The 55,953-nt window shown below is 68.3% G+C and carries 58 protein-coding genes (1 of these 58 only partly in view); 15 read left to right on the forward strand and 43 right to left on the reverse strand.

All coding sequences use genetic code 11. The annotated features are described in order from the left end of the window. The first annotated feature begins 39 nt into the window (after window positions 1-39). The 3 genes from Q0326_RS03510 to Q0326_RS03520 all read left to right on the forward strand — a co-directional run bounded on the left by Q0326_RS03510 (window position 40) and on the right by Q0326_RS03520 (window position 2,923). Window positions 40-729 (forward strand): LptF/LptG family permease, encoded by a 690-nt coding sequence (locus Q0326_RS03510; RefSeq protein WP_298687161.1) that lies wholly within the window; start codon window positions 40-42, stop codon window positions 727-729. 242 nt (window positions 730-971) lie between these two features. Then, complete coding sequence (locus tag Q0326_RS03515) at window positions 972-1,685, forward strand: sterol desaturase family protein (protein ID WP_298687353.1); 714 nt, start codon at window positions 972-974, stop codon at window positions 1,683-1,685. Window positions 1,686-1,753: 68 nt separating this feature from the next. Then, window positions 1,754-2,923, forward strand: coding sequence for an N-acetyltransferase (locus Q0326_RS03520; protein WP_298687355.1), 1,170 nt, complete (start codon window positions 1,754-1,756; stop codon window positions 2,921-2,923). A 7-nt stretch (window positions 2,924-2,930) separates the two neighbouring features. Here Q0326_RS03520 and Q0326_RS03525 read toward each other — a convergent pair whose 3' ends face one another. From Q0326_RS03525 to Q0326_RS03555, 7 genes are all read right to left on the reverse strand, one after another. Next, complete coding sequence (locus tag Q0326_RS03525; RefSeq protein WP_298687163.1) at window positions 2,931-4,775, reverse strand: M20/M25/M40 family metallo-hydrolase; 1,845 nt, start codon at window positions 4,773-4,775, stop codon at window positions 2,931-2,933. A gap of 59 nt (window positions 4,776-4,834) precedes the next feature. Continuing rightward, a complete protein-coding gene (xth, locus tag Q0326_RS03530; RefSeq protein ID WP_298687165.1) occupies window positions 4,835-5,608 on the reverse strand; it encodes an exodeoxyribonuclease III in 774 nt (257 codons plus the stop codon). A gap of 38 nt (window positions 5,609-5,646) precedes the next feature. Further along, complete coding sequence (gene erpA / locus Q0326_RS03535) at window positions 5,647-5,982, reverse strand: iron-sulfur cluster insertion protein ErpA (RefSeq protein WP_298687167.1); 336 nt, start codon at window positions 5,980-5,982, stop codon at window positions 5,647-5,649. 31 nt (window positions 5,983-6,013) lie between these two features. Then, entirely contained in the window at window positions 6,014-6,709 is a 696-nt protein-coding gene (locus tag Q0326_RS03540) for a M23 family metallopeptidase (protein WP_298687169.1), read from the reverse strand. Window positions 6,710-6,894: 185 nt separating this feature from the next. Continuing rightward, the gene (locus tag Q0326_RS03545; RefSeq protein ID WP_298687171.1) at window positions 6,895-7,725 is read right to left on the reverse strand and encodes a ferritin-like domain-containing protein; all 831 of its coding nucleotides are present in this window, start codon (window positions 7,723-7,725) and stop codon (window positions 6,895-6,897) included. Then, window positions 7,722-8,201 (reverse strand): peroxiredoxin, encoded by a 480-nt coding sequence (locus tag Q0326_RS03550; RefSeq protein WP_298687173.1) that lies wholly within the window; start codon window positions 8,199-8,201, stop codon window positions 7,722-7,724. Before Q0326_RS03550 ends, Q0326_RS03545 begins: the two co-directional genes overlap by 4 nt. Continuing rightward, window positions 8,201-10,897: a bifunctional [glutamine synthetase] adenylyltransferase/[glutamine synthetase]-adenylyl-L-tyrosine phosphorylase gene (locus Q0326_RS03555; protein WP_298687175.1), complete on the reverse strand. Its 2,697-nt coding sequence runs from the start codon at window positions 10,895-10,897 to the stop codon at window positions 8,201-8,203. The genes Q0326_RS03550 and Q0326_RS03555 overlap by 1 nt, the downstream gene beginning before the upstream one ends. Before the next feature lie 65 nt (window positions 10,898-10,962). Here Q0326_RS03555 and Q0326_RS03560 point away from each other — a divergent pair, with 65 nt between their 5' ends. After that, complete coding sequence (locus Q0326_RS03560; protein WP_298687177.1) at window positions 10,963-11,139, forward strand: hypothetical protein; 177 nt, start codon at window positions 10,963-10,965, stop codon at window positions 11,137-11,139. 4 nt (window positions 11,140-11,143) lie between these two features. Here Q0326_RS03560 and Q0326_RS03565 read toward each other — a convergent pair whose 3' ends face one another. From Q0326_RS03565 to Q0326_RS03575, 3 genes are all read right to left on the reverse strand, one after another. Beyond that, the gene (locus Q0326_RS03565) at window positions 11,144-11,806 is read right to left on the reverse strand and encodes a sigma-70 family RNA polymerase sigma factor (protein ID WP_298687179.1); all 663 of its coding nucleotides are present in this window, start codon (window positions 11,804-11,806) and stop codon (window positions 11,144-11,146) included. Between the two features lie 109 nt (window positions 11,807-11,915). Continuing rightward, window positions 11,916-12,053: a hypothetical protein gene (locus tag Q0326_RS03570; RefSeq protein WP_298687181.1), complete on the reverse strand. Its 138-nt coding sequence runs from the start codon at window positions 12,051-12,053 to the stop codon at window positions 11,916-11,918. Between the two features lie 57 nt (window positions 12,054-12,110). After that, complete coding sequence (locus Q0326_RS03575; RefSeq protein WP_298687183.1) at window positions 12,111-12,908, reverse strand: response regulator; 798 nt, start codon at window positions 12,906-12,908, stop codon at window positions 12,111-12,113. A gap of 245 nt (window positions 12,909-13,153) precedes the next feature. Between Q0326_RS03575 and Q0326_RS03580 the strand changes: the two genes are divergently transcribed. From Q0326_RS03580 to Q0326_RS03590, 3 genes are all read left to right on the forward strand, one after another. Further along, complete coding sequence (locus Q0326_RS03580) at window positions 13,154-13,315, forward strand: NepR family anti-sigma factor (RefSeq protein ID WP_298687185.1); 162 nt, start codon at window positions 13,154-13,156, stop codon at window positions 13,313-13,315. A gap of 50 nt (window positions 13,316-13,365) precedes the next feature. Further along, a complete protein-coding gene (locus Q0326_RS03585; protein WP_298687187.1) occupies window positions 13,366-14,907 on the forward strand; it encodes a sensor histidine kinase in 1,542 nt (513 codons plus the stop codon). Between the two features lie 318 nt (window positions 14,908-15,225). Beyond that, window positions 15,226-15,363, forward strand: a complete 138-nt coding sequence (locus Q0326_RS03590) for an entericidin A/B family lipoprotein (RefSeq protein WP_298687189.1) — start codon at window positions 15,226-15,228, stop codon at window positions 15,361-15,363. A 72-nt stretch (window positions 15,364-15,435) separates the two neighbouring features. Here Q0326_RS03590 and tatC read toward each other — a convergent pair whose 3' ends face one another. From tatC to argS, 8 genes are all read right to left on the reverse strand, one after another. Next, window positions 15,436-16,203, reverse strand: a complete 768-nt coding sequence (gene tatC / locus Q0326_RS03595) for a twin-arginine translocase subunit TatC (RefSeq protein ID WP_298687191.1) — start codon at window positions 16,201-16,203, stop codon at window positions 15,436-15,438. 3 nt (window positions 16,204-16,206) lie between these two features. Then, complete coding sequence (gene tatB / locus Q0326_RS03600) at window positions 16,207-16,581, reverse strand: Sec-independent protein translocase protein TatB (protein WP_298687193.1); 375 nt, start codon at window positions 16,579-16,581, stop codon at window positions 16,207-16,209. A 35-nt stretch (window positions 16,582-16,616) separates the two neighbouring features. After that, window positions 16,617-16,871 carry a twin-arginine translocase TatA/TatE family subunit gene (locus Q0326_RS03605; protein ID WP_298687195.1) on the reverse strand — a complete coding sequence of 85 codons (255 nt, stop codon included), beginning with the start codon at window positions 16,869-16,871 and terminating at the stop codon, window positions 16,617-16,619. 32 nt (window positions 16,872-16,903) lie between these two features. Then, complete coding sequence (scpB, locus tag Q0326_RS03610; RefSeq protein WP_298687197.1) at window positions 16,904-17,476, reverse strand: SMC-Scp complex subunit ScpB; 573 nt, start codon at window positions 17,474-17,476, stop codon at window positions 16,904-16,906. Further along, the gene (locus tag Q0326_RS03615; RefSeq protein ID WP_298687200.1) at window positions 17,473-18,195 is read right to left on the reverse strand and encodes a ScpA family protein; all 723 of its coding nucleotides are present in this window, start codon (window positions 18,193-18,195) and stop codon (window positions 17,473-17,475) included. The genes scpB and Q0326_RS03615 overlap by 4 nt, the downstream gene beginning before the upstream one ends. A gap of 165 nt (window positions 18,196-18,360) precedes the next feature. Further along, window positions 18,361-19,368 (reverse strand): beta-N-acetylhexosaminidase, encoded by a 1,008-nt coding sequence (nagZ, locus tag Q0326_RS03620; RefSeq protein ID WP_298687202.1) that lies wholly within the window; start codon window positions 19,366-19,368, stop codon window positions 18,361-18,363. Between the two features lie 18 nt (window positions 19,369-19,386). Further along, the gene (locus Q0326_RS03625; protein WP_298687204.1) at window positions 19,387-20,184 is read right to left on the reverse strand and encodes an SPOR domain-containing protein; all 798 of its coding nucleotides are present in this window, start codon (window positions 20,182-20,184) and stop codon (window positions 19,387-19,389) included. After that, complete coding sequence (argS, locus tag Q0326_RS03630) at window positions 20,184-21,908, reverse strand: arginine--tRNA ligase (RefSeq protein WP_298687206.1); 1,725 nt, start codon at window positions 21,906-21,908, stop codon at window positions 20,184-20,186. The genes Q0326_RS03625 and argS overlap by 1 nt, the downstream gene beginning before the upstream one ends. A gap of 228 nt (window positions 21,909-22,136) precedes the next feature. On the opposite strand from argS, the gene Q0326_RS03635 reads away from it, so the two are divergent. Further along, window positions 22,137-23,195 carry an alpha/beta hydrolase gene (locus Q0326_RS03635; protein WP_298687208.1) on the forward strand — a complete coding sequence of 353 codons (1,059 nt, stop codon included), beginning with the start codon at window positions 22,137-22,139 and terminating at the stop codon, window positions 23,193-23,195. On the opposite strand, the gene Q0326_RS03640 is transcribed toward Q0326_RS03635, so the two are convergent. From Q0326_RS03640 to Q0326_RS03650, 3 genes are read right to left on the reverse strand one after another with little or no spacing between them, the layout of a single operon-like run. After that, window positions 23,192-23,476 carry a UvrB/UvrC motif-containing protein gene (locus Q0326_RS03640; RefSeq protein WP_298687210.1) on the reverse strand — a complete coding sequence of 95 codons (285 nt, stop codon included), beginning with the start codon at window positions 23,474-23,476 and terminating at the stop codon, window positions 23,192-23,194. The genes Q0326_RS03635 and Q0326_RS03640 overlap by 4 nt on opposite strands. A 51-nt stretch (window positions 23,477-23,527) precedes the next feature. Next, complete coding sequence (locus tag Q0326_RS03645) at window positions 23,528-24,691, reverse strand: deoxyguanosinetriphosphate triphosphohydrolase (RefSeq protein ID WP_298687212.1); 1,164 nt, start codon at window positions 24,689-24,691, stop codon at window positions 23,528-23,530. Next, entirely contained in the window at window positions 24,688-26,925 is a 2,238-nt protein-coding gene (locus tag Q0326_RS03650) for an SPOR domain-containing protein (RefSeq protein ID WP_298687214.1), read from the reverse strand. Before Q0326_RS03650 ends, Q0326_RS03645 begins: the two co-directional genes overlap by 4 nt. A 152-nt stretch (window positions 26,926-27,077) precedes the next feature. Between Q0326_RS03650 and Q0326_RS03655 the strand changes: the two genes are divergently transcribed. After that, window positions 27,078-27,839, forward strand: a complete 762-nt coding sequence (locus Q0326_RS03655) for an SPOR domain-containing protein (protein WP_298687215.1) — start codon at window positions 27,078-27,080, stop codon at window positions 27,837-27,839. 144 nt (window positions 27,840-27,983) lie between these two features. Here Q0326_RS03655 and ftsZ read toward each other — a convergent pair whose 3' ends face one another. The 19 genes from ftsZ to Q0326_RS03750 all read right to left on the reverse strand — a co-directional run bounded on the left by ftsZ (window position 27,984) and on the right by Q0326_RS03750 (window position 48,472). Beyond that, window positions 27,984-29,435 (reverse strand): cell division protein FtsZ, encoded by a 1,452-nt coding sequence (ftsZ, locus tag Q0326_RS03660; RefSeq protein ID WP_298687217.1) that lies wholly within the window; start codon window positions 29,433-29,435, stop codon window positions 27,984-27,986. Window positions 29,436-29,563: 128 nt separating this feature from the next. After that, entirely contained in the window at window positions 29,564-30,823 is a 1,260-nt protein-coding gene (ftsA, locus tag Q0326_RS03665; RefSeq protein WP_298687219.1) for a cell division protein FtsA, read from the reverse strand. Window positions 30,824-30,834: 11 nt separating this feature from the next. Beyond that, window positions 30,835-31,788, reverse strand: coding sequence for a cell division protein FtsQ/DivIB (locus Q0326_RS03670; RefSeq protein ID WP_298687221.1), 954 nt, complete (start codon window positions 31,786-31,788; stop codon window positions 30,835-30,837). Further along, window positions 31,785-32,729, reverse strand: coding sequence for a D-alanine--D-alanine ligase (locus Q0326_RS03675; protein ID WP_298687223.1), 945 nt, complete (start codon window positions 32,727-32,729; stop codon window positions 31,785-31,787). Before Q0326_RS03675 ends, Q0326_RS03670 begins: the two co-directional genes overlap by 4 nt. Further along, window positions 32,726-33,604 carry a UDP-N-acetylmuramate dehydrogenase gene (gene murB / locus Q0326_RS03680; RefSeq protein ID WP_298687225.1) on the reverse strand — a complete coding sequence of 293 codons (879 nt, stop codon included), beginning with the start codon at window positions 33,602-33,604 and terminating at the stop codon, window positions 32,726-32,728. The genes Q0326_RS03675 and murB overlap by 4 nt, the downstream gene beginning before the upstream one ends. Window positions 33,605-33,714: 110 nt before the next feature. Then, a complete protein-coding gene (locus Q0326_RS03685; RefSeq protein ID WP_298687227.1) occupies window positions 33,715-33,915 on the reverse strand; it encodes a hypothetical protein in 201 nt (66 codons plus the stop codon). Continuing rightward, window positions 33,912-35,339, reverse strand: coding sequence for a UDP-N-acetylmuramate--L-alanine ligase (gene murC / locus Q0326_RS03690; RefSeq protein ID WP_298687229.1), 1,428 nt, complete (start codon window positions 35,337-35,339; stop codon window positions 33,912-33,914). Before murC ends, Q0326_RS03685 begins: the two co-directional genes overlap by 4 nt. Beyond that, window positions 35,336-36,484 (reverse strand): UDP-N-acetylglucosamine--N-acetylmuramyl-(pentapeptide) pyrophosphoryl-undecaprenol N-acetylglucosamine transferase, encoded by a 1,149-nt coding sequence (locus Q0326_RS03695; RefSeq protein ID WP_298687231.1) that lies wholly within the window; start codon window positions 36,482-36,484, stop codon window positions 35,336-35,338. The genes murC and Q0326_RS03695 overlap by 4 nt, the downstream gene beginning before the upstream one ends. Next, complete coding sequence (locus Q0326_RS03700) at window positions 36,466-37,674, reverse strand: putative peptidoglycan glycosyltransferase FtsW (protein ID WP_298687233.1); 1,209 nt, start codon at window positions 37,672-37,674, stop codon at window positions 36,466-36,468. Before Q0326_RS03700 ends, Q0326_RS03695 begins: the two co-directional genes overlap by 19 nt. 2 nt (window positions 37,675-37,676) lie before the next feature. Then, window positions 37,677-39,041: a UDP-N-acetylmuramoyl-L-alanine--D-glutamate ligase gene (gene murD / locus Q0326_RS03705; protein ID WP_298687235.1), complete on the reverse strand. Its 1,365-nt coding sequence runs from the start codon at window positions 39,039-39,041 to the stop codon at window positions 37,677-37,679. Next, window positions 39,038-40,108 carry a phospho-N-acetylmuramoyl-pentapeptide-transferase gene (gene mraY, locus Q0326_RS03710; RefSeq protein ID WP_298687237.1) on the reverse strand — a complete coding sequence of 357 codons (1,071 nt, stop codon included), beginning with the start codon at window positions 40,106-40,108 and terminating at the stop codon, window positions 39,038-39,040. The genes murD and mraY overlap by 4 nt, the downstream gene beginning before the upstream one ends. Then, window positions 40,108-41,481 carry a UDP-N-acetylmuramoyl-tripeptide--D-alanyl-D-alanine ligase gene (gene murF, locus Q0326_RS03715; RefSeq protein WP_298687239.1) on the reverse strand — a complete coding sequence of 458 codons (1,374 nt, stop codon included), beginning with the start codon at window positions 41,479-41,481 and terminating at the stop codon, window positions 40,108-40,110. The genes mraY and murF overlap by 1 nt, the downstream gene beginning before the upstream one ends. A 100-nt stretch (window positions 41,482-41,581) precedes the next feature. Then, a complete protein-coding gene (locus Q0326_RS03720) occupies window positions 41,582-43,036 on the reverse strand; it encodes a UDP-N-acetylmuramoyl-L-alanyl-D-glutamate--2,6-diaminopimelate ligase (protein ID WP_298687241.1) in 1,455 nt (484 codons plus the stop codon). An 8-nt stretch (window positions 43,037-43,044) separates the two neighbouring features. Then, the gene (locus Q0326_RS03725) at window positions 43,045-44,796 is read right to left on the reverse strand and encodes a penicillin-binding protein 2 (RefSeq protein ID WP_298687244.1); all 1,752 of its coding nucleotides are present in this window, start codon (window positions 44,794-44,796) and stop codon (window positions 43,045-43,047) included. After that, complete coding sequence (locus tag Q0326_RS03730) at window positions 44,793-45,296, reverse strand: hypothetical protein (protein ID WP_298687246.1); 504 nt, start codon at window positions 45,294-45,296, stop codon at window positions 44,793-44,795. The genes Q0326_RS03725 and Q0326_RS03730 overlap by 4 nt, the downstream gene beginning before the upstream one ends. After that, window positions 45,296-46,327 (reverse strand): 16S rRNA (cytosine(1402)-N(4))-methyltransferase RsmH, encoded by a 1,032-nt coding sequence (gene rsmH / locus Q0326_RS03735; protein ID WP_298687248.1) that lies wholly within the window; start codon window positions 46,325-46,327, stop codon window positions 45,296-45,298. The genes Q0326_RS03730 and rsmH overlap by 1 nt, the downstream gene beginning before the upstream one ends. Next, window positions 46,324-46,764: a division/cell wall cluster transcriptional repressor MraZ gene (locus Q0326_RS03740; protein ID WP_298687250.1), complete on the reverse strand. Its 441-nt coding sequence runs from the start codon at window positions 46,762-46,764 to the stop codon at window positions 46,324-46,326. The genes rsmH and Q0326_RS03740 overlap by 4 nt, the downstream gene beginning before the upstream one ends. A 383-nt stretch (window positions 46,765-47,147) precedes the next feature. Further along, on the reverse strand, window positions 47,148-47,456 hold the full coding sequence (locus tag Q0326_RS03745) for a hypothetical protein (RefSeq protein ID WP_298687252.1): 309 nt from the start codon (window positions 47,454-47,456) through the stop codon (window positions 47,148-47,150). A 20-nt stretch (window positions 47,457-47,476) separates the two neighbouring features. Next, on the reverse strand, window positions 47,477-48,472 hold the full coding sequence (locus Q0326_RS03750) for a cysteine synthase A (protein WP_298687254.1): 996 nt from the start codon (window positions 48,470-48,472) through the stop codon (window positions 47,477-47,479). Window positions 48,473-48,633: 161 nt separating this feature from the next. Between Q0326_RS03750 and Q0326_RS03755 the strand changes: the two genes are divergently transcribed. The 6 genes from Q0326_RS03755 to bfr all read left to right on the forward strand — a co-directional run bounded on the left by Q0326_RS03755 (window position 48,634) and on the right by bfr (window position 53,882). Next, a complete protein-coding gene (locus Q0326_RS03755; RefSeq protein ID WP_298687256.1) occupies window positions 48,634-49,038 on the forward strand; it encodes a hypothetical protein in 405 nt (134 codons plus the stop codon). A 142-nt stretch (window positions 49,039-49,180) separates the two neighbouring features. After that, window positions 49,181-51,379: a phosphoribosylformylglycinamidine synthase subunit PurL gene (gene purL, locus Q0326_RS03760; protein ID WP_298687258.1), complete on the forward strand. Its 2,199-nt coding sequence runs from the start codon at window positions 49,181-49,183 to the stop codon at window positions 51,377-51,379. A gap of 108 nt (window positions 51,380-51,487) precedes the next feature. Then, window positions 51,488-51,691, forward strand: a complete 204-nt coding sequence (locus Q0326_RS03765; protein ID WP_298687260.1) for a hypothetical protein — start codon at window positions 51,488-51,490, stop codon at window positions 51,689-51,691. A 144-nt stretch (window positions 51,692-51,835) separates the two neighbouring features. Further along, a complete protein-coding gene (locus Q0326_RS03770) occupies window positions 51,836-53,083 on the forward strand; it encodes a DUF418 domain-containing protein (protein ID WP_298687262.1) in 1,248 nt (415 codons plus the stop codon). A 33-nt stretch (window positions 53,084-53,116) separates the two neighbouring features. After that, window positions 53,117-53,287, forward strand: a complete 171-nt coding sequence (locus Q0326_RS03775) for a (2Fe-2S)-binding protein (protein WP_298687264.1) — start codon at window positions 53,117-53,119, stop codon at window positions 53,285-53,287. A 94-nt stretch (window positions 53,288-53,381) separates the two neighbouring features. After that, on the forward strand, window positions 53,382-53,882 hold the full coding sequence (bfr, locus tag Q0326_RS03780; RefSeq protein ID WP_298687266.1) for a bacterioferritin: 501 nt from the start codon (window positions 53,382-53,384) through the stop codon (window positions 53,880-53,882). 104 nt (window positions 53,883-53,986) lie between these two features. Here bfr and Q0326_RS03785 read toward each other — a convergent pair whose 3' ends face one another. The 3 genes from Q0326_RS03785 to der all read right to left on the reverse strand — a co-directional run. Beyond that, window positions 53,987-54,421, reverse strand: a complete 435-nt coding sequence (locus Q0326_RS03785) for an Hpt domain-containing protein (protein WP_298687268.1) — start codon at window positions 54,419-54,421, stop codon at window positions 53,987-53,989. A 64-nt stretch (window positions 54,422-54,485) separates the two neighbouring features. Further along, window positions 54,486-54,713, reverse strand: coding sequence for a sulfurtransferase TusA family protein (locus tag Q0326_RS03790; protein WP_298687270.1), 228 nt, complete (start codon window positions 54,711-54,713; stop codon window positions 54,486-54,488). After that, on the reverse strand, window positions 54,710-55,953 hold the 3' portion of the coding sequence (gene der / locus Q0326_RS03795) for a ribosome biogenesis GTPase Der (protein ID WP_298687272.1). 151 nt of this gene lie beyond the right edge of the window; 1,244 of the gene's 1,395 nt are visible here — the last part of the coding sequence; its start codon lies beyond the right edge, outside the window — the gene reads right to left on this strand; its stop codon occupies window positions 54,710-54,712. The genes Q0326_RS03790 and der overlap by 4 nt, the downstream gene beginning before the upstream one ends.

Here is a 55,953-nt window from a genome sequence, read left to right on the forward strand (position 1 = left end):
CCGAGATCTACACTATCCTCTTCGTCGGCAGCGTCAGATGTGTATAAGAGACAGGATGTCGACTACGGCCCGGTTCCCAAGAGCATCGCCAATCCCGCCAACGTCTGGGTGCGCGACGGCGACGACATCGTCCATGCCGACCTCGTCAGCGGCACGGGGACGGCTGTGAAGCTCACCGGCGTCACCGTATACGACCGCGACGGCGGCGAACTGCGCCGCGTGTTCAAGGCGCCGTCGGCGGCAATCAAGCCCGGTGGTGGCTGGACCGCCGTCGGCACGACGATGTTCGACGTCGTCTCGGGCAACGAGCTCAAGGTCGCGCATTATGAGTTCGGCGCACACGTCACCGCCGAACAGTTCACGCTCGCCTCGGTCTCGGCCGACGAGCGTTCGCTGACCGATCTTGGCACCGCGGTCGACGAGCTCGAGTCCGCAGGCAGGCCGACGGGCCCGCTCGAGACCGGATGGTGGCACAAGCTCTCGGGCCCGCTGTCGTCCGTGCTGATGCCCCTGCTTGCCGGGGTTGCCGCCTTCGGCCTCGCACGGTCGGGCCAGCTGTTCGTGCGCGCAATCATCGGCATGGCGCTCGGCTTCGCCTATTTCGTCGCGGACAATTTTGCGGTCGCGATGGGCAATCTCGGCGCCTATCCGCCTTTCCTCGCCGCCTGGGCACCGTTCCTTCTGTTCCTGCTGATCGGCGAGACCGTGCTGATCCGCACCGAGGAGTAGCGGCCGGCCGCCTGCGTCCTGCGGCGCGATTGCCCACCGCTTCGACCCCCTCTGCTGCAATCCCTGCAATTGCACCTATCTTGACGGCGCCAGACGGTTGCCCAAAAGGCGCCGCATTGCCGGACCATAGCCACGGGTTCGGGAGTTGAGCCATTCCGCAACCGTCAGGGACGAACCGCCGCGTGAACACCACCGCCATCCGCCGCACCGGCTTCTGGTCGCAGTCGCACCATCTCGACCGGATGACGCTCCGGGAGCTGGTCGTCGCCTATCTGCAATATCCGGCGATCCTTATCTATCTTGGCCTCGCCGCGGTCTCGATCGGCGCGTTCGTCTATCATCCGGCCTCGATCGGACGCACCGCGCTGTCGGTCGCGGTCGCGGTGCTGCTGTTCCCGCTGGTCTGGTACGGGCTGCACCGCTTCGTGCTGCACTCGCGCTGGATGTGGAAGGTGAGCTTCCTGGCGGCGACCTGGAAGCGGATCCATTACGACCATCACCAAGATCCCAACCATCTCGAGGTGCTGTTCGGCTCGCCGCTCAACGTCGTGCCGACCGTCGCGCTGTCGACGATCCCGATCGGCTATTGGATCGGCGGTCCCGGCGGCGCCGCTGCAGCGTTCGCGACCGGTCTGATCCAGACCTGCATCAACGAATTTTTCCACTGCATCCAGCACCTCTCCTACAAGCCCAAGAACAAGTGGCTGGCGATGATCAAGCAGCGCCACATGGAGCATCATTTCCACGACGAGACCGGCAATTTCGGCATCACCAACTTCTGGTGGGACCATCTCGGCCGGACCCATTATGCCGGTGCCGCGGCCCGCCCGAAGAGCCGCACCGTGTTCAACCTCGGCTACACCGACGAGATCGCCGAGCGCTATCCCAAGGTCCGCGACCTGTCCGGCGGGGTCATCTCGACCGCCGAGTTCCGGCAACGCAACAAGGCCGCCTGACCAAGATTTAATGGAGCCGGGTGCGGCTTCCGGTTAGGTGTCCGGGCATCGGCAATCTGGGGCAGGGCATGGCAGGCGCGATCGACATCTTCGAGGTAAAGACCAAGGCCGACAAGAAACGGTTCGTCGAGGTCCAGTTCGCGCTCAACCGGCATGATCCGGCCTGGGTGCCCCCCCTCAAGATGGACGTGCTCGAGCTGCTCACCCCGGGCAAGAACCCGTGGTACGAGCATGGCCATGGCAGCCTGTTCATCGCGACGCGCGACGGCAAGGATGTCGGGCGGATTTCCGCGCACATCGATCATCTCTGGCTCGAAATGCCCCCCGAGCAGGGCGGCGGTCGCGACATCGGCAATTGGGGGCTGATGGAAGCGGTCGACGCCGAGATCGCAGCCGCGTTGATCGCGCGCGCCGAGATATGGTTGCGCGCCGAAGGCATGACGCGCGCGGTCGGCCCGATGTCGATCTCGATCTGGGACGAGCCCGGCCTGCTCGTCGCGGGCCACGATCATTCGCCGACGGTGATGATGGGGCACCACAATCCGCGCTACGAGGCGTGGATCGAGGCCGCCGGCTATCAGGGCGTCAAGGATCTCTACACTTACGATCTCGACATCACCAAGCCGTTCCCGCCGCTGATCCAACGCATCGTCGCCTCGGGCGAGCGCAACCCCCGCATCACCGTGCGCAAGGTCAACAAGAAGAACTTTGCCGCCGAGGCGGCGCTGATCCTGTCGATCCTCAACGATGCCTGGTCGGACAATTGGGGCTTCCTGCCGATCACCGACGCCGAGATCGCCTATGTCGGCAAGAAGCTCAAACCGATCGTCTTCAACGAACTCATCCGGATCGCCGAGGTCGACGGCGAGCCCGTCGCCTTCATGATGACCTGGCCCGATCTCAACGAGATGCAGAAGGACCTCGCCGGCGAGCTCTTCCCGTTCGGCGCGATTAAGCTGCTGTGGCGGCTCAATGGCGGATTCTCGGGCAAGCCGACGGTGCGCACCGTGCGCGTGCCGCTGATGGGCGTGGTCAAGCGGTTGCAGTCGACGCGGCTTGCCTCGCAGCTCGCCTTCATCATGATCGAATATATCCGCTCGGCCTCGGTGACCGACTTTGGTGCGACGCGCGCCGAGATCGGCTGGGTGCTGCAGGACAATCAGGGCATGGTCTCGATCGCCGACGCGATCGACAGCAAGATGAACCGCACCTACCGGATCTACGGCAAGACGCTGTAGCCGTGGCTCATTTGTCGAGGCTGTAGCCGGGGACCGTCGGCGCGAGCGGCGCTCCCCTGACCTTGAGCGCGATCCCCGTGGCCGCGACGGCCAGCAGCGCGATCGCGACCAGGGCCGCACGACGCTGACGTTCGATCTGCGCCAGAGGCCACAATCCGGCCGCGACGATCAGCAACAGGGGCGCCAAGGCGGGTGCGAGCGGCGCACCGATGCCGAGGAAGGTGAGGTGCGCCAGCGGCAGCAGCGGAATGCCGACCAGCATTGCCGCGGCAGCGATGATCGCCCAACTCGCCGGCCGCGCGAACGCGGCGTCGGTCCAAGCCACGACCGCGGCCGCCAGCGCGAACGTCAGGGCCGGCCAAGCGAAGATCCATGCCGCCAACGGTGCCTTTACCTGCAGGCCGATCGCAATCAGCAGCAGCACGGCGATCGCGCCCAGCCAGCCGCCCCAGCGTACCTGATTCTTCTCCCCAGCGAACCAACCGGTCGGCAGCCCGATCAGCGTGCAACCGACGACAAGGCCGTGCGGCGCCCCCTGCTTCCAGCACAGCAGCGCGAGGCATAGCGTCGGCACGAGCCACGCGATCCGCCAGACCGGGCGACGAAGTAAAAATGTGCCGAGAAGAAGCGCCGCAGCCGCGAGCACCGCTTGCGCCTCGAGCATCGGCAACGCTGCAAGCCGATCATAATAATTGGGATGACGAGCGCTGCCCGACAGCAGGTTGACCGCGGCCAGCGCGAGCACGCCGTGCGCGAGCAGCCAGAACATCGCCCCTGCCCCGGCGAGCATCTCCGCGGGCGCGATACCGAGCCGCCGGATGCGTAGCACGGCGACGCCCCACAGCAGCGCTGCGCCGAGGATGAGCAGCCAGCCCGTCCCGATCGCGTAAGCAACGAGGCCATATCCGGCATAATCGAAGAACACCGCATCGCGGCCCGTCGCGGGCAATTTCGGCGCGAAGGCCAGTGCGATTGCGGTGCCGAGGGCCTGATCCCCCATATCCTGCACACTGCGCGGATCGACATGGTCCGCCATGGCGAGCGGCGAGTGATAATAGCCCGCCCGGCCGAGGTTCGCGAAGTTGAAACCGGGCAGCCCCTGCTCGTGCGGCACCGTGAAATCGGTGTTGTTGGGCATCAGCCGATAGGCAAGCACCGCCATCGAATCGGCGATCGGATGCGCCACCCCGCGCCCGAACAGGCGGATCATCGCGGCATTGCCCGTGCCGGTCTCGAACATCGCCGCCCGGCCACCGGCGCCGCGCGACTCGAGGTTGATGACGACGCCGACGTGCTTGGCGAGCGGATCGCCCGGCCAGAAGGCGCGCGCGCCCGACAGGCCGATCTCTTCGCCGTCGGTGAGTATGACGACGATGTCCCGCGCCGGCATCCCCTTCGCCCGGATCGCGCGCAGGATCTCGAGGATCGAGGCGACACCGATGCTATCGTCCGCAGCACCGGGCGATCCCCACACCGTATCCAGATGCGCCATCAGCGCGACCGCGGGCTGCGCGCGGTCGCGCCCGGGCAGCACGCCGATCAGATCGACCAGTTCGGCCGACGCGCTGACCTGCGGATTCCAGCTGCGCAGCCTGGCATAGCCCACGGGATCGACGAGATAGTGCCGTTCTTCGGTTGCGACGCCGAGCCCGCGCAACCGCCCCGCCAGATAGGCCCGCACGCGCGCATTATCGACGGTCGCGACGGGATGCGGCCGCTGTCCGATCGTCCGCAGATCGACCATCGCGCGGTCGGCCGAAAAAACGGTTGTCGAGGCCGAGGCCGGCACGACCGCCGGCGGCGCGATGGCGCGCAGCCCGAACCACAGCACGACCAGGATCGTCGCGATCAACGCCACAATCCGCATGATCGGCGGCGCGCTGCTCAGCGTCCGGTCCTCGGCGGTGGCGATCAGCGCAACTCCACCCAGGTCGGCGCATGATCCGAGGCCTTCTCGCGCCCGCGCACCGCCTTGTCGACATTGGCGTCGACCAGCCTGTCGGCGGCCTGCGGGCTGAGCAGCAGATGGTCGATGCGGAAGCCCGCGTCGCGCGGCCATGCCCCCGCCTGATAATCCCAGAAGGTATAGAGCGGCGCCGGTTCGGGATGGCGCGCGCGGATCGCGTCGGTCCAGCCCTGGTGAAGCAAGCGGCGCAGCGCGGCACGGCTTTCGGGCTGGGTCAGCGCATCATCGGCCATCGCGAGCACCGAGAAGGTGTCGATGTCCCTGGGAGTGACATTATAGTCGCCGGCGAGCACGACCGGCTTTTCCTCGACCAGCAAGCTTGCCGCGTGATCGATCAGCCGTTCCATCCAGGCGAGCTTATAGTCGAACTTGGGACCGGGCTGCGGGTTGCCATTGGGCAGATAGATCGAGGCGACGACGACGCCGCCGACCTCGGCTTCGATATAGCGGCTGTGCGTCTCGTCGGGGTCATCGGGCAGGCCGCGGCGGCGTTCGACCGGCTGCTCGCCCCTGGCGAGGATCGCGACCCCGTTGAAGCCCTTCTGGCCGTGCCAGATGGCGCCATAGCCCGCATCCGTGATCGCCTGGATCGGGATCTTCTCGCCGTCCGCCTTGAGTTCCTGCAGGCAGGCGACGTCGGGCCTCGCCTCCTCGAGCCATTCGAGCAGCCGCGGCAGGCGGGCGTTGATACCGTTGACGTTGTAGGTGGCGATCCGCATCCGCGCGGTCTAGCCGGACCGCGGCCGGATCGGAAGCGTCAGATCGAGAAGCTCGATCCGCATCCGCAGCCCGACGCCGCCTGCGGGTTCTCGACCTTGAACGCCGCACCGCCCAGCGATTCGACATAATCGACCTGCGACCCGCGGACGAGATCGAGGCTGACCGGATCGACGACCAGCGTCACCCCGTCGCGCACCGCGAGAATGTCGTCGGCATCGGCCGCTTCGGCGAGCCCGAACACATATTGGAACCCGGCGCAGCCCCCCCCATCGACCGACAGGCGCAGCATCGCGGGCTTGCCCTGCTTGGCGGCGATCGCCGCGACGCGGGCCGCAGCGGCGGTGGTGATGTCGATGGCGGCGGGTTCGGTCATGTAACGGAGATAGGCCTCACCGCCCGGTCATTCAATCCGCGCCGGGATCTTCCGGACCGCCCATCGCGACCTGCGGGGTGTCGTGCGTCGGCGCGGTGCGGTTCTGCAGCGCCGTCAGATAGTCGGCGGTCTGCAGGAAGGGCATCGGATTGACCGCGCGGCCGTCGATGCGAACCTCGTAATGGAGATGGCTGCCGGTCGAGCGGCCGGTCGAGCCCATCAGCGCGATCAGATCGCCGCGATGGACGTGCTGGCCCTGATGGACCAGGATCTGCGAAAGATGGCCGTAGCGCGTCTCGATGCCCTTGCCATGCTCGAGCTGGACGAGATTGCCATAGCCGCCAAAAGTGCGCTCGGCGCGCCCGACATAGCCGTCGGCGGTGGCATAGACCGGCGTGCCGATCGGCGCCGCCATGTCGAGGCCAGGGTGCATTTCGCCGCCGCCGCCGAAGGGGTTGCCCCGTACGCCGAACACCGACGTGTAGCGGAAGTCGCGCACCGGCTTCTGCGAGGGCACCGAGACGAGGCCGCCATGCGGGACTGCGTCCATCTTCTGCCAGCCGTCGAACAGCGAGCGAAACATCGGATCGGCATGCGCGCCGATGCCCGCGGTCGACACGGCGTCGAAGGCACCGACTGACGTCGTGGCGGCGGCGACAGTGTCGGCCGCGGCGGCGGGCTGCGCGACGGTGGCGAACGCGATCGCCGCGAATGCGAATATCTTCAAACCGGCGATCCCGCGCGGCAACCGTTTGGCGATCGCCGCGTTATGCATCGAGCTGGTATAAAACGTCACGATTTTGGTCACCCCGCGCGTATCCGTGGTGCGGGAGCGATGCCGCAATCACAGATCTTTTGGCTCTGCCGTCGTGGAAAGCCCCTCCCGCTGACAGCGCTCGATGTCTGACCCGATCAGGTTAACGCCGCAAGTGTACCGTAATAATCCAGCGTCAGACCGGCCGCATCGCGCGCCGAAGCGTTGAATGGCGGCTTCACGAGCCCGGGGAATCGCCCTGCGATAATGTGCTGCCACGCCGTCGATGGCGTCTGCGCGGCCTCTTTGCAGCACTGTTCGAACCACCGCGTACCAACCGCGACATGCCGGATTTCGTCGACGAAGATGCGTGTCAGAATACGCGCCGAGCGCATGTCGCCTTGCGCTGCGAAGCGCTCGACGGTGGCCGGCGTGACGTCGAGACCGCGGGCCTCCAAGGCCATCGGCACGACCGCGAGCCGTGCCAGAAGATCGTCGCGCGTCTTGCCCGCCGCTTCCCACAGGCCGTCGTGCGCCGGTAGCGTCCCATAGCCCGAGCCCAGCGCGCGCAGCCGGCGGTCGAGCAGCGCGAAGTGCATCGCCTCGTCCGCGCCGACATGCAGCCAGTCGTCGACGAAGTTCCGCGGCATCGTCTCACCGAACCGGCCGGCGCAATCGAAGGCGAGATCGATCGCGACATATTCGATGTGCGCGAAGGCGTGCAGCATCGCGATACGCGACCGTTCGGAGCCGCCGCGCTTGCGCCGCGGCAGATCGCGCGGCGCGACAAGGATCGGCTGGGCGGGACGTGGCGGCGTGTCGGGCATCGAGACGTCGAAGCGATGGGCAAGCCCCCCGCCGCGCCATGTCCGCGCCGCCACCCGTGCCGCCATCGCCTTCTCGTGCGGGTCAGCGGTCCGCAGCACCGCCGCGCACGCCTGCGCGATGGTCTGCGCCGCACGGACGCCCGCCCGCCCGCGCGGCGTCATCCGCGCGCCAGCGCTTCGCCCGCCTCGAGCACCTGCTGCGCATGGCCGGGCACCTTCACCTTGCGCCAGATCCGTACGATGCGGCCCTCGGCATCGATCAGGAAGGTCGCACGGTCGATGCCCATATATTTGCGGCCATAGAGGCTCTTTTCGATCCAGGTGCCGAACGCCTCGCATACGCTGTCGTCGGGATCGCTGGCGAGGCTGATCGTCAGCCCATGTTTGGTCGCGAATTTGGCGTGCTGCGCGGGCGTATTCTTCGAGACGCCGAGAATGTCGATGCCGGCCATATCGAACGCCGACTTGAGCGCCGAGAAATCCTTGGCCTCGGTGGTGCAGCCCGGCGTATCGTCCTTGGGATAAAAATAGAGGACGAGCGGGCGGCCGCGCAGCTGCGCCAGGGCCAATGTCCCGCCGTCGGGGGTCGCGAGCGACACATCAGGGGCCATGTCGCCGGGTTGCAGATCGCTTGCCATCAATGCTCTCCTGTCTCGCCGGCGATCGCCCGCCACGCCTCGCCAACGCTCTGCCGCGCCGTATCGAGCCCGGCAAGCAGCGCCGACCAGTCCGCCATGCCGCACGCGCGAGCGATCGCCTCACGGGCCGCCGGCGCCGGCATTGCAGCACTGGGCGCCATCAGCCGCATCGTCACCAGCAGGCGCGTGAGCAGATCGTGCGCGACAAGCAGGGAAGCCGGCAGCAGCTCGGCTTCGACGAGTTGCGCAATCGCGACGCCCAACCGCGGATCGAAACCGATGCGATAGTTGAGCTGCGTGACATGGACGAGGAATTCGAGATCGACCAGCCCGCCCGGCATCAGCTTGACATCCAGAGGCCCGTTGGGGGGTTTATGCGTGGCAATGTCGGCGCGCATCTTGGCAGCGTCGGCAACCAGCTTCACGGGATCGCGATCGCTACGCAGCGTCAGAGCGACAACCGCATCCAGCGCCAGACGTGCGGCGGCCGATCCGAATACGATACGGGCCCGTGCGAGCGCCATATGCTCCCAAGTCCAGGCATTCTCGCGCTGATAGCGCGCGAAACTGTCGACCGAGACCGCCAGCAGCCCCTGCGCGCCCGAAGGTCGCAGCCGCGTGTCGATCTCGTACAGCGGCCCCGCCGCGGTCGGCACCGACAAAGCGGCGGTGACTCGCTGCGCCAGTCGGTTGAAATAGAGCGTGGCGCCGAGCGGCTTGGCGCCATCGGACTCGGCGAGATGGTCGCCGGTGAACAGGAAGACGAGATCGAGATCGGAGGCATGGGTCAGCGCCGCGCCGCCGAAGCGGCCGAGCGCCAGGATCACCAGCTCGCCGCCAGGGATGCGGCCATGGATCGCCTCGAACGCGGCGATCGCCGCGTTCGCCAGCGCCGCGAGCGCGGCCTCGGCGATCCGCGCATAGCCGCCGGCGACATCAAGCGGGTCGCTTGCCGCCGAGACGATCTGCACGCCCTGCGCGAAGCGCAGCTCGCCGACCTCGCGCCGCACGCGATCGAGCAGCGACTGATAATCCTCGCCCTCCCCCCCGGCAAAGCCTGCCGCGAGCTGCGCAACCGATCCCGGCGGGTCAAGCGCCCGCGCATCGATCAGCGCGTCGATCAGATCGGGGCGCCGGCCAAGCATGTCGGCGAGTGTCGGCGCGAGGCTGAACACGTCACAGGCAAGCTTCGCCAGCTGCGGCCTGGCCTCGAGCAGGCGGAACAGGTTGATTGCGCTGGGCAGCTTTTCGACGACATTGTCGAACCGGTTGAGTGCCGCAGCCGGATCGGGCGCCGCGCCGAGTGCGGCAATCAAGCCCGGCAGCACGGCTTCGAGCGCATTCTGCGCCGCCGCAGACCGTAGCGACCGCACGCTTCCACCCCGCCAATGCGCGATGCGCGTCGCCGCCGCCTCGGTATCGGCGAAGCCAGCCCCCGCGAGCGCCGCCGCCAGCTCGACGTCGTCGCTCGGCAGCGTGCGATCCTCCGGTGCGTCGAGCGCGTCATAGATCGACCCGACGCGCTCGACATGCGGACGCAAGACGTCGAGCAGCGACGCCGCATCGGCACGGCCATCGAGCAGCGCGACGTTGTCGAGTGCCGCCAGATCGGCCGGCAGGCTGTGCGTCTGGCGATCCTCGACCATCTGCAACCGGTGCTCGACGGTGCGGTAGAGGCGATAGGCCGCCGCGAGTTCGGCGGCTTCGTCGGGATCGATCCGTCCCGCTTCCGCCAGGGCCGCCAGCGCATCCAGCGTCGCCGGCGCCCGCAGCAGGCGTTCGCGACCACCGTGAATCAGTTGGTGGATCTGCGCGAAAAACTCGATCTCGCGGATGGCGCCGCGGCCGCGCTTGAGATCATAGCCTGGCCCGAAGCGCTGCCCGGCCTCATAATGGCTGCGGATGCGGCGCGAAAGCGCGCGAATTTCGCCGATCGCGCCGAAATCAAGCGCGCGCCGCCAGACGAAGGGGCGGATTTCGTCGAGAAACCGCTCGCCCAGCGCGACGTCGCCCGCCGCGGCGCGCGCGCGGATGAAGGCGGCACGCTCCCACGGCAGTGCGCTCGACTCATAATAGGCGATCGCGGCCGACACGGGGAGCGCCAGAGGGGTCGCTTCGGGCGCCGGTCGCAGCCGCAGGTCGACGCGGAACACATAGCCGTCGGCGTCGATCGTCTGGAGCAGCTCGACGACCCGGCGCGCGATCCGCACCGCCGCCTCGACGGGTTCCTCGCGCGCACGCCGCGGCAGCGTGTCGGGATCGAAGATCAGGATCGGATCGATATCGGACGAATAATTCAGCTCGCGACTGCCATGTTTGCCAAGTGCCAGCGCGGCAAAACCGGCAGGCTCGGCGTCGGGCGTCCGCTCCGTGATGGCGGCACGGATCGCGGCATCGAGGGCGCGGTCTGCGAAGTCGGACAATCGCTGCGTCACCGTCTCGAGCGGCAGCACGCCGGAGAGGTCGCCGACGGCAAGCGCGAGGGCCAACCGCCGTTTTGCGCCACGAAGCGCCGATGCGACGCCGGCCTCGCCTTCGACGCGGGCGGTCGTCTTATCCCAGGCGGACCCGAGGTCGCCGGCGTCGAGCGCCATCGCCACCGCCGTCTCGCGCCGTGCCAATCGTCGCAGATAAGGCGCGTGGGCCTGCGCCCGTGCCAATGCAGCGACCACCGCCCGATCCGGGACATTACTCATACTAAAGAGACGTCGCCTGCGAAGATGCCACGCAACCCTCGCGCAACTTGCGGCGTTGACCCCCTATGGGACAGCAGGACTGGACATCCGCGACCGATCGCCAAGCGCAGCTCAGCGGTGCGGCCAAGCTGGTCGGTACGCCGAGCGAGACAGCCGATCTGGGCACTGCGCTGCGCGGAGCATTCCGATGCGAGAAGGGCTCGACGGCCGATTTCGACACGTTGCTCGCCAAGCTTCGCTAGGCGCTTAGCGCCCCGGTCCATCCCGGCTCAGATCGTCGACCTGATCCATGATCGTCTGCAACGCCGTGGTGTTCGGATCGGTCGTGTGCGTCCGTCGTGATGGCAATTTGCCGTCCGTCAACAGAGCCTCCAGCGCGACGCGACCGCGCGCGACGCGGCTCTTGATCGTGCCGACGGCGCATCCGCAAATCTCGGCCGCCTCTTCATAGGCGAAGCCGCCCGCGCCGACGAGGATCAACGCCTCGCGCTGCGGTTGGGGGAGATGGAGCAACGCACGCTGCATGTCGCCAAGTTCGACGTGGCGATCCTGACTGGCCGGTGCAGCGAGCAGCTTGTTGGCGGTGATCTCGTCCCACTCGCCCTTGAACCGCGCGCGGCGCATCTGGCTGAGGAACAGATTGCGCAGGATGATGAAGGTCCAGGCACGCATGTTGGTCCCGGCCTGGAAACGCTGACGCGCCGCCCAGGCCTTGAGCAACGTCTCTTGCACCAGATCGTCGGCGAGGTCGCGATTGCCCGAGAGCGAGCGACCGAAAGCACGCAGATGCGGGATGACCTGCGCCAACTGCGTCTTGAATTCATTGTCGGGCAGCGGCGTGTGGACGTAGGGAACTTCCTCGCCTGCCTCGTCAGCGCCTTCCACATCCTGCGGAACGTCGGTCGTCATCAGTCCCCCAGGGCTCCCTTGGCAGCGATCCTACCCTTGCCGCGCAAAGATAGGCGCCCGCTCGCCCCAACACCAGAGGCGAGGTCGTCATTGATCGTAAGCGATTAGGCTAACGGTTGATAAACAACAGGATAGCGAAGATCACGATGATCGCCGCCAGCGAGATGCCGAGCACGTAGCGGACCGTATTGGTCTTCTGTCCGCCCCGAGCCTCGGTAGCGGACAGATGGGTCTGCTTATCGTCCATCGACGCTCTCCCGATCGTTTCGACATGCTAACGTCGGGCCGGGCGCCGCGGTTCCGTTCAGGCGGGAACCGTCGACGTGTCGAAGAACAGCGCCTGTGCGATCGCGGCTTTGACGGTCGATCGCTGGAACGGCTTGGTGATCAGGAAGGTCGGCTCGGGCCGCTCGCCGGTGAGCAATCGCTCGGGGAAGGCGGTGATGAAGATCACGGGCACTTCGAATTGGGCCAGGATGTCCTTGACCGCGTCGATGCCCGAACTGTCGTCGGCCAACTGGATGTCGGCAAGCACGAGACCGGGGCGACGCGCCATCGCCTGCGCGACCGCCTCGTCGCGGGTCACCGCAACGCCGGTGACGCCATGGCCGAGATCACGCACGATCGTCTCGAGATCCATGGCGATGATCGGCTCGTCCTCGATGATCAGCACGTCGGCATGGGTCTGGCGCTCGATCTCGGACAAGGCATCGGCGACCAGCGTGTCGACCTCGTCGGTATCGACGCCGATCAGATAGGCGGCATCCTCGCTGGTGAAGCCTTCCATCGCGGTCAGCAGCAGCGCCTGGCGCGAGCGCGGGGTGATGCGGGCAAGGCGCGCCTGCGCGATCACCTCGGGTTGGGCATTGTCCTGCCCGCCATCGACGCCGGTCTCGACATTGGCGGACGACCAGATCGCCTGGAAGGTGCGATAAAGGCCAAGCCGCGGATCGACATCACGCGGAAAATCTTCCGGCGCCGCAACGATCGCCTCGAGCGTCGCGCGGACATAAGCATCGCCCTGTTTCTGGGTGCCGGTCAGCGCGCGCGCATAGCGCCGTACGAACGGAAGATGCGGCGCAAGATCTTGTCCAAGCGACATAAATATTTCCCAACTCCAATGCGGGGCACCTAATGGCCCAGCGCCGGATCCGCATTTGCAATGCGCCCCGCCCCTGCGATGACCGCCCCACAGCCTAAGGTTCATCAGGGGGTGGAACCAACGTGCGACTTTTTTGTTTCCACGGCCACGCGAGGATTTTATCGCGGTATCTCTGCTGACCGTCTACACAGCCTGGGAAGGGCGTGTGGCGTGCGGCCGGCGACTGGGGACGGGGCACGTTGGCGTTGAGCGACGAAAAGAAGACCAAGCGTAAGACCGGGGGCAAGCCATCCAGCGACGGCACCGCCGACCGCGACGTTGGCCATGCGCTTCGATCGGTCTATTCCAAGACCGTGAGCGAGGATGTCCCCTCTGAGCTGCTGGACCTTCTAGGCAAGCTTAGCTGACGGGCGTGCCCGCCGCCGCGCCATCGGAATCCATGTCGCAGCCTTCGTCCATGCTTCGTGCGTTCGCGCGGCTGTCGACCAGCCTGAAAATTCTCATCGTGCTGTCGCTGGCCTTGCTGCCGCTGGGCATCATCGCGTCACTCGCCTCGATCGAGACAGCAAAGGCCAATCGCACGAATCGCGAGGCGGCCGCGCGCCTGCTCGCGAACGACAGCGCCGAACGTTTCAACCTTTATATCGACCATGTCGCTGGGCTCCTCCATGCCGCCCAGCGGAACGGCCCAGCCGGCTGCCGCCGTGCGATCACCGCGCTGGACGCACCGGGCGCGGCCGTCGCGATCTTCAACGCTGGCGGCAAGCTGATCTGCTCGAGCCGCCCGCTGGTCGCGACCTCGCCGATGCTGGCGGCCGGCCCCGCCCCGATCGCAACGATCGATGGCGAGGATCAGGCGGTTCGCCTGATCGCGAGCGCCGGCGACGTGCCCGGCTGGGCGTTCGCCGTGCTACCCAAGGCGCTGTTGGCCCGCTCGCTGCATCCCAATGCGCTCGACGGCAGCTATGCGCTCCGGCTCGACGACCAGAGCGGCCAGACGCTGAGCCTCGCCACGATCGAGAGCGTCCCGCTCGGCCGCAGCGTGTTGGCCAGTTTCCCGATCGCCGGCGGCCAGCTGCGGCTGACGATGACGATCGCGACCCCGCCGCTCAGTGCCAACGAGATCCTGCTCACGCTTCTGCCGCTGCTGATGTGGATCTCGGCCGCCGCGATCGGCTGGCTGGTCGTTGACAGGCTGATCCTGCGCCCGCTCGACGCGATGCAGGAGGCGGTCGACCGCTACCGGCTCACCGGCCATTTCGAAACGCCGCCGCTCACCACCCCCGCCCTCGAGATCCGCACGCTGGGTCACGCCTTCCAGCGCGCCGCGCTGACGATCACGCGGCATGAGGCCGAGCTCGAGGAGGGTCTTGCCCGGCAGACCAAGCTGACCCGCGAGGTCCATCATCGCGTCAAGAACAACCTTCAGGTCGTCGCCAGCCTGCTCAACATTCACGCGCGCGGCGCCCGCACGCCCGAGGCCGCCGACGCCTATGCCACGATCCAGCGCCGGGTCGACGCGTTGGCGCTCGTCCACCGCAGCCATTATGCCGAGCTTGAGGTCAACCAGGGCATCGCGCTGCGCCCGCTGATCGGCGAGCTCGCCGCCAATCTGCGCCGGTCACTCCCGGGTAAGATCAAGCCGCCGGTGATCTCGCTCGCTGTCGGCCTTTTCCATGTCCAGCAGGACGCTGCGATCTCCGCTGCCTTCCTGCTCGTCGAGCTGGTCGAGACCGCAATGACGCGGCTGCCCGGCACGACGATCGCGATCACGCTAGAGGCGGTGCGCGGCCGCGGCGATCGCGCCCTGCTGACGGTCCGCTCGCCCGCGCTGGCACGCGACGCCGCCCCGGTCGACGACCGCTTCGAGCTGTTCGAGCGCGTCGTCGGCGGACTGGCCCGCCAGATTCGCGCGCCGCTCGAGCGCGACGAAGTCCGCGGGACCGCGACAATCGAGCTCACCGTATTGGACGAGGCGACGCGCGCCGGCGCCGCCTGAGCGCTCAGCCTCGCTTTGCAGCGGGCGCCCCGTGCCGTCGCGCCGCCCTGCTCGCCGCGCATCGCCAGAAATTTCGCCAGCGCCGGAACCGCTCTCGGTCTTGCCCGTTTTATACCACGGATAGCGACCTTTTGCCCCCCCGCTCTCGCTATCCATCCATACCGGGCCCGGTACCCCGTCTTCCCCCCCAGACGGCGTTCCGGGCCCAAATTGTATCCGACGAAGATCGCAGACGCGCCAAGTTGCGGAACCATTGTTTCGGGGGCGCATTGTCCGGACGGCGACGACGCATCATGCTCGTCAGGTAAGGAGCTCATCATGGTTCGCAAGATTTTGACCGTTGGACTGATCGCTGGCACGTTCGCAATTTCCGCCTGCAACACCGTTGCCGGCGCTGGCAAGGACGTCTCTTCGGTCGGTCACGCGACCACGAAGGCCGCCGACAGCAACAAGTAAGTCCGTCCCCGGACGAGCTAGCGAGGGCGCTGCCGGCAACGGCGGCGCCCTTTTCGCGTCGGATGTCGGGACCTAAGCGGCTTCGGCTTCGCGCGCGCGGCGGCGCTCGGTGAACCAGATCGCGATCAGCGCGAACTCGTAGAGCAGCACCAGCGGCACCGCGAGCAGCAGCATCGACACGACATCGGGCGGCGCCAGCAATGCGGCGATGCCGAAGATCGCGACCACCGCATAGCGCCGGCCCTTGACGAGCTGGGTGCGCGTGACGATCCCCGCGCGCTCGAGCAGCATCATCAGCACCGGCAGTAGAAACGCGACGCCGAAGCCGAACAGGAATTTGGTGACGAAGGCGAGATAATTGCCGATCGCCGGCAGCGCCTCCTGCTGGATCCCGCCGACATTGCCCTGGAAACCGAGCAGGAAGTGCAGCGCCAGTGGCATCGCCATATAATAGGCCATCGCCGCGCCCGACAGGAACAGCACTGGGGTCAGGATGAGGAACGGCAGCAGCGCGCGCTTCTCCTTGCCGTAGAGCCCGGGTGCGACGAACCGCCAGATCTGGTTGGCGACGACGGGGAAGCTCAGCATGATCGCCGAAAATAGCGCCACCTTGAGCTTGGCGAAAAACGCCTCGAACACGTCGGTATAGATCAGCTTGCCCTGACCCGCACGCAGCAGCGGCTGAACCAGGAAGGCGAAGATATTCTCCGCGAAATAATAGCACACGCAGAACGCCAGCCCGAGCGCAGCGAACGCCCAGATCAGCCGGCGCCTGAGCTCGATCAGATGTTCGAGAAGCGGCGCACGCGTGTCGTCGAGCTCGTCCTCGCCCCCGGTCATCGTTCAGCCCTGCCGCTGGGCTTCAGCGGGCGGTGTCGGCTGATGCTCAAGCGCGACGGCCGCCTCGGACGGTGACGCGATCGCAGGCACAGACGCAGGCGCCGCGATCTCCCCGGCCGGCGTCGCCCCACCGCCGATCAGATCGGCATGCTCGCGCATGATCCGCTCGTTCTCGGCTTTCCACTTCGCTTCCATCTCATGCAACTCGGCATCGCGGACCATGTCGTCCATCGCGGTGCGGAAATGGCGTGCCATCGTCCGCCCCTTGCCGACCCACTGGCCGACGAAGCGCATCACGCGCGGCAGGTCCTTGGGACCAATGAAGACAATCGCGACGAGGGCCACGAGCATCATCTCGGACGGGGCGATATCGAACATCGACGCTCAGTGCTGGAGGGACGGTCGCGACGCGCTCAGTCGTGCGGCCGGTCGTCGCGCATCGGCTGGAGGTTGCGATCGACGGTCGGATCGAGCGGCGCCTGCTGCTGAAGCTGCGCGGTGGTACGCGGCGGCACGGGATGGGTGGCGTCGTCTTCGTCAGCCATGCCCTTCTTGAACTGCTTCACGCCCTTGGCGACATCGCCCATCAACGCGGAGAAGCGGCCGCCGCCGAGCAGGAGCGCCGCGACCACGGCGAGAAGCAGGATGTGCGGAAGGGACAGGCCCATGACAAATCTCCGGAAGGATAATTAACCCCTATCTAGGCGTCATCGTCGCCGCTTGCTACCTCGACGTTGAAAAGCGCTTCGTCGACCGGATCGAGCAGCCCCGCGGCGCGCAGATCGTCGATCCCCGGCAGGTCGCGCCGGCTGGCCAGGCCGAAATGCGTGAGGAAGCTTGCGGTGGTCGCGTAGATCAGCGGCCGCCCCGGCACCTCGCGCCGGCCGGCCGGCCGCACCCAGCCAGCCTCCATCAGCACGTCGAGCGTCCCCTTAGAGATCTGGACGCCGCGAATCGCCTCGATCTCGGCCCGGCTGACGGGCTCGTGATAGGCGATGATCGCCAATGTCTCGATCGCAGCGCGGCTAAGCCGACGCGGTTCTTCGCGCGTTCGGCGCAGGATGTGCGCAAGATCGGGCGCGGTTTCGAAATGCCAGCGTCCGCCGCGTTCGACCGGCCGAATGCCACGCGACGCATAGCGCTCGACGAGCGTCGCGAGGGCGGTAGCGACATCGACGCCCTCTCCCGCCGCGGCCGCGATCTCGGCGACCGACAGCGACTGCTCGGCGGCGAACAACACCGCCTCGACGGCTCGATCGTCATGCCCGATCATGCCGCGCGGACCCACAGCGTTGCAAAGGCCGCATCCTGTCGCAGCTCGAGCCGGCCCTGCTTGGCAAGTTCGAGCATCGCGAGGAAGCTTGACGCCCGCGCCGACCGCGCCATCGTGGGATCGCTGGTTGTGGGTAGGAAGCCTTCGAGCGCAGTCCAGTCGAGCGTATGGCCGAGCATCGCCTCGACGCGCTGCAGGGCGGCGTCGAGCATCATCACCGGGCGGCGCGAGACGACGTGGAGCACCGGGACGTTGCGCGCGGTGATCGCGCCATAGGCGGTGATCAGATCGTAGAGATCGGCCTGCCACGCCGCCTTGCGGATCACGCGCAGCCCTTCCGGCGCGCCGCGCGCGAAGACGTCGCGCCCGATCCGGTCGCGCGCCATCAGCCGCGCCCCTGCCTCGCGCATCGCATCGAGCCGCTGGAGACGCAGTTGCAGTCGCAGTGCCAGTTCGGCGGGGTCCGGCTCGATGTCGGGATCGCGCGGCAGCAGCAGCCCCGATTTGAGATAGGCCAGCCACGCCGCCATCACGAGATAATCGGCGGCGATCTCGAGCTTGAGCGCGCGCGCGTCCTCGATGAAGGCGAGATATTGTTCGACCAGGGCAAGGATCGACAATTCGCGCAGATCGACCTTCTGCGAGCGCGCCAGCGTCAGCAGCAGATCGAGCGGCCCCTCCCAGCCGTCGATGTCGATCGTGAGCGTGTCGTCGTCCATGGGGGCAAGCTAGCGCGCGACCGCCGCGCTGCCAAACCGGGGGAATGCGAATTTCGCAGCGCTACCGTTCCCTGGCGAACGCCGGGGCCCAGGTCTCACGCTTGCAATTGCCGTCACCTCCGCCACGGGTTCGGGGCCTGGGCTCCGGCTTCCGCCGGGGAACGGCTAAGCCAAGGCCAGCAGCGCGTCTCGCCGCGCGGCGAGATCGTCGAAGCTGTCGACCGGCGCCGCACCGGCGATCGTCGCCATCGCGCGATCGAGCCGCGTCATCGCCGCCGCGCCGATCGGCCCCAGCGCGCCCGCCACCGCTTCCATCTCGGCGAGATCGCCCGAGCAGTGCAGCGCGATGTCGCAGCCGGCCGCGATCACGCCGCCCGCGCGCTCGCTGAAATCGCCGGACAGCGCGCGCATGCCGAGGTCGTCGGACATCAGCAGTCCGTCGAAGCCGATCCGGCCGCGGATGATGTCGGCGATCACGACCGGCGACAGGCTGGCGCAGCGCTCCGCGTCCCAGGCGGTGTAGACGACGTGCGCGGTCATTCCCATCGGCGCGTCGCGCAATCGCTCGAACGGACGGATGTCGTCGGCAAGCGCCGCGTCGGACGCTGTGACGACGGGCAGTACCTTGTGGCTATCCGCCATCGCGCGGCCATGGCCGGGCATATGCTTGACGACGCCGACGACGCCGCCCTCGCGCAAGCCGTCGAGCACCAACCGGCCGAGCGAGGCGACCTGGATCGGGTCGGCACCGAACGAGCGGTCGCCGATGATCGCATCGGCATCGGGCCGGCGCACATCGAGCAGCGGCAGGCAGTCGACGGTGATGCCCGACTCGCGCAACATCACTGCGATCGCCAGCGCGTTGAGCCGCACCGCCTCCATCGCCGAGACCGGCGCTTTCTCATACAAGCGGGCAAAGGGTTCGGCGGCCGGCAGCTCCGGCCATTCGGGCGGCGCCATACGCTGGACGCGCCCGCCCTCCTGGTCGATCAGGATCGGCAGATCGTCGCGTCCCGACAGCGCACGCAGATTGTCGGTCAGCGCGCGCAATTGCGCACGATCGACGCAATTGCGCTTGAAGAGGATGTAGCCGGCCGGGTCGGCCGCGCGGAAGAAGCTGCGTTCGGCCTCGCCGAGCACCGGCCCGGCGAGGCCCAGAAAGGCCGGTATCATGGGGTCAGGCGCTACGCCTCAGCCGACGACCGTGCAAGCCTCGCCCGCGACCTTGAGCTTCGAGCAGACCGTCGCGGCCTGGCCGCCGGCACCGGCGCGGAGCCGGTAATAGGTCTTGCCGTTGACCTCGGCCTTGACCACCGAATGGGTCAACGCGCCGAGATAGGCATAGCGGCCTGACAGCGACTTCCAGGCGGCGTCGGCCTTGGCCTGGCTGTCGAGCGCGCCGAGCTGGATCGTCCCGCCTGCAGCCGGAGCCGATGCGGTGACCGACTCGACGGGGGCGACCTTGGCCGGTGCCGGCTTGGCGGGGGCAAGCTTCGCCGACGCGACCGGGGTGGGCTCAGGCTTGGCGGTCTCGGCCTTGGCGGGCGCGATCTTGGCGGGCGCGATCTTGGCCGGCTCGACCGGCTTCGCCTCGGGCGCCTTGGCATCCGCGGTCTTGCCCTTGATCGGCGCCTCGGGAATCGCGGAGAGGTCAATCTTGGCGTTGGGGTCGGCGCCTTCGCTCGCCGCGTAGCTCGAATCGCCCTGGCCCTTGACCTGCATGCCGCCGGCATCGGCCGGCTTGGTCTTGTAGGGACCGGACTGCGCCGCGATCAGCGTCGGGTCGCTCGCCGAGGTACCGGGGCCGCCCGCACGCTGCTTGAGCCAATAGACGCCGCCGACGACGAGACCCAGCGCGATCAACGCCACCACGACACCCGCGATCAGGCGGGCGGCAGAGACGCCTTCTTCGGCGCCCTCCTCGTCCACCGGCTCCAGCCAGGGCAGGCGATCCTCTTCCATAGTGCCACGCCCAAGGTCCGACATCATTACATCTCCTCGGCCGCGGCGACCCCCATGATCGCCAGACCGTTTCGCACTATCTGCCCGATGGCTTCGGCAAGGGAAAGCCGTGCTTGTGTCGTAGCGGGATCGCCCTGCACCAAAAAGCGACGATCGGGCGCGTCGTTGCCGCGATTCCACAGCGCGTGGAACGCGCCGGCGAGATCGTAGAGGTAGAAGGCGACGCGATGCGGCTCGCGCGTCGCGGCGGCCTGCTCGACGATCCGCGGGAATTGCGCGGCGAGCCGGACGAGTCCGAGCTCCTCGTCGTCGAGCCGCGCCCAGTCGGCCGCGCCCTCGCCCGCCAGGCCGAGTTCGGCCGCCTTGCGCTGCACCGAGCGAATCCGGGCATGCGCATATTGGACGTAGAAGACCGGATTGTCCTTCGAGGCCTCGACCACCTTGGCGAAGTCGAAATCCATCTGCGCGTCGGCCTTGCGGGTCAGCATCGTGAAGCGGACGACGTCGCGCCCGACCTCGCGCACGACATCGGCCAGCGTCACGAACTGCCCCGAGCGCTTGGACATTTTGACCGGCTCGCCGTTACGCAGCAGCTTGACCATCTGAACAAGCTTGACGTCGAAGCGCTTGCCGCCGGTGAGCGCCTTCACGGCCGCCTGGATGCGGCTGACGGTGCCGGCATGATCGGCGCCCCAGATGTCGATCAGTTCGTCGGCCTCTGCCGCCTTCTGCGCGTGATACGCGAGATCGGTGCCGAAATAGGTGAGCCCGCCCTTGGAGTTGCGCACCGGGCGATCCTGGTCGTCGCCGAACTGCGTCGAGCGGAACAGCGTCATCTCGACCGGCTCCCAGTCGTCGGGAAGCTTGCCTTTGGGCGCCTCGAGCACGCCCTGGTAGAGCAGGCCCTTGGCCTCGAGCTCCGCAAAGGCGGCCGTGACCTTGCCGGAATCCTGGACCTCGGCCTCGGAGGCGAACAGGTCGTGATGGATGCCGAGCAAAGCGAGGTCGGCGCGGATCATGTCGAGCATCGCCGCCACCGCCTTGGCACGGAACAGGTCGAGCCATTCGGCCTCCGGCGCCCTGGCATAGCGTTCGCCAAATTCGGCGGCGAGCGCGGCACCGACGGGCACCAGATAGTCGCCCGGGTAGAAACCCTCCGGAATCTCGCCGATGTCCTCGCCGAGCGCTTCGCGGTAGCGCAGATGCGCCGAGCGGCCGAGCGTCTGGACCTGCGACCCGGCGTCGTTGACATAATATTCGCGCGTCACCGGATGACCGACGAAGGCGAGCAGGCTGGCCAGCGCATCGCCGACGACCGCGCCGCGGCAATGGCCCATGTGCATCGGCCCGGTCGGGTTCGCCGAGACATATTCGACGTTGACGCGGTGCCCCGCGCCCGCGGTCGAGCGGCCATAGTCGCCGCGCAGGTCGAGGATCGCCGCGAGTTCGTCGTGCCACACGTCCGGCGCGAGCCGCAGGTTGACGAAGCCCGGCCCCGCGATCTCGACTGCGGTGACGCCCGGGATCTGCGCCAGCTTGGGCAGCAGCAGCGCGGCCAGCGCGCGCGGATTGCTGCCGGCGGGCTTGGCGAGCACCATCGCGGCATTGGTCGACAGGTCGCCATGGCTCGGATCGCGCGGCGGCTCGATCGAGACCGCGCGGCGTGGCAGGCCCGGCGGCAGCGCGCCATCGGCTTCGAGACCATCGAGGATACGGCCGATCTCATCGGCGAAACGGAGGTAGAGCGTCACGGGCGGTCCGGTCTTGTGCTGGCGGTGCGGGCCTGCGCCTGTAGCGTGGCGGCGGCGGCGGGGCAAACCGACTGCGGCATCTCTCGATCTGTCGCTCGCGTGCGCAGATGCGGGCTTCGCCTTGTGCCGCGGCGAGCTCCCGACGTCCGCCGCCGAACCGCGCCCGCGATGATTGCCGCGCCACATCGCCCCGATTGCGGATGCTGCTTGGAGATGCGATCCTGCGGCATGCAGGACGTTGCGCCGACCGCGAAAAGGACATCCGGCTGGCTTTCGGTCGCGGGCTTCGCCGGGCTCGGCGCGTTCGCCGCCATGTCGCTCGGTCGCGTGCGAAAATTGCGCAGGGTGTCGCCGGACCTGCGCAGCGCCGGGCTGATGTTGATGCCGCCAATCGCGGCGCCGCTGATACCGATGATCCGGCACGCGACGCGGCGGCGCGCTGCATCGACACCGGTGCCGGACGGCGTCGCCGTGTCGTACCAGCATGTCCGCGGCGCGCCTGGCGCACCGGACGTTCGTGTGATGACGGTCGCACGGGCCGGCCATGCCGGGACGGGCCCGGCGCTGCTCTGGCTGCACGGCGGCGGCTATGTGTTCGGCACGCCGGAGATGGACCTGCCTTTGCTGGCACGCATCGTCGAGCGCGCGGATATCCGGATCTTTAGCGTCGACTATCGGCTCGCGCCGCACGCCCCTTATCCCGCCGCACTCGACGATGCGATGGCGGCGCTGCGCTGGATCGTCGAAGGCGCCGCGGCGCTTGGCGTAGACCCGCGGCGTATCGCAATCGGCGGCAACAGCGCAGGCGGCGGGCTTGCAGCCGCACTCGCGCAACGCGCCTGCGACGAGGGCATGACGCCTGCCTTCCAGCTGCTGATGTACCCGATGCTCGATGACCGGACGGTCTGTCGGGGCGACCGGCAGGGCCGCGGGGAGCTGGTCTGGACACCGCGCAACAACCGCCATGGCTGGGCCGCCTATCTCGGTCATCCGCCCTGCCGCGATGACGCGCCATCCTATGCGGCACCAGCCCGACGCGAACAGCTAGGCGGCCTGCCTCCGGCCTGGATCGGCGTCGGCACGCTCGACCTCTTCCACGACGAGGATGTCGCCTATGCGGAGCGGCTGCGCGCGGCGGGCGTCCCGTGCGCGCTCGCCGTCGTCGCCGATGCCCCGCATGCGTTCGACCTGTTCAATTTCGAGTCGCGGATTGCGCACCATTTCCACGACGGGATGATTTCGGCGCTGCTCGCAGCCTATGCGAAGATCACGCCGACGCCGCCCTAGCCGCGCCGCGGGCGACGTCCTTGGCTGCGCGTCATCGGATCGGGCTTGGGCGGCGCCTTCCAGCCAGGGGGCGGCGTCAGGCGCTGCTGGCTGGACCCCAGGCCCATCGCGCCCGGCTGTTGCCGCGTCAGGCCGGTCGTGTCGGCGGAGGCGGCCTCGTCCGCTTCGGCACCTCCGCGCATCAGGCTTATCCGATCGCGTAGCCGACGCGCCTCTTCGAAATCGAGCGCAGCCGCAGCGGCCTCCATCTGTACGCGTAGCTGGTCGATCGTCTCCGCCATCTAACGACAACGTCCGTGCGATCCGCTGGGTTCACGCCGGTGACCGTCCGGTCAAAAACCTTCGGGCAGCGTCACCGGCCCGACCACCGCGCAATGACGCGTAATCGCATAGCGATCGGTCATGCCGGCAATGAAGTCGGCGATGTGGCGCGTGCGATCGGGATCGGCGGCGGGCAGCGTCCGGCGCCATTCCGGCGGGAGAAGAGACGGATCGGCGGCATAGGCCGCGAACAGCCGCACGAGCACGCCACGCGCCTCGTCCGCGACCGCAATCTGCGAGGGGCTGTGATACAGCGTCGCATACATGAAGCGCTTGAGCGCGCGCTCCTCGGCCGCCATCTCGCTCGAAAACCCCGCAAGCTCGACACCCGCCGAGCGGACGTCGGCGACGGTCTCGACACCCGCCGCCACGATCCGGCGACGCGTCTCTCCGATCACGTCGTTGACCATCACCCCGATCTGGTCGCGGACGAGTTCGCGTGCCAGGCCATCGTGCGGCACATCGGGATGGCGTTCGCAGACCGCACGCCACCGATCCGCGACCAGCGGCACCGTGCACAGCTGATCGAGATCGAGGATGCCGGCGCGAAGGCCGTCGTCGATGTCGTGATTGTCGTACGCAATGTCGTCGGCGATCGCGGCGACCTGGGCTTCCAGGCTGGGCCAGCGATCGAGCGCGAGCGGAAACGTCGCATCGATCGCGGCCAGCGCCCACGGCGCGTCGGCGACCGGCCCATTATGCTTGGCGAGCCCCTCGAGCATGTCCCAGCTCAGATTGAGCCCGGCCCAGCGCGGATAGGGGCTTTCCAGCTGCGTCAGCACGCGCAGCGTGTGGGCATTGTGGTCGAAGCCCCCGGCGTGCGCGGTGGCGGCCTCGAGCGCGTCCTCGCCGGCATGGCCGAAAGGCGGGTGGCCGATGTCATGCGCTAGGCACAGCGCCTCGGTCAGATCCTCGTTGAGCCCCAATGCGCGGGCGATCGTGCGGCCGATCTGCGCGACCTCGAGGCTGTGGGTCAGCCGAACACGGAAATGATCGCCGTCGGGGGCGATGAACACCTGCGTCTTGTGGCGCAGCCGGCGGAAGGCGATCGCATGGATGATGCGGTCGCGGTCCCGCTGGAAGGCGTCGCGCGGCCCCCGCGTCTCGCCGCTCGGCGCAGCATGCTGACGGACCGCGCCCACCGGGTCCGCCGCATAGGATGCAGGCTCCGTCACTGGCCGGTGTCGACCTTCTCGACCTTCTGGCCCTTGCTCGTCTTGACGGTGAAGCCCGACAGCCCCTTGCCTGCCATCTTGTTGACGAAGACCTGCGCCTCGTCCTCGCTCTTGAACGGTCCGACCAGCAGGCGATTGGTCGCCTTGACCGGCGTGGTCTGCGCGGTCTTGCCCTTGAGCAGGTCCGGGGCTTTTTTCTTCAGCCCCGTCCAGGCCTTGTCCATGTCGTCCTTGTTGGCGCCGCCGGCGACCTGAACGAACACGCGCTCCGGCTCGGCCTTGGCCGACTCCCTCTTCGATTTCGCCGGCTTGTCGCCGTCATCATCCTGCAGCGCCTTCCTGTCGCGCGCCGCCTTGCGCGATTTCGGCGTCTCCTCGCTGCTGTCGTCGGCGGCGGCCAGCTTGCCGTGCACCGCCTTGCGGGACTTGGCGCTGTGCTCGTCGCGATCATCGGTCGCAGCCAGCTTGCCGCGCGCACCCTTGCGCGAGGATGTGGTGTCGCTGCCGGCATCGTCCACCGCGGCGCGACTATTCTTGCGGCCCTTCGCGCTGACCTTGTCGCCGCCAGTATCCGCATCGGCGAGCGTGTCGCGAGCCGCCTTTGCACCCTTGCGGCGGGTGCTCGCGCTGTCGTCCGCGTCATCCGTCGTCGCCGACGCGCGCGTCTTGCCCTTGGCCGACGCATCGTCGTCAGCCGAAGCCGTGCGGGTGGCATGGCGGCCCCTCGTCCGCGTCGATGTCGGCTCGTCGCTGGCCTTGTCGACCATCGGCGCGCTGGACTGGTCGGCGTTCTCGTCGGCGTGGGCGAGCCTCATGCGCGGCGGCTTCGTCCTGGGCGTGACGTGGACGACGGGCGTGCCGACCGTCTGCTGCGACGCGACGCTCGCCGGCGCAGCGCGCTGCTCCGCGACGGTCGGCGCCACAGTGGCCGGCGTCGAGGGCATCGGCGTTGGCGAGACCGTTTGCGGCCTGGCCGCAGCCGCTCGCCCAACCGGCCTGACCGCATCGTGCGGCAGGTCATAATGTCCGGTCGGCGCCGGTGTCGGTAGATCCGGTTCGCTGGCCGCAGCCGCCGGTGGTGGCCCCGCCTGGGCGAGCGTCGCCGCCGGCGGAACCGATGCAGGCGCCTTGGCCGCCGGCATGACCTGCGGGCCCGGCGACGATGCGGTGGGCATCGCGGTGGTGCCCGAAGAGAGCGCGGCAGATCGCTCGGTCGCCGGCGCTGCCGTCGTCGGCGCTGAAACCGCTGGAGCCGCGGCAGGCTTCACCACCGCAACGCGCGGCGCAAGCGCCGGCGACGGCCCGACGCGCGCCACTGTCGACGCGGGGATCGGTGCCAGATCGCTCGCATGTGTCGCGACCTGCGGCGACGGCGCAACCGTCGGCGCCGGTCTCGCCGCCGCGCGCGGTGGCGTCGCGTAGGTCGGCGCGACGCCGGTGTTGGCGAGTTCGGTCGCCGAATAGGCACGACCGGCGGCAGGCATCTCGCCGAAATTGACCGCGCGCGCCTTGTCGGCGGGCGACAGCGTCGCGAGCCGGACCAGGAAGGGCTGCAGCATCTCGGCCTGTTGCGGCAGCATGATGTGCGTGATGGAAGCAGCCCCCTTGGCGTCCCCATTCATCGCCAACACGAAGGTCTGCGCGCGCCAGCCAGCGATGTCGCGCTTGCGGATCAACGGGTCGAGGGTCGCGATCGCCGCCGCCTTGTCGCCCGAAATCCCCTGCGACAGCGCGAGCCGGCGGCGGACCAGATCATTCTCGGGATGTGCGCCGAGCACCACGGCATAGTCGTGCTGTGCACGGCGCGTATCCCCGGTCAGGTCGTAGGCGAGCCCGCGATCCTCGGCGAGGTCCTCGTCGGGCACGCCGAGCCTGCTCGCCTCGGCGAACAGACGCAGCGCGTCCTGAGGCTTCTCGAGCTCGACCAGCGCCGAGCCCAGTCCCGCCTTCACGCGTCCGTCGTGCGGCGCGATCTCCTGCGCACGGCCGAAGAAACCGACCGCGGCATTGGGATCGCCGAGCACCAGCGCATTGTGGCCGGCGGCGGTCAGCGCCGCGAGATTGCCCGGTTCGACCGCGAGCGTACGCAGCGCCTGCGCGAGCAGTTCGGCGGGATCGCCGGGGCGCGGCAACGACTGGACCACCGCCCCCGTCGGATATTGTGCGAGCGCAGCAGGTGCCGCCGAAAGCAGCAGGACGGGCAGAGCCCAGCGGAACGAGGACGGGATCGGCATGGCGCAAGGCTTTGGGCGAGGTTGGCGGCCCGTGCAAGGGGCCCCCGCCTCGACACGCGCCCGATGCCCGCCGCACCGCGCTCGACCGATGGTTAAGCGCTTCTTTACCGATGCGAGTGCCTAGTCGCGCCAGACCAGGACGAGGAATGGTGATGAGTGGATTCGCACGATCGCGGCAGGCAGCGGCCCTCGGTGTGGCGCTCGCCGCCTGTAGCTCCTGTTCGCATCCGGCCGCCAAGCTCGCGGATGCACCGCAGGCGGCGCCCGTCGCCCAGCCGCGTCCCGTCCTTCCGGCCGAGTTCGGCGCGATCGTGCCGCCGCCCCGCGCGGCGGACGGCGGCTATCAGACGATCAATCACGGCATCGATGCCAAGCAGATGATCTGGCACGTCCGCGCCGCGCTCAATGTCGCCGCGATCGGCTGTCGCAGCGAGGCCGACGCCGCCCTTGTCCCGGCCTATAATGCGCTGCTCAAGCAGCAGAAGGTCGCTCTTGCAGGCGCCGACGCGGCGGTGAAGGCCGATTTCCACAGGCGGCTCGGGTCGGGCTGGCAGACGGCGCACGACGCCTACATGACCCAATTGTACAATTTCTTCGCGCAGCCCGCCGCCAAGGCACGCTTCTGCGCCGCCGCCGACATGGTCGCGCCGCAAGCCGCGGCGGTGCCGGCCGGCGGCTTCGAGACCTTCGCGCAGACTGCGCTCCCGCAGCTCGAGGCGCCCTTCATCGCCAGCTTCCGCGCCGTCGACGACTATCGCCTGGCTCTGGCGCAATGGACCGCCGAACAGAACGGGGCGCCCCGGACAGAACTCGCCGCGACGGCTCCGGTCAGCCGACCGCGGCTCAGCTATGCGGCGATGCCCGCGCTGCTGGCGTGGCAGCCCGATGCGGCGACGCGGATCGCGTCACGCTGAGGGCAAGCGTCCACGCTCACTGCAGTGCATGCCGGTATTGAGCCGGTATTGAGCCTGCACCCAGCGCCTTAATCATATCGTTCGCGGCCCTGGATCCCGAATCACGTCCGGGATAGCGGGCGAGACCGGCTGAGCGCGCCAGCCTTACTGGTTGTTCTGGCGGTTCAAAAAGCCCGGCAGATCGAGCGGATCCTTGCGCGACGCGGCAGGCTCTTCCTCGACCTGCGCCTTGGCCGCGCCACGCGCGATCGACGACATCCGCTCGAACAGCGTGCCGCCCTCGCGTGCCGCGCCCGCGGCGGCGCGGCCGGTACGCGGCGTCGCCGGCTCTGCGGCGATCTCGCCCGACGCGTTCCAGCGGCGGTTACCCTGCAAGGCGGCCGGATCGGCGTTGATCGACTCCGCCTGCGGCGGCAGCGGGTTCGGCGACACCGGCGGGGTAAGGATCGTCTCGCTGCCGAGCAGCAATTCGTCGGAATCGTCCGTCGCGGCAGGCGCGTCTTCGGCGTGCTCGACGGGCGTCACCGCGGTCGGCGTCACTGGCGCGGCAACCGCGGCCGGGGTGCCATCGCTGCGCGGCTTGGCGGCCGGGAAGCTGAACACCTTGGCGGGCTCGGCAGCGGCGGACTCGGCCGCCTCGATCCCGGTCGCCACGACCGAGACGCGGATCTTGCCCTCGAGGTCGTTGTTGAAGGCCGAGCCCCAGATGATGTTGGCGTCGGGATCGACCAGCTCGCGGATATGATTGGCGGCCTCGTCGACCTCCATGAGGCGCATGTCCTCGCCGCCGGTGATCGAGACGATCACGCCCTTGGCGCCCTTCATGCTGACGCCGTCGAGCAGCGGATTGGCGATCGCCTTCTCGGCGGCCTCGATCGCGCGATTGTCGCCCGAGGCCTCTCCGGTGCCCATCATCGCCTTGCCCATCTCACCCATGACGGAGCGGACGTCGGCAAAGTCGAGGTTGATCAGGCCGGGCATCACCATCAGGTCGGTAATGCCGCGAACGCCCTGCTGGAGAACCTCGTCGGCCATCTTGAACGCGTCCTTGAAGGTCGTGTTCGGGTTGGCGATCAGGAAGAGATTCTGGTTCGGAATGACGATCAGCGTATCGACGTGCTTCTGCAGCTCCTCGATCCCCGCTTCGGCCGAACGCATGCGACGTGCGCCCTCGAAGCTGAACGGCTTGGTGACGACGCCGACGGTCAGAATGCCGCGCTCGCGCGCCGCCTTCGCGATGACCGGGGCCGCACCGGTGCCGGTGCCCCCGCCCATGCCGGCGGCGATGAAGCACATATGCGCGCCCTCGAGCGCCTTTTCGACCTGCTCCATCGTCTCTTCGGCCGCGGCGCGCCCGATTTCGGGGCGCGAGCCGGCACCGAGGCCCTGGGTGATGCGGAGCCCGAGCTGGATGCGGCGCTCGGCGGGCGAATGGTTGAGCGCCTGCGCATCGGTGTTGGCGACGAGGAAGTCGACGCCCTGCACGGACGCCTCGATCATGTTGGCGATCGCGTTGCCGCCGGCGCCGCCGACGCCGATCACGCTGATGCGGGGGCGGAGCTCATCGACCTCAGGCCGCACGAATTCGATGCTCATCTTCAGACTCCTTGGAGCCGGGAGTGCCCCCAAAAGCTCGCTTCGCGTCAGCTTGCCAAAAGCAGCGCCCCGACGCACGCAAAAATATTAACAATCCACATATTTCTTAGTCGCGTGGCGCGGCAGACTCAATATCCGCTCCGGAACGCTGCGATCAGGCGGTGGACCAGTCCGCTCGGCGTCCGGCGCTCGGTGGCACCGGGCGAATCCGCACCGCGCAGATCGACCGGGTCGGACGCTGCATAGAGGGCGAGGCCGGTCAGCGTCGCGAAGGCCGGCCCCGAATGCGCCTCGGGCAGCGCGGTCAGCCCGCGCGGCCGGCCGACGCGCACCGCACGGCCGAGCACGCCCTGGATATAGTCGGCGATGCCCTTGAGCTCGGCGCCGCCACCGGTCAGCACCACCTGCCGCCCGACCGGCCCGGCAAAGCCGAGCTGCTTGAGCGCCGCGGCGATCTCCGTCGACAACAGGTCCAGCCGCTGGCGGATCACCGAGATCAGCTGCGCGCGCGTGATCCGCTGCGGCTCCGCCCCCTCTTCGACCCCCGCCATCGGCGCGACGTCGATCATGTCGTGATTGTCGCGCGGGCTCGTCGTCGCCGAACCGTAGAAGCATTTGATCCGCTCGGCCTGGCTGCGACGCGTACCGAAGGCCGAGGCGATATCGTCGGTAATGTCGGACCCGCCATAGGGTATCGCCGCCAGACCCACGAGCATCCCGCCGGCGAACAGCGACACGTTGGTGACGCCCGCACCGAGCTCGACCAGCGCGACGCCGAGTTCGCGCTCCTCGTCGGAGAGGCAGGCGAGACCGGTCGCGATCGGTGCGGCAACGATCGCCTTGACCGCAAGATGCGCGGATCGCACGGACAGGTCGAGGTTGCGCACCGGCGACGAATCCGCGGCGATGACGTGGATGTCGACGCCGAGCCGGTCGGCATGGAGCCCGAGCGGCTTCTTGACCCCCTGCACGCCGTCGAGCGTGTAGAGCGTCGGCTGCGCGTGGAGCACCATCCGCCCTTCGGGGTCGATCGAATTGCGCCCCGCATCGAGCAGGTCGTCGATATCGTCCTGCTCGATCCGGTGTCCGCCGAGCTCGACCTCGACCGAGGCGACGCGGCTGACCAGGCCGCCGGCGGAGAAACCCACCCAGACCTGCTCGATATTGACCCCGGCGATGCGCTCGGCCTGCTCGACCGCCTCGCGGATCGCGACCTCGGTGCGCTCCATGTCGGCGATATAGCCGCGCTTGACCCCGCGGCTCTCGCGCTGGCCGGTGCCGAGCACGGTCAGCTCACCCGTCTCGTTCAGCTGCGCGATCAGCGCGCAGACCTTGGACGAGCCGATATCGAGGGCGGTGATGAGCTTGTCGTTGCGGCCTTGCGCCATTCCCTTGAGCCCTAAATGGCGTCGGTTCCCGCCGGGGCCGGCGGGGTGGCGGGCGCGGTGACGGCGGGATCGCCGATCTGGTGGCCGGGCTCCTGGCTGACGCGGACGACGGTCTTGCCGGGCAAGCGCATGTCGAAATGCACGAAACCCTGGCCGAGCAGCCGCGCGGCCTGGTCCATCCGGTCGAACTTCGCATAGGCATCCTTGGCGGCCTGGTCGCCTTCGGGGAGCGCCAGCGTCTCGCCGCTGTTGAAGCGGATGTCCCAGCGCCGGTCGCCGACCCAGCTCGCGCCCGCAACCAGCGGCTTGAGCCGGCTCGCGGCCTCCATCACCCCGGCGAGGCTGGTCGCGTGCAGATTGGCGCCCGGCCCGATCACGATCGGCAGATCGGGCATCGCCTGCGGATCGACCGCCTGCAGGACGACGCCATCCTTGTCGATCAGGCTAAGCTTGCCCTGATATTGCCAGATCGCGGACGGCTGGCGCTCGACGATGTCGACGAGCAGCGTGTCGGGCAGCCGGCGCGAGACGCGTGCGTCGGCGACCCAGCCATATTGCATCAGCTTGTCGCGGATCTGGCCGAGGTCAACGAGCGGCATCGCGGTCGAATTCTGGTCGAGCGCGACCGAATAGACCGGCAGCCGGTCCATATGGTGGATGCCCTGAATCTCCACGCGCTTGACCGAGAACCCCGCCTTGCCGGCAAGTTCGCCGAGCTGGGCGCCGACGAACTGCGGCAGATGCAGCGCAAAGGCGGTCGCGACGATCGCCAGCGCGACGATCAGAGCGGCGAGCCGGTACAGCCAGTTCTTGAGCTCGGCGGCAGGCAGCGGGCTGATCGCCAGCGCACGACCGGTGACCTGTTTCGCGCGCGCATTGGCCGCCGCCGCGCCGCGCCGCGCCACCGCTGGCGTGCGGGCTTGCCTGGGCTGGGCGCCTCGCCTGATCCGCGCGCGTTCGCTCACGTTTCCGTCCCCCGCCCCACCGCTTCGTCGATCAGCCGCTGGACCAGCGTCTCATAGCTCATCCCGACGTGTCGCGCCTGTTCGGGAACGAGGCTCAACGGCGTCATGCCCGGCTGGGTGTTGACCTCGAGCAGATAGAGGCCCTCGACCCCCTGCTCGTCGTCCCAGCGAAAATCCGAGCGCGAGCAGCCTTTGCAGCCGAGCAGCCGATGCGCCTCCTCCGCCATCCGCATCGCGGCGGCGGCGACGTCCTCGGGAATCGCGGCGGGGCAGACATGGGTGGTCACCCCATCGGTATATTTATGCTCGTAATCGTAGAAGCCGCTGTCGATCACCAGCTCGGTGACGGCGAGCGCGGCATCGCCGAGCACCGCGACGGTCAGCTCCTTGCCGCGGATGAACGGCTCGGCGAGCAGATGGTCGAACTGCTTCCAGGGGCCTTCGCTGTCCCGACCGATCGGATTGCCGTAATTGCCGGCATCGGTGACGATTGCGACCCCGACCGACGAGCCTTCGTTGACGGGCTTGAGCACATAGGGCCGCGGCAACGGATCCGCCGCGTACAGGCTCTCGCTGGCGACGACCTTGCCCGTAGGCATGCGGATGCCGTGGGGGACGAGCGCCTGTTTGGTCAGCTCCTTGTCGATCGCGATCACCGAGGTGGCGAGGCCGCTATGCGTGTAAGGCAGTCCCATGATGTCGAGCAGCCCCTGCACGGAGCCGTCTTCGCCAGGCGTGCCGTGCAGCGCGTTGAACACGACGTCGGGCGCGGCCAGCGTCAACTTGGTGGCGACATCGCGCGCCATGTCGATCGCGACGACGCGGTGGCCGAGCTTGTCGAGCGCGGCGGCGACGCCGCGGCCCGAGGTCAGCGACACCTCGCGCTCGGCCGACCAGCCGCCCATCAGGACGGCGACGTGGAGAGGTTTTACGTCGCTCACGTCGCCGAACCCACGCGCTGGATTTCCCATTCGAGTTCGACGCCGCTGTGTGCGAGCACGCGACGCCGCACCTCCTCGCCCAGCGCCTCGATATCGGCCGCGCTGGCGGCGCCGAGGTTGAGCAGGAAGTTGGTGTGCTTCTCTGACACCTGCGCATCGCCGATCGTCAGCCCGCGACATCCCGCGGCGTCGATCAGAGTCCAGGCCTTGTCACCGGCCGGGTTCTTGAAGGTCGAGCCGCCGGTGCGCGAGCGCAGGGGCTGCGACGCCTCGCGCTCGGCGGCGATGCGGTCCATTTCGGCGCCGATCTTAGCGGGGTCGCCCGCCCCGCCCTGCAGCAGCGCCTCGACGACGATCGCGCCATCGGGCAGTGCCGAATGGCGGTAGGAATAGCCGAAGCGGTCGGCCGTCCAGACCTCGATCGCGCCGCTCCGCGTGACGACGGTCGCCTCGATCAGAATGTCGGTCATGTCGCGGCCATAGGCGCCGGCGTTGCCGCGCACGGCGCCGCCGATCGCACCGGGAATGCCGCGCTGGAACTCGAGCCCGGCGATACCCGCGTCGCGCGCCGCGGAGGCGACGGTGATGCCCATCGCGGCCGCACCCGAGCGCACCCGGTGGCCAGGCTCGATCGAGACTTTCGCAAAGGCCTTGGGCAGCCGCACGACGACGCCCGCGACACCGCCGTCGCGGACGATCAGGTTCGAGCCGACGCCCACCGCCATCACCGGCACCGCCGGATCGAGCGCAGCGAGGAAGGCGGCGAGATCCTCGACATCGGCGGGGCGGACAAGCCAGTCGGCAGCGCCGCCGGTGCGGAACCAGATGAAGTCGGCAAGGCTGGCGCGGGGTTCGATGGAGCCACGCAGCGCCATTCCCTCGCCGTTCGCACTGAGCGACGTCGACGTGCGGGCTTCGGGCGCAACGCCTGCAACGCGTCCTTCGACGTCGCTCAGGACGAACGGGGATTTTGCAGGAACCGCGCTCATCCCTTGGGCGACCACAGCGCGATCCAATTCTGCCACGCCTGGATGCCCGCCTCGGCCGCCTCATGCGCCGATTTCTGGAAGGCGACCTCGTCCTGTCCTGCCTTGAGCGCCGTCTCCATCAGATCGAGCTGGCGCTTCTGGAAGCGCAGCACCTCCTGTTGGAATGCGACAAAGCCCATGAACGGATGCTGGTTCATTCCGCCGGCTCCGACACTTTGGCGCGCTGACCCTCGATCGCTGCGGCGAGACCGGCAGCCCATTTGGTGATGTCGCCCGCGCCCAGGCAGATCACCATATCGTCGGGACGCAGTGTCGCCCCCAATTCGTCCGCGAGCGCGTCGGCGCCGGCGATCTCGGCGGCATTGCGATGCCCGCGGGTGCGCAGCCCTTGCACCAGCGCGGCGGCATCGACACCCTCGATCGGTTGCTCGCCCGCGGCGTAGACGGGGGCGACGTAGACGACGTCCGCATCGTTGAACGCCTGCTGGAAGTCGTCCATCAGATCGCGCAGCCGGCTGAAGCGGTGGGGCTGGACGACCGCGATGACGCGCCCCCTGGCGCCTTCGCGCGCCGCCGAGAGCACCGCCTTGATCTCGACCGGATGGTGGCCATAGTCGTCGATGATCGTCGCGCCATCGACCTCGCCGACCTTGGTGAAGCGCCGCTTGACCCCGCCGAATTTGGCGAAGCCGGTACGGATGATCTCGTCGGAGACACCGAGTTCGAGCGCGACGCCGATCGCGGCGAGCGCGTTGGAGACGTTGTGGCGGCCCGGCATCGGCAATTCGATCCCCTCGATCGAGCGCACCGTACCGTCGCGGTGGCGGATGATCGTCTCGAAGCGGTTGCCGCCCGGGATCGGCATCACATTGACGCCGCGCACGTCGGCCTGCGCCGAGAAGCCGTAGGTGACGATACGGCGGTCGCGCACGCGCGGCAGGATCGCCTGCACTTCCGGGTGATCGAGGCACAGCAGCGCGGCACCGTAGAAGGGGACGTTCTCGACGAATTCGACGAACGCGTCCTTCACCGCGTCGAACGAACCATAATGGTCGAGATGCTCGGGATCGATGTTGGTGACGATCGCATAGGTGCCGTCGAGCCGCAGGAAGGAGCCGTCGCTCTCGTCGGCCTCGACCACCATCCAGTCGGAGGCGCCCAGCCGTGCATTGGAGCCATAGCTGTTGATGATGCCGCCGTTGATCACGGTCGGGTCGACGCCGCCCGCATCGAGCAAAGCGGCCACCATCGACGTCGTCGTCGTCTTGCCGTGCGTGCCCGCCACCGCGACGGTCGACTTGAGCCGCATCAGCTCGGCGAGCATCTCGGCGCGGCGCACCACCGGCACGCGGGTCTCGAGCGCGAGCTCGACCTCGGGATTGCCGCGCTTGATCGCGGTCGAGGTAACGACCACCGCCGCATCGCCGAGATTGGCGGCGTCATGGCCGATCATCACCTTGATCCCGCGCTTGCGCAGGCCGTCGATCACATAGCTTTCGGCGACGTCCGAGCCCTGCACGGTGTAGCCGAGATTGCACATCACCTCGGCGATGCCCGACATGCCGATGCCGCCGATGCCGATGAAATGGATGGTGCCGATGTCGGTGGCGACGCCCTTCACGCAAATGCTTCCTTGAACTGGGGTACGGGCCCGATCGGGCTCGGAGTGGGTCCGGCGAGATTGACGACGAGGTCGGCAAGATCGCGGGTGGCGTGCGGATAGCCCGCATCGCGCGCGCGCGTCGCGGCATTTTCGAGCGCGCCGGGCTCGAGCGCCATCTTCTGCATCTGCTTGGCGAGCCGTTGCGGGGTGAACGTCCCCTGCGGCATCGAGGCGGCGCCACCGGTTGCCGCCATCTCGCGCGCATTGGCGGTCTGGTGATCGTCCATCGCGGAGGGCAGCGGCACCAGGATCGCGGGACGGCCCGCCGCGGTCAGCTCGGCGATGCTCGACGCGCCCGAGCGGCCGACGAACAAATGGCTCCAGCCAAGCCGCTCGGGCAGATCGCCGAGATAGGTCGCGCAGTCGGCGGGGATGTCGAGCTCGGCATAGCGCGCGCGGACGCGCTCGATGTCCTCGGGACGGCACTGCTGGGTGACCTGGAGCCGGTGGCGCAGCGCGATCGGCAGCAGGCCCAGCGCGTCGGGAACAACGGTCGAGAGGATGCTGGCCCCCTGGCTGCCGCCGGTGACGAGCAGGCGGAAGATGCCGTCCTCGGTGAGCGGCGGGTAGGGCTGGTCGCGCAGCGCCAGCACCTCGGCGCGGACCGGATTGCCGACGACGACGGGCATGACGCTGGCGGGCACGCGGTCGACCTGCCGGTACGCCGTGGCGAGCACCTTCACTCGCCGCGCGAGCAGCCGGTTGACGCGGCCGAGCACCGCATTCTGCTCCTGCAGCGCGGTCGGCAGCTTGAGCGACAGCGCGGCGAGCAGCGTCGGCAATGCGGGATAGCCACCGAAGCCGACCACCGCGACCGGTTCGAGGTCGCGGATCAGCCCGCGCGCCGCGGTCCGCCCCTGCCAGATGCCCTTCGCCGCCTTGATCCAGCCGAGCACGCCGCCGCCGAGCCGTCCTGCCGGCAGGACATGGACGTCGACACCCGCGAACAGCCCGGGGATGCGCGCGCCGCGCGCGTCGGTGACTAGCGCGACCGCATGGCCGCGCCGGATCAGCTCCTCGGCCAGCGCATGCGCCGGGATCATATGGCCACCGGTGCCACCGGCAGCGAGCAGGAAGAGGCGTTTCACCGCGGCTTGTTCCATGTCACGACATAGGGAGACCGCGTCAGATACGGGTTCCGGCGCGTGAACGCCAGCAGCAGGCCGAAGCCCATCGACAGGGCTATCATCGACGAGCCGCCGTAGGAGATGAACGGCAGCGTCATCCCCTTCGAGGGTGCGAGCTGCAGGTTGACCGCCATGTTGATGATCGCCTGCGCGCCGAACTGCGTGGCGAGACCGGCGGCGGCGAGCAGGATGAAGCTGTCTTCCTCGTCGAGCAGCTTGACGAACACGCGCACGATGATCGCGACATAGATCAGCGCGATCGCGAGGCAGGCGATCAGCCCGAACTCCTCGCCGATCACCGAGAAGATATAGTCGGTATGCGGCTCGGGCAGCTTGAACTTCATAGTCCCCGCGCCCGGCCCGGTGCCGAACAGCCCGCCGTGCATCAGCGTGCGCCGTGCGGAGTCGACCTGATAGGTGTCGCCCGACTGGAAGAGAAAATTGTCGATCCTGAGCCGCGCCACCGAATAGAAGAGATAGGCCGAGATCACCGCCGCGATGCCGAGCCCGGCGAGCGCCGCCAGCCCTTTCATCGGCGCGCCCGAGAGCGTCAGCAGCGCGGTCCACATCAGGAGGAACATGATCGTCTGGCCGAAATCGGGCTGCTTCATCAGGATGCCCGCGATGGCCGCGGTCGCGACGAAGCTGATCGGCACCACCGGCAGCGTGCGGTCATGCTGCTTGAGCGACAGCAGCCAGGCGAGCGCCACGACATACAAGGGTTTGAGGAATTCGGACGGCTGGAACTGCGCGATTCCGACGCCGATCCAGCGCCTGGCGCCGTTGATCTGGTGGCCGAGGATCGGCGTCGCCGCGAGCGCGAGGACGAACACCGCCGCGCCGACGAGACACAGCCGGCGCGCGATTTCCTTGGGCAGCATCGAGACGACGAACATCACCGGGATGCCAACCGCGAGCCACAGGCACTGGCGGTAGAAATAATAGAGCGGCGGGAACACGACCGCGCCGTCCGAATAGCGCACGCCCGCGGCCGGCGAGGCAGCGGCGACCGCGATCAGGCCGATCCCGATCAGCACCGTCACCAGCGCGAGCAGGACGAGGTCGATCTCCCAGAACCAGCGGCCGAGCGGCGAGCGATCGGCGCGGCCGAGCCGGGGCGGCTTGCCGCGGCGGAAACGACCCTTGCGGCCGGACGCGGGCTCCATCTTCACATCCGGTCTCCCAGCATGACAACCGCCGCCTTGAACGCGTCCCCGCGCGCCTCATAATCCTTGAACTGATCGTAGGACGCGCACGCCGGCGACAGCAACACGGTCTCGCCCGCGCGCGCGACCATCGCCGCGGCGCGCACCGCCGCCTCGAGCGTACCGACGTTGCGGGCATAGATGCCGGATTCGAGCAGCAGCTGCGCATAGAATTCGGCCGACTCGCCGATCGTGTAGGCGGCGACGACATGGCCGTAATGCGGCGCGCAGGAATCGAGCTCGTCGGTCTTGCGGCGGCCGCCCAATATCCAATGAACCTTGGGATAGGCGGCGAGCGCGGGCGCCGCCGAGGTCGCGTTGGTCGCCTTCGAATCGTTGACGTAGAGGACGCCATGGACCTCGGCGACACGCTCCATGCGGTGCGGCAGACCGGGATAGGAGCGCAGTCCCTGGGTGATCGCCGCCTCGGCAATGCCGAGCAGCCGCGCGACCGCGACCGCGGCCGCGACATTCTGCGCATTGTGCGGCCCCTGGAGCGCGGGCCACGCCGACTGGTCGCCCGCGTCGCGCGCCGAGACCGGAACAACGGTGGGCGAAGCCGGCGGCATCGGCAGCGGCATCTTCGCGCCGAACGCGCCATCGAGTGCGAGCGGTGCGGCCGGTGGGATCGCCAACCCATGCGCGAGATCGGCGCTGGGCTGGTCGTCGGTAGCGATCACCGCCACCTGCCCCGATCCCTGCATCGCGAATAGCCGCGCCTTGGACGCGGCATAGCCGTCGAAGCCCGCATAGCGATCGAGATGGTCCGGGGTGATGTTGGTCAGCACCGCGATGTCGCAGGCTAGGCTGTGGGTCAGGTCGATCTGGAAGCTCGACAGCTCGAGCACATAGACTCCCCCTGCGGCGAGCGGTGCCTGCCCGAGAATCGGCAGCCCGATATTGCCGCCCATCGTCGTCGGCACGCCCGCGGTGACGAGAATATGGTGGATCAGCGCGGTCGTCGTCGACTTGCCGTTGGTGCCGGTGATGCCGACCACCTTGTGCGCCGGAAGTGCGGCGCGCGCCTGCGCGAAAAGTTCGATGTCGCCGATCACGGGCACGCCCGCCTTGCGCGCCCTCTCGGCGATCGGATGCGTGTTGAGCGGCACGCCAGGCGAGACGACGATGCCGTCGAAGCCGGTCAGGTCGATCGCCATCGGATCGCCGAGCGTTGCGCCCGGGGTCAGGATCGCGCGCGCCTCGGCCCGCTCGTCCCATGCCGTCACCAGCGCTCCGCTCTCGACCAAAGCGCGCACCGTCGCCAGCCCCGAGCGCGCCAGCCCGAGCACCGCATAGCGCCTGCCCGCGAAGGCCGGGTTGGTGATCACCGCAGTTTCAGCGTGGCAAGGCCGGCGAGCGCCAGCACGAAGGCGACGATCCAGAAGCGGATGACCACGGTCGGTTCGGACCAGCCGATCTGCTCGAAATGATGGTGGATCGGCGCCATCTTGAACACGCGCTTGCCGGTGCGCTTGTAGAAGAACACCTGGATGATCACGCTCATCGCCTCGACCACGAACAGCCCGCCGACGATCCCCAGCACGATCTCGTGATGCGCCACCACCGCGATCGCGCCCAAGGCGCCGCCGAGCGCAAGACTGCCGGTGTCACCCATGAAGACCGCGGCGGGCGGCGCGTTGAACCACAGGAAGGCGAGCCCCGCGCCGATGATCGCGGCGCAGATGATCGTCAGGTCGCCCGCGCCGGGCACGTGCGGTATGCCGAGATAATGCGCGAACTTCACGTTGCTGACGAGATAGGTGATCACGAAGAAGGCGAGGCAGGCGATGATCACCGGCATCGTCGCCAGGCCGTCGAGCCCGTCGGTGAGGTTTACCGCATTGCCGAACGCGACGATCGTGAATGCCGCAAACGGGATGTAGAACCAGCCGAGGTTGATCACGGGCCCGTTGTAGAAGGGCACGTAAAGCTCGGTGCCGTTCATGTGGACGATCAGCCAGCTCGCGATGCCCGCGATCAGGAACTCGGCGGCCAGCCGCACCTTGCCCGAGACACCCTTGTGGCTGCGCTTCTTGACCTTGTCGTAATCGTCCATGAAGCCGATCGCGCCAAAGCCCAGCGTCACGAACAGCACCGCCCAGGTATAGCGGTTGGTGAGGTCCATCCACAGCAGCATCGAGACGACGAGGCTGGTCAGGATCATCAGGCCGCCCATCGTCGGCGTGCCGCGCTTCGCAAGGTGGGTCTGAGGGCCGTCCAGGCGGATCGGTTGCCCCTTGCCCTGGCGAATGCGCAGCCAGCCGATGAAGCGCGGCCCGATGATCAGCCCGAGGAACAGCGCGGTCAGCGCCGCCGCGCCCGCGCGGAAGGTGATGTAGCGCACCAGGTTGAGCGCGTGGGGAAAACCCAGATGATCGGCGAGCAGATACAGCATTAGAAAATGTCCCCCGCCAGCGCGTGGACGACGCGGGCGAGCCCTATGGCGTTGGATCCCTTGACGAGCACCGCGTCGCCGGGGCGGAGCATCTCCGCCAGTCGGTCCCGCGCGGTCGCGGCGTCGGGGACATGCGCGACCGCCATCCGCCCGGCAAGCGATTCGGCGAGGGGCGTCATGCCGTCGCCGACGAGGATCGCGATCTCGGCCTTGGCATCGATCAGTGGCTGCGCGAGCGCGGCGTGGAAGTCATCCGACCCGGAGCCCAATTCGCGCATCTCGCCGAGCAACGCGAGCTTGCGGGTCGCGGGTTCGTGACCGAGTTCACGGATCGTTGCCGCCATCGAGGCGGGGTTCGCATTATAGCTTTCATCGATCAGCAGCGCCTCGCCGCCCGGCAGCGCGACATGCCGTCGTGCACCGCGTCCGGGAAGACCCGCCATTTCGGCAAGCGCCAGCCCGGCGGCGGCAAGGTCTCCCCCGACGGCGGCGACCGCGGCGATCACCGCCAGCGCGTTCGACACCCAATGCTCGCCCGGCATCGCCAGCGTGAAGGTGAGCTGGCCACCCGGCAGCACCGCGTTGATCAGCGTCCCGTGCGGGCTCCGCATCGCTTCCGTGGCGTGAACGTCAGCCTGTCTGCTGCGTCCGAAGGTGACAATCTGCGCCGCATGGGCCGCGGCGGCGGTACGGAGACGCTCATAATGCGGGCTGTCATAGGGGATGATCGCGGTGCCGCCCGGTTCGAGCCCGCGAAAGATCTCGCCCTTCGCATCGGCGATCGCCTCTTCGCCAGAGAAGAAGGCGGAGTGGGCCGGGGCGATCGCGGTGATCAGCGCGACATGCGGACGGACCAAGCGGGTCAACGCGTCGAGCTCGCCGGCATGGTTCATGCCCATCTCGAACACGCCGAACCGCGCGTCGCGTGGCATGCGCGCGAGGCTGAGCGGCACGCCGACATGGTTGTTATAGCTCTTGACCGAGCGATGCGCGGCGCCCGGCATGCCGCGGTCGAGTGCGGCGAAGAGCGCCTCCTTGGTCCCGGTCTTGCCGACCGACCCGGTGACGCCGATGATCCTGGCGGTCGTCCGTGCCCGCGATGCGGCGCCGAGCGCGTGGAGCGCGGCGGTGGTGTCGGCGACGCGGATGTGCGGGGCGTCGCAGGGCGCGGACACGATCACGCCCGCGGCGCCCTGCGTGATGGCCTGGGGGACGAAGCGATGGCCGTCGGTGCTCTCGCCGGTCAGCGCGACGAACAGGTCACCCGGGCCGACCTCACGCGAGTCATAGGCGACGCCCGAGACGGGGAAGTCGGCCGACGCGGTGCCGCCGGTGGCCGCCGCAATCTCGGCGGCTGTCCAGAGCGGCGTCATGCCTGATATCCGTTCGTGCCGAGCGCAGTCGAAGCATGGTCACCGCTGGCGCATGGACGCCGGCGGTGACCATGCTGAACGGGGTGAGGCGAGGCGGCGCTCACGCCGCGCACTCGCGCGCGACCTGGACATCGTCGAACGACAATATGCGGTCGCCGACGATTTGCCCGACCTCATGACCCTTGCCCGCAATCAGCACGACATCGCCCTCGCCTGCCTCGGACAGCGCCGCGGCGATGGCGGCGCGGCGATCGCCGATCTCGCGCGCACCCGGCGCGGCGGCCAGGATCGCCGCGCGGATCACCGCGGGATCCTCGGAGCGGGGGTTGTCGTCGGTGACGATCGCGACGTCGGCCTGCGCAGCGGCGATCGCGCCCATTTCGGGGCGCTTGCCGGTGTCGCGATCGCCGCCCGCGCCGAACACGACGATCAGCCGCGCGGCATGCGGCTTGAGCGCTTCGATCGCCGCCTGCAGCCCGTCGGGCGTATGCGCATAGTCGACATAGACCGGCGCGCCCTTGGCGGTGATCACCGCCCGTTCGAGGCGCCCGCGCACCGGCTGCAGCCGCGACACGCCGCCGAGCACATCGCCGAGCGCGCCCCCCGTCGCGAGCGCGAAACCCGCCGCGACCAGCGCGTTTGCCGCCTGATAGGCGCCGATCAGCGGCAGATTGACCTTATGCGTGCCGCCACCGAATTCCGCGCTCGCCTCGATCGTCAGCGTCTGGCCGAGTTGGGTCGGCACGCGCTCGACCAGCCGCAGCGTGTCGCCCCTGGTGCCGACCGTGATCAACCGCAGCCCGCGCTCGGCGGCGATCTCGATCACCCGCGACGAGGCGTCGTCGTCGGCCCACACCACCGCGGCACCATCCTTATCGACGACCTCGGAAAACAACCGCAGCTTGGCTTCGAGATAGGCCGCCATCGTGCCGTGATAGTCGAGATGGTCGCGGCTGAGATTGGTGAAGCCGGCAACGCGCACCGGCAGCCCTTCGGTACGGAATTGCGCAAGGCCATGACTGGAGGCCTCGAACGCGGCGTGCGTCACGCCCTCCATCCGAAGGCCCGCCATGTTGGACAGGAAGGTGACGATGTCGGGCGTGGTCAGCCCGGTCGAGACCTGCGCGGCCTTGCCGTCGGCATCGGTGGTGGTGACCCCGAGCGTGCCGATCGAGGCGGCGCTAAGCCCCCGCATCCGCCACAGCTGGCGGGTGAGTTCGACGGTCGAGGTCTTGCCGTTGGTGCCGGTGACCGCGACCACCGTCTCGGGGAAGGGCGCGAAGAAGCGGGCGGCGAGCCGGGCGAACGCCCGCCGGGGCTCGGCGTCGGCAATATGGACCGCGGGGCCGGGCACGCGGGCTTCAGGTCGCGCGACAACCGCCACCGCCCCCGCCTGGACGGCGCCGGCGATGAAATCCTCGCCGTCGCGGGCGAGGCCCCGGAACGCACCGAACACGGTGCCGGGGGCCACTTTGCGGTGGTCGATCGCGCAGCCGGTGACACGCGCGGCGGCGGCCTCGTCGGTCTGTCCGTCGGTCAGGTCGCCCAGTTTCATGTCCGCGATCAGTCCTTGTCGTGGGCGGCGGCGGCCGCACCGGTCAGCTTGGGCTTGGAAATGCCGGGGTGCCACAGCAATGGCAGCAGGTCGCTCTCGTCGACGTCGTGGCTGGTGTCGGGGACGACGCCGAGCAGTGGTCCGATGCGGGCGATCGCCTGCCCGATCGCCGGACCCACCACCCAGGCCGCCGTCGTCTTGCCATAGGTGTCGGCGGTGCCGTGCGGGCCGTCGAGCGTCATCATGATGACGTATTTGGGATCGTCCATCGGGAAGACGCCCGCGAAGGTCGAGACGTTGAGCTTCTTGTTGTAGCCGCCCGCCTGCGCCTTCTCGGCGGTGCCGGTCTTGCCGCCGATGCGGAAGCCGGGAACGTCGGCGCGCCGGCCCGTACCCTCGGACGCCGGCATCACGTCGAGGCGGAGCAGCTGGCGCACGCGTGCGCTGGTCGTCTCCGAAATCACGCGGTGACCGGTCGGCACGGGGTTGTCGGCGCTACGCTTGATCAGCGTCGCGGGGTGATAGGTGCCGCCATTGACCATCGCGGCGTAGGCGATCGCGAGATTGAGCGGCGTCACCGCGATGCCGTGGCCGAAGCCGACCGTCATCACCGTCGTACGGCCCCAATAACCCGGCCAGAGCGGCTTGGCCTTGGCCTTGAGCTCGATCTCGGGTGCCGCATGAAATCCGAGCTTGTCGAACATCGCCGTCTCGCGCGCCTGGCCGAGCTCGTCCGCGATGCGCGCGGTCACGATGTTGGACGATTTGACCATCATCTCGGGAATGTCGAGCCAGCGGCCTGCCGGCTCGTCATCATGGATGGTGAAGCGGCCGATCTTGAGCGGCGCGGTCGCGTCGTAGCGCTTGCCCATCGAGGTGACGACGCCGCTCTCGATCGCGTTTGCGATGGTGATCGGCTTGAAGGTCGAGCCCAGCTCGTAGACCGACTGGGTGACGTTGTTGCGCAGCGAATCGAGACCCGTCGCGCCAGGATCATTGGGGTTGAAGGTCGGCAGCGACACCATCGCCACCACCTCGCCGGTGCGCACGTCCATCACCAGCCCCGAGCCGGCCGCGGCGGTGAACTTGTCCTTGGCCGCCGACAGCTCCTCCTCGAGCGCCGCCTGCACGCGCGTGTCGATCGACAGCGACACCGGCACGCCGCGCTTGGCGGGATCGAGCAGCCGGTTGTTGAGCACGCGCTCCATGCCGAACACGCCGCGCCCGTCGATATCGGTCCAGCCGAGCACGTGCGCGGCGAGCGTCGTCTGCGGATAGAGCCGCTCGGGCTCCTGCGCGAGCGCAAGCGCCGGCTCACCGATCGCGTTGACCTGGGCGACGAGTTCGGGGGTCGCGCGACGGCGCAGATAGACGAAGCTCTTCTTCGCGCGCAGCATCGCGAAATAGTCTGCGGCGCTATGCTCGGGCATCAGCTGAGCGAGCTTCTGCGCGACCTCCATCGGATCGTTGACGAGCTGCCGGGGATGGATGCCGATCGACCAGGCCTGGATGGTGGTGGCGAGCGGCACGCCGTTGCGATCGACAATGTCGCCACGCGCCGGCAGCAGGCCGTCGGCCGCGGGCGTCGCAGCGGCGCCACCGACGAAGATCGAGACGTAGAGAAGCCGGAGCGCGATAACGCCGACGACGCCGAGGAACAGCAGCATCACCACCATCAGGCGGAAATGCACGAGCGCCAGCGACTGCTGGCGCTGGCCGGCAAGCCGGACCCGATCCGGGCGCGCGACGAGGCCGGTCACGGCCGCGATGTCTTCCCGTCCGCGTCCAGATAGGTGATCAGGCTGGCGCGACGCAGCACCGGCCGCGCGGCCGGTGTGTCAAGGTCGAGCGAAACCGAATGAACCAGACGCGTGGTCGGTGCCTCGACGCGATGATAGGCGACGCGCGCGACTTCGGCCGGCGCCTGCAGGCCCGCCGCATCGCCGCCAGCGGTCGGCACCGTTGGCGCGGTGATGGCAAGGCTGGCGAGCTGCATTTCGCCCGCCAGATACTGGTGCGCCTTGGGCGCGGTCAACGCCAGCACGTCGGCGTTCCATCGCTCCAACTGCACGAGCCGGCTCCGCGTCTGCAATTCGGTCTGCAGCGAGCGGATGTCCTCGCGGTCGCCGAGCAGGCGGTGCTCGACCTGCGCGACCTGTGCGCGCTCGGCGGCGACGCGCAACGACACGAGGTAGCAGCCGAGCGCGGCGACGGCGACGCTCGCCACCCACCCTACTGTCCTGAAACGTGTCGCGATCATCATCGGGCTCCTCGGCGCGCGGGCGGTGGGTGGTGGGAAGAAACAGGGGCGGACGCGGCGGGCTCAAGCGGCCAGGCCGGCATCGCGGTGCGATGTGCAGCGCGCAGCGTCGCGGATCGCGAGCGCGGGTTGCGGCGCTGCTCGGCCTCGCTCGCGCGGATCCCGCGCGAGACCGCCTCGAAGCTTGGCGGCGTCGCCGCGATCGCCTCCGGGCGATGGCGCGAACCGGCGCCCATGCCGCCGCCGCGGCTCTTGAGGAAGCGCTTGACGATGCGATCCTCGAGACTGTGGAAACTCACCACCGCGAGCCGGCCGGCGTCCGCAAGCAACGCCTCGGCGGCCGTCAACCCCTCTTCGAGCTCCTGAAGCTCGCGATTGAGGTGTATGCGGATCGCCTGGAAGGTCCGCGTCGCGGGATCCTTGGGCATGCCGGGATGATGACCCATGGCGCGGCGGACGACATCGGCCAGCTCGCCGGTGCGCGTCAGCGGCCGCGCCGCGACGATCGCCCGCGCGATCCGGCGGGCACGAGGCTCCTCGCCGTAGAGATGGATGACGTCGGCGATTTCTGCCTCGTCTGCATCGTTGACGAAATCGGCAGCACTCGTGCCGGCCTGCTCCATCCGCATGTCGAGCGGGCCGTCGCCCTGGAAGGAGAAACCCCGCGCCGCCTGGTCGAGCTGCATCGATGACACGCCGATGTCGAGCGTGACGCCGTCGACGCTGTCGACGCCAAGCGCGGCGAGCGCCTCGCGCATGCGCGAGAAACGCTCCGCGACCAGCACGAGCCGGCCACCGCTTTCGGCCTCGAGCGCGCGCCCGGCGGCGATCGCGTCGGGATCACGATCGAAGGCGAATACGCGCGCCGCGCCGGCCGCCAGGATCGCCCGCGTATACCCGCCGGCGCCAAACGTGCCATCGACATGCGTTTCGCCCGGCTGGACGGAGAGCGCGGCCATCACCTCGTCGAGCAGCACGGGAATGTGCGGCGCATCGGCAATCAGCTGGGCCTCGGCAGGCGTGGTGCTCATGCCGAGATCCCCCGCTCGGCGAGCAGGAAGGCCAGCACCTTGCGGTTGCGCGAGCCTTCGGGGAACGCGGCCAGCGCCTTGAGCGGGTTCCAGATCTGGATCGTCGAGCCGGCACCGAGGAAGAAGGCGAAGTCCTCGATCTCGCCGAGCGCCCGCAACATCGGCGACAGCACCATCCGCCCGGCACTATCGAACTTGACCGGATCGAGACTGCCGAACGCGTCGACGCGCGCGGTCTCGAGCGCGACCATCCGCTCGGCAGCGGGGAGGTCCGCGACGCTGTCGCGCAGCTGTTCGTCGAATTCGGCAGAGGCGATCGCATCGAGCGCGGTGAGGCAGGCACCACCGGCATGCTCCCCGATCATCAGCATATTGTCGGCATTCTGCTCATGGGCGAGCGCGCGCTTCTCGATCAGCGCACGGAAGCTGGCCGGCACGGACACCCGTCCCTTCGCGTCCACCGCGTTCAGCGCATGGCCTTGAAAGAGGTACCCGACGTTCAAACCAAACCCCTTGGCGACGCGCTTGCCCCCGTCACCGTTCCGCAATGCGAAGAACCCCCGCTCCCCGAGGGCCTCCTTGCGGACCCCGTGGGGGTATCATGGGATAGACATGGGCTTCAATGGGTTTGCATGGGTTTTCGTGTGTATTTCTCGGAAGACTTTGGTCGACGAATTAGGAGGAACGGCTCAAAATGGGGGTTATTCCCACTTTGTTCTTTAGACAGGGCTGTGGATAAGTGTGTTGAAAGCGTCACGCGCAATCGAGCCGTGTCGCCGGATAGTATGCACGAGGCGAGCGCGGTGCGCGGCGCCGCGAATCAGTGGTGCGGGGTCGTCGGTCGCTGGGCGGGCGGCACGGTCGCAGCCGCCACCTTGGCGGGCGGGCCGCCCGGCGCGACACCAAGTTCGGCGAGCGGTTCCTTGGGCGGCTCCGCTGCAGCATTGGCCGCGACGGCACCATTGGCGAGGCGCGCACCCCGCGGCTCGTCCTGGCCGAGCATGCCGAGGATCGAGGCGGCGAGCAGCGTGAGCAGGAAGACCGCGGCGAGCCCGGTCAACCCGACGCGCACGCGCTGCATCGCCGCATCGCGGGGATCACGCGGAGGAAGGTCGCTGTCGTCGGCCACGCGCCTTCCTAGCGCAGGCGTCAGCGCGGCTCCAGCCACGGCGGCACGGTAAGCCCCTTTGCGCGCAACCACGTCGGATTGGACAGGGTCGAGAGATAACGCATCCCCGAATCGCACAGGATCGTGACGATCGTCCTGCCCGGCCCCATCGCCTTGGCGAGCGCAACGGCACCCGCGACGTTGATCCCCGACGACAGGCCGACATGCAGGCCCTCCTCGGCCAGCAGCCGGTGCACCCAGACCAGTGCGTCCTCGTCCGAGATGCGAAACTGCGCGTCGACCGGCGCACCGTCGAGATTCGCGGTGATCCGGCTCTGCCCGATCCCCTCGGCGACCGAGCTGCCCTCGGCCGCGAGCTCGCCGCAGGCGTAATAGCTGTACAGTGCAGCACCATGCGGATCGGCAAGCGCGATCGTCACGCCATCCTTCTCGGCCTTGAGCCCAAGACCGACGCCGGCAAGCGTGCCGCCGGTCCCGCAGGCGCAGATGAAACCGTCGATCGCGCCGCCGGTCTGCGCCCAGATCTCTGGCGCTGTGGTGCGGATATGCGCCATGCGGTTGGCGGTGTTGTCGAACTGGTTCGACCAGAAGCCGCCGGGCGTCTCCTCCGCGATGCGGCGCGAGGTGTGAACATAATGCGCGGGGTTGGAATAGGCGGTCGGCGGCACCTCGACCAGTTCGGCACCCAGCGCGCGCAGCGTGTCCTTCTTCTCCTGGCTCTGCGTCTCGGGGATGACGATGATCGTCTTATAGCCCTTGGCGTTGGCGACGAAGGCGAGCCCGATGCCGGTATTGCCCGCGGTGCCCTCGACGATCGTGCCTCCTGCTTTCAACAGTCCGCGTGCCTCGCCATCCTCGATGATCGCGAGCGCGGCCCGATCCTTGACCGACCCGCCGGGGTTCATGAACTCGCATTTGGCCAGGATCTCGCAGCCGGTCTCCGCGGACGGACCGGCGAGGCGGACGAGCGGCGTGTTGCCGATCAGCGAAAGCGCATCGCGCGCGATGGAAGTCATGCCGCCGACATAGGCGGCGCCTGCGCGGGCGGCAACGCAGCTTTGCTTGGGGCCGCCCAACCGCCTGATGACCGCACCGCAACCATCTGTCGCAGGAAAACGTGATGCAGCGCACAACGCGCTTGACGGGCGCGCCTGGGTTGTCGATCAGCGGGATCGCTATGCGAACCCCCCTCACGCTCCGCGCCGCCCCGGCTCTCGCCGGATTCCTCCTCCTCACGCTCGCCGGGTGCAACAACCAGCCGACCAACATCGGCGCCGACGAGACCGACGACATGAAGACCCAGCTGGCGACCGCCAAGCCGGTCTCGCTGCCGCCGTCGATCGCCGCGACCAAGTCGCTGCGCTGCGCCGACAACAGCGTCGTGTTCGTCGACTTCTATTCGGACGGCAAGAGCGCCGGCGTCCATCTCAAGAAGGACAGCCCGCCGACGATCGTCAAGGCTGACGCGGCCGGCAAGCCGATGACGGCGGACGGCGGCTATGTGATCGACGGCTCGCAGACGGCGTCTTCGGTCAAGGTCACGCTGCCGGGCAAGCCTGCACAGAGCTGCGACACCGAATAAGCGCGGCGGCTTTTCCTGAAACACCCAGGCCGGCGACGATCTCGCCGGCCTTTTTCTTGAGCCGCGCGCAAAGCCACCACGCCTGCAAAGCCGCTAACGCCATCCTTCCCTAATCCGCGCCTCCGCGCTATCGGCTCGCGGCATGACGAACGCCCCCGCCATCACCGCCCAGACGATCACCGGCGAGATCGTCGCCCAGCACGGGCTCTCCGAAGAGGAATATGCCCGCGTGCTCCACGCGCTCGGGCGCGAGCCCAATCTCACCGAGCTCGGCATCTTCTCGGTGATGTGGTCCGAGCATTGCTCGTACAAGTCGAGCCGCATCCATTTGAAGAAGCTGCCCACCGAGGGCCCTCATGTGATCTGCGGCCCCGGCGAGAATGCCGGCGTGATCGACATCGGCGACGGCCAGGCGGCGATCTTCAAGATGGAGAGCCACAACCACCCCTCCTACATCGAGCCCTATCAGGGCGCCGCGACCGGGGTCGGCGGCATCCTGCGCGACGTGTTCACGATGGGCGCGCGGCCGATCGCCAATCTCAACGCGCTGCGCTTCGGCCGGCCCGACCATCCCAAGATGCGCCACCTGATCGCCGGCGTCGTCCACGGCATCGGCGGCTACGGCAATTGCGTCGGCGTGCCGACGGTCGGCGGCGAGGTCAATTTCCACAAGGCCTATGACGGCAACATCCTGGTCAACGCGATGACCGTCGGCGTGGCGGACCAGGACAAGATCTTTTATTCGGCCGCCTCGGGGATCGGCAATTCGATCGTCTATGTCGGCTCCAAGACCGGACGCGACGGCATCCACGGCGCCACCATGGCCTCGGCCGACTTCGGCGAGGATTCGGACTCCAAGCGGCCGACCGTCCAGGTCGGCGATCCGTTCACAGAAAAGCTGTTGATCGAGGCGTGCCTCGAGCTGATGGCCTCTGACGCGATCGTCGCGATCCAGGACATGGGCGCCGCCGGCCTCACCTCCTCCTCGGTCGAGATGGCGAGCAAGGGCGGCGTCGGCATCGCGCTCGACATGAACGCGGTGCCACAGCGCGAGACCGGCATGACGCCCTACGAGATGATGCTGAGCGAAAGCCAGGAGCGGATGCTCATGGTGCTCAAGCCCGGTCGCGAGGATTTTGCAGAGGCGATCTTCCGCAAGTGGGAGCTCGATTTCGCGGTGATCGGCACGGTCACCGACACCGGCCGCATGGTACTTACCTGGAACGGCGAGACCGTGTGCGACATCCCGCTCGGCCCGCTCGCCGACGAGGCGCCGCTCTACGACCGCCCCGCCGCCTCCAGGGAAGCGTATCAGGCCTGGGCCGGCGTGGCGCCGCTCAGTGACATTCCCGAATCAACCGACATCGCCGCCGATCTGCTCAAGCTGATGGGCTCCCCCGACATCGCCTCGCGGCGCTGGATCTGGGAACAGTATGACCATATGGTCGGCGCAGACACCGTGCAGCGCCCGGGTGGCGACGCCGCGGTGGTGCGGGTCCACGGCACGCAGAAGGGGCTCGCGATGAGCACCGACTGCACCCCGCGCTATTGCTATGCCGACCCCTATGAGGGCGGCAAGCAGGCGGTTGCCGAATGCTATCGCAACCTGTCCGCCGTCGGGGCGACGCCGCTGGCGATCACCAACTGCCTCAACTTCGCCAATCCGCAGCGCCCCGAGATCATGGCGCAGCTTACCGGCTGCCTCGACGGCATGGGCGATGCCTGCCGCGCGCTCGACTTCCCGATCGTGTCGGGCAACGTCTCGCTCTATAATGAGAGCAAGGCGACGGGCGGTGGGTCGGCGATCCTGCCGACGCCTGCGATCGGCGGCGTCGGGCTGCTGGCGGACTGGTCGACCTCGGCGACGATCGCGTTCAAGGCGGCGGGGGAGGATATCCTGCTCATCGGCGGCACGACCGGTCATCTCGGCCAGTCGCTCTATCTGCGCGAAATCCTCGGCCGCGAGGCAGGGGCGCCGCCGACGGTCGATCTGGCGGCTGAGCGCCAGGCGGGCGAACTGATACGGCGCCTGATCCTCGAAGGCCGCGTGACCGCGGTGCACGACGTCTCGGATGGCGGCCTGCTCGTCGCGGCGACCGAGATGGCGCTCGCCGGCGGGATCGGCGCAGAGCTGGACACCTTGTCCGCCGCGCAGGCGTTCGGCGAAGACCAGGGCCGCTATCTGGTGACGGTCCCGTCCGGCATCGAGATCGAAGGCGCTGTCCGGATCGGGCGGACAATCGACCGGTCGGCGGTGTACGGCATCCCGCTCGCCGACCTCCGCCGCGCGCACGAGGACTTCTTCCCGACGCTGATGGGCGCCGACGCGGCATTGGCATAGCGACGCAGGCCCTTCCCGCGAGACGGCGAGGCGAAGGAAATGTTGACCCAGGCGTCATCTTGCGATTCGATCGTCCCGACCGCGAGTAGCGCGGCCGAGGAGACGAGCATGATCCGATCGCTGATGACCGCCGCTGCCCTGCTGTCGCTGGCCGCCGCGCCCGCGCTGGCCGCGCCGTGCAAGGACGCCAAGGGCAAGTTCACCAAATGCCCGCCAGCCGCCGCCCCTGCCGGCGCGCGCTGCAAGGATGCCAAGGGCAAGTTCGCCAAGTGCGGCGCCCCTGGCGCGACGCCGATCGCTGCCAAGAAATGATCTCAAGGCCCGGCGGCGGCATATGGCGGCCGCCGGGCACTTGCCGATGCCGGCAGCTGATAGACGCCCGAAACGCGGTCTGACGACCTATGAACCGCCGGCTCCCGGCTTGACGCTCTGGTCCCGCCGCGACACGTCCGTACGATGACAGCCGTCCCCCGCTACGCCTCGATCGACGCGCTGCGCGGGCTTGCGGTGATGGGCATCCTGCTGATGAATATCGCCGATTTCGCACTGCCGTCGGGCGCCTATTTCAATCCCCTCGCCGGCGGCGGCACGCGGCCCGTCGATCTCGCGGCCTGGGCGGTGTCGTTCGTGCTGGTCGACGGCAAGATGCGTGCGCTCTTCTCCATCCTGTTCGGCGCCTCGACGCTGATCGTGGTCGAACGCGCCGAGGCGGCGGGCCGCAACGGCACGCGCGTCCACTTTGCGCGGATGGCGACGCTCGGGTTGTTCGGCGTCGCACACCTCCTCCTGATCTGGCCGGGGGACATCCTGCTCCACTATGCGCTGGTCGGCACATTGGCGCTGCCATTCGCGCTGCTCGAGCCCCGCCAGCAATTGCGCATCGCTATCCTGTTGCTGTGCGTGCAACTGGTCGTCGGCGCGCTGTTCTTCCTCAATTTCGTCGAGCTGCGCCACGCCGCCAGCCTGGCCGACGCCAGCGCCGCGACGCGCGCCGCCTGGCACAGCTTCGCCGATGGCGTCGGGGTCGGCCAGCCATCGGACGTCGCCGCGGAGATCGCGGTGGCGCGCGGATCGTGGCATGGTTTCGTCGCGCACAACCTTGCCGTCCAAGGCGGCGGGCCGGTCTTCCTGCTCGCCTTCGACGGCTTCGAGACGCTGGCGTTCATGCTGATCGGAATGGCGGCGCTACGGTCGGGGTTCGTTACCGGGACGTGGACGCGGGCGCGCTATCTGCGCTGGTCGGGGCTCGGGTTCGCGGTCGGCCTGCCGCCGACGGTCGCCCTGTGCGGGCTGAGTGCCGCCGGCGGTTTCGATACGCTCACAACGTTTGCGGCGGCGACGCTTGGCAGCGTGCCCTTCCGCCCGATCCTGGCGCTCGCCGAGGCCAGCCTCGCGCTCGCCTGGCTGACAGGCCGTCCGCATCCGCGGCTCGAGGCGGCAGGCCGCGTCGCGTTCAGCAACTATCTCGGCACCAGCATCGTCATGATGCTGGTCTTCGACGGCTGGGGCCTCGGGCTGTTCGGCCGGGTGGAACGAGTCATGCTCTACCCGATCGTCCTCGCGACATGGGCGGCGATGCTGACATGGAGCCCATGGTGGCTAGCGCGCTTCCGCTACGGCCCGCTCGAATGGGCGTGGCGCTCGCTCGCGCGCGGAAAAGCGCAAGCGATGCGCATAAATGATATTGCAACTGTGTCGCAGTAGTCCTAGTCTGATGTCATCGCCATCGGAGGCACTATGGTCGTCTGCATCTGCAATGCGTTGCGTGAAAACCAGGTACGGGACGCCGCGCGCGCCGGTTGCCGCGATCCACTTTCCGCCTATGCCTCCCTGGGATGCCGCCCGCGCTGCGGTCAGTGCGTGCCCTTCGCGCGCGAGCTGATCGCGTCCGAATCCGCTGCCGCCTGAAAGCGCCGTCTGCGAACGACTTGCGCGAGTCGTTCGCGGTGGGATTTGCGCCTGATCGGGGTTAAACCACGCTTCTGCACATTGGGAGCTGGGTATGAAGGGCGACGCACGCGTCATCGAGATATTGAACGTGGCGCTCAAGAACGAGCTGACCGCGATTAACCAATATTGGCTTCACTATCGCATGCTCGACCATTGGGGCGTGCAGAAGCTCGCCGATTTCGAGCGCCACGAATCGATCGACGAGATGAAGCATGCCGATTGGCTGTCGGAGCGCATCCTGTTTCTCGACGGCCTGCCTAATTTCCAGCTGCTCGGTCGCCTGCGCATCGGCGAATCGGTCGAAGAGATCCTCAAGGCCGACATGGCGCTCGAAGAGGAGGCGATCCCGACGCTGCGCGACGGCATCGCGCAGGCCGAATCGGTGCGCGACTATGTATCGCGCGACCTGTTCCTCAAGATCCTCGCCAACGAGGAGGAGCATGTCGACTATCTCGAGAAGCAGTTCGACCTGATCAAGCTGATGGGGATCGGCAACTACATCCAGCTGCAGAGCAAGCCTGCGAACGAGGAAGGCGCCTCGACCGGAGACTGACTCCCAGGCCGTGCGGCGTGGGGGCAATCGCGCTCATGCCGCGCGGCGGCTGTGCCCCGGCGCGTTCGGGCCGAAACGTTATCGATACGCGCGCAGGCGACGCCTCAGCGCTGGGCGACCCCGAAGCTGCCCGACGCCTTACGGCCGAAACCCGTGGTGCGGCGGTCGACCAGCGGATTGACCTCGCGGTCGAACAGACGGAGCGTCGCCTCGAACAGCGGGCGCAGTTCGACAATGCGCTCGATCAGTTCGTCCGGCGTCTCGCGCGCCTCGACGCAGCGCCGCGCGGTCGCCTCGATCTCCTCGGCGATCTCGGCGAGCGGCATCGCACCAAATTGTCGCGCCTCGCCCTTCAGCGTATGCGCGGGCAACACCAGCGCGGCCGCGGAGCGATCGCGAATCGCCTGCTCGATGACACCGACGGCCTTGATTCCGTCTTCGCGGAAATAGCCGAGAATACGCACGAATCCGGAGCCAAGCTCGGTGCGTACGCGGGCGAAAACGCCCCAATCGACCAGTTCTGCGGCTCCCATCGCCACGAGCGATCCCCTTGAACACAGTATCTAATATTCGAGCTATGCCAGTATTGGGGTAAATAGAGCGTTACCGTCGCATAGCGTTTAGTCGAAGGCCCTGCCCAATTTCCGTTGCCTGCGGTGATATCCGCCAGCCGCGCTCGTCCGCGACCGCGGTGATTTCGCGCGCCGCGGCGGGGTCGTCCGCCACCACAAGGATCACCGCGCCCAGTGCGGCTTCACGGATCGCGCGCGCAACCCGGAGTGCCGGCCACGGGCAGCGGAGCCCCCGCAGATCGAGCAGCGTCTCGCTCAATCGTCGCGCGTGTCGTTGGGCCGGTTGCCGTAGGGGTTCTTGGGCGCACGCAGCGTCAGCCGCACCGGCACCGCGCCGAAGCCGAGATCCTTGCGAATGCCGTTGAGCAGATAGCGCTGATAGCTGACCGGGAGCTGATCGACGCGCGTGCCGAACAGCACGAAGCCGGGCGGCCGCGTCTTGGCTTGCGTCAGGTAGCGCAGCTTGATCCGCTTGCCGCCGGGCGCGGGCGGCGGGTTGCGCTCGACCGCCTGCTCGAACCAGCGGTTGAGCGCGCCGGTGCCGACGCGCTTGGACCAGGCGTCGCGCGTCTCGAAGGCAGCGGCGAGCAGCTGGTCGAGGCCCTTGCCCGTCTCCGCCGACACGGTGAGCAGCGGCACGCCCTTGACCTGGCTGAGCCCCTCGTCGAGCGCCGCCTTGACGCCGTTGAACAGCGCCGAGGCGCCTTCGGCGACGTCCCATTTGTTGAGCGCGATCACCAGCGCACGGCCTTCGGACAGCACCTTGTCCGCGATCCGCAGGTCCTGCGCCTCGAGCCCGCGCGTCGCATCTAGCAGCAGCACGACGACCTCGGCGAAATCGACCGCGCGCATCGTGTCGGAGGCGGACAGCTTTTCGAGCTTGTCCTCGATCTTGGCCTTCTTGCGCAGCCCCGCCGTGTCGATCAGCCGCACCGCCCGCTCGCGACCCTCGGGGCTCGGCCACATCCAGTCGATCGAGATCGAATCGCGCGTGATGCCGGCTTCCGGCCCGGTGATCAGCCGCTGCTCGCCAAGCATCTTGTTGACCAGCGTCGACTTGCCCGCATTGGGGCGGCCGACGATCGCGAGCTTGAGGATCGCGTCGGGATCCTCCTCGTCATCGTCGGGCGCCTCCTCTTCGACGTCGCCGCGCTCGATATGCGGCAGCAGCACCTCGAACAGATCAGCCATGCCGTCGCCATGCTCGGCCGACAGCGCGATCGGATCGCCGAGACCCAACCGGAACGCCTCGAAGATCGCCGATTCGGCGGCGCGGCCCTCCGCCTTGTTGGCGAGCAGGATGATCGGCGTGTCGCTGCCGCGCAGCCAGCGCGCGACCTCGGCATCGAGCGGGGTTACGCCCGCACGCGCGTCGATCATGAACAACGCGGCGTCGGCTTGCGCCACCGCGGCCTCGGTCTGCGCGCGCATCCGGCCCGGAAGCGTCTGCGCATCGTCTTCCTCATAGCCGGCCGTGTCGATGATGCGGAACTGCAGCC

It is taken from the genome of uncultured Sphingomonas sp. (genome assembly GCF_937859915.1).
Classification (GTDB): domain Bacteria; phylum Pseudomonadota; class Alphaproteobacteria; order Sphingomonadales; family Sphingomonadaceae; genus Solisphingomonas.

Coding starts and splice junctions, on each gene's coding strand:
- Q0326_RS03515 (WP_298687353.1), top strand. CDS start 972: ATGACGCTCCGGGAGCTGGTCGTCGCCTATCTGCAATATCCGGCGATC.
- Q0326_RS03520 (WP_298687355.1), top strand. CDS start 1,754: ATGGCAGGCGCGATCGACATCTTCGAGGTAAAGACCAAGGCCGACAAG.
- xth (WP_298687165.1), bottom strand. CDS start 5,608: ATGCGGATCGCCACCTACAACGTCAACGGTATCAACGCCCGCCTGCCG.
- erpA (WP_298687167.1), bottom strand. CDS start 5,982: ATGACCGAACCCGCCGCCATCGACATCACCACCGCCGCTGCGGCCCGC.
- Q0326_RS03545 (WP_298687171.1), bottom strand. CDS start 7,725: ATGACGCCGCGCGGGCGGGCGGGCGTCCGTGCGGCGCAGACCATCGCG.
- Q0326_RS03550 (WP_298687173.1), bottom strand. CDS start 8,201: ATGGCAAGCGATCTGCAACCCGGCGACATGGCCCCTGATGTGTCGCTC.
- Q0326_RS03555 (WP_298687175.1), bottom strand. CDS start 10,897: ATGAGTAATGTCCCGGATCGGGCGGTGGTCGCTGCATTGGCACGGGCG.
- Q0326_RS03560 (WP_298687177.1), top strand. CDS start 10,963: ATGGGACAGCAGGACTGGACATCCGCGACCGATCGCCAAGCGCAGCTC.
- Q0326_RS03565 (WP_298687179.1), bottom strand. CDS start 11,806: ATGACGACCGACGTTCCGCAGGATGTGGAAGGCGCTGACGAGGCAGGC.
- Q0326_RS03570 (WP_298687181.1), bottom strand. CDS start 12,053: ATGGACGATAAGCAGACCCATCTGTCCGCTACCGAGGCTCGGGGCGGA.
- Q0326_RS03575 (WP_298687183.1), bottom strand. CDS start 12,908: ATGTCGCTTGGACAAGATCTTGCGCCGCATCTTCCGTTCGTACGGCGC.
- Q0326_RS03585 (WP_298687187.1), top strand. CDS start 13,366: ATGCTTCGTGCGTTCGCGCGGCTGTCGACCAGCCTGAAAATTCTCATC.
- Q0326_RS03590 (WP_298687189.1), top strand. CDS start 15,226: ATGGTTCGCAAGATTTTGACCGTTGGACTGATCGCTGGCACGTTCGCA.
- tatC (WP_298687191.1), bottom strand. CDS start 16,203: ATGACCGGGGGCGAGGACGAGCTCGACGACACGCGTGCGCCGCTTCTC.
- tatB (WP_298687193.1), bottom strand. CDS start 16,581: ATGTTCGATATCGCCCCGTCCGAGATGATGCTCGTGGCCCTCGTCGCG.
- Q0326_RS03605 (WP_298687195.1), bottom strand. CDS start 16,871: ATGGGCCTGTCCCTTCCGCACATCCTGCTTCTCGCCGTGGTCGCGGCG.
- scpB (WP_298687197.1), bottom strand. CDS start 17,476: ATGATCGGGCATGACGATCGAGCCGTCGAGGCGGTGTTGTTCGCCGCC.
- Q0326_RS03615 (WP_298687200.1), bottom strand. CDS start 18,195: ATGGACGACGACACGCTCACGATCGACATCGACGGCTGGGAGGGGCCG.
- nagZ (WP_298687202.1), bottom strand. CDS start 19,368: ATGATACCGGCCTTTCTGGGCCTCGCCGGGCCGGTGCTCGGCGAGGCC.
- Q0326_RS03625 (WP_298687204.1), bottom strand. CDS start 20,184: ATGATGTCGGACCTTGGGCGTGGCACTATGGAAGAGGATCGCCTGCCC.
- Q0326_RS03635 (WP_298687208.1), top strand. CDS start 22,137: ATGCAGGACGTTGCGCCGACCGCGAAAAGGACATCCGGCTGGCTTTCG.
- Q0326_RS03640 (WP_298687210.1), bottom strand. CDS start 23,476: ATGGCGGAGACGATCGACCAGCTACGCGTACAGATGGAGGCCGCTGCG.
- Q0326_RS03650 (WP_298687214.1), bottom strand. CDS start 26,925: ATGCCGATCCCGTCCTCGTTCCGCTGGGCTCTGCCCGTCCTGCTGCTT.
- Q0326_RS03655 (WP_298687215.1), top strand. CDS start 27,078: ATGAGTGGATTCGCACGATCGCGGCAGGCAGCGGCCCTCGGTGTGGCG.
- ftsZ (WP_298687217.1), bottom strand. CDS start 29,435: ATGAGCATCGAATTCGTGCGGCCTGAGGTCGATGAGCTCCGCCCCCGC.
- ftsA (WP_298687219.1), bottom strand. CDS start 30,823: ATGGCGCAAGGCCGCAACGACAAGCTCATCACCGCCCTCGATATCGGC.
- murB (WP_298687225.1), bottom strand. CDS start 33,604: ATGGCGCTGCGTGGCTCCATCGAACCCCGCGCCAGCCTTGCCGACTTC.
- Q0326_RS03685 (WP_298687227.1), bottom strand. CDS start 33,915: ATGAACCAGCATCCGTTCATGGGCTTTGTCGCATTCCAACAGGAGGTG.
- Q0326_RS03695 (WP_298687231.1), bottom strand. CDS start 36,484: ATGGAACAAGCCGCGGTGAAACGCCTCTTCCTGCTCGCTGCCGGTGGC.
- Q0326_RS03700 (WP_298687233.1), bottom strand. CDS start 37,674: ATGGAGCCCGCGTCCGGCCGCAAGGGTCGTTTCCGCCGCGGCAAGCCG.
- mraY (WP_298687237.1), bottom strand. CDS start 40,108: ATGCTGTATCTGCTCGCCGATCATCTGGGTTTTCCCCACGCGCTCAAC.
- murF (WP_298687239.1), bottom strand. CDS start 41,481: ATGACGCCGCTCTGGACAGCCGCCGAGATTGCGGCGGCCACCGGCGGC.
- Q0326_RS03720 (WP_298687241.1), bottom strand. CDS start 43,036: ATGAAACTGGGCGACCTGACCGACGGACAGACCGACGAGGCCGCCGCC.
- Q0326_RS03730 (WP_298687246.1), bottom strand. CDS start 45,296: ATGATCGCGACACGTTTCAGGACAGTAGGGTGGGTGGCGAGCGTCGCC.
- rsmH (WP_298687248.1), bottom strand. CDS start 46,327: ATGAGCACCACGCCTGCCGAGGCCCAGCTGATTGCCGATGCGCCGCAC.
- Q0326_RS03750 (WP_298687254.1), bottom strand. CDS start 48,472: ATGACTTCCATCGCGCGCGATGCGCTTTCGCTGATCGGCAACACGCCG.
- Q0326_RS03755 (WP_298687256.1), top strand. CDS start 48,634: ATGCGAACCCCCCTCACGCTCCGCGCCGCCCCGGCTCTCGCCGGATTC.
- purL (WP_298687258.1), top strand. CDS start 49,181: ATGACGAACGCCCCCGCCATCACCGCCCAGACGATCACCGGCGAGATC.
- Q0326_RS03765 (WP_298687260.1), top strand. CDS start 51,488: ATGATCCGATCGCTGATGACCGCCGCTGCCCTGCTGTCGCTGGCCGCC.
- Q0326_RS03770 (WP_298687262.1), top strand. CDS start 51,836: ATGACAGCCGTCCCCCGCTACGCCTCGATCGACGCGCTGCGCGGGCTT.
- Q0326_RS03775 (WP_298687264.1), top strand. CDS start 53,117: ATGGTCGTCTGCATCTGCAATGCGTTGCGTGAAAACCAGGTACGGGAC.
- bfr (WP_298687266.1), top strand. CDS start 53,382: ATGAAGGGCGACGCACGCGTCATCGAGATATTGAACGTGGCGCTCAAG.